The 57,671-nt window shown below is 48.3% G+C and carries 56 protein-coding genes, 1 pseudogene, 1 riboswitch and 1 other annotated feature (2 of these 59 only partly in view); of the genes and pseudogenes, 52 read left to right on the forward strand and 5 right to left on the reverse strand.

What is annotated here, in order from left to right:
* The 30 genes from rsmH to Q9R23_RS03140 all read left to right on the forward strand — a co-directional run.
* Positions 1–197, forward strand: partial view of a 16S rRNA (cytosine(1402)-N(4))-methyltransferase RsmH gene (rsmH, locus tag Q9R23_RS02995; RefSeq protein ID WP_056062348.1) — the end only. Its footprint begins 742 nt before the window's first position; the window shows 197 of its 939 coding nt (coding positions 743–939); its start codon lies beyond the left edge, outside the window; it ends in the stop codon at positions 195–197.
* A gap of 13 nt (positions 198–210) precedes the next feature.
* Positions 211–597, forward strand: a complete 387-nt coding sequence (gene ftsL / locus Q9R23_RS03000) for a cell division protein FtsL (protein ID WP_023468808.1) — start codon at positions 211–213, stop codon at positions 595–597.
* A 122-nt stretch (positions 598–719) separates the two neighbouring features.
* Positions 720–2,732, forward strand: a complete 2,013-nt coding sequence (locus tag Q9R23_RS03005) for a penicillin-binding protein (protein WP_231496838.1) — start codon at positions 720–722, stop codon at positions 2,730–2,732.
* A 108-nt stretch (positions 2,733–2,840) separates the two neighbouring features.
* On the forward strand, positions 2,841–4,160 hold the full coding sequence (locus Q9R23_RS03010) for a UDP-N-acetylmuramoyl-tripeptide--D-alanyl-D-alanine ligase (protein WP_251137862.1): 1,320 nt from the start codon (positions 2,841–2,843) through the stop codon (positions 4,158–4,160).
* A gap of 22 nt (positions 4,161–4,182) precedes the next feature.
* Entirely contained in the window at positions 4,183–5,145 is a 963-nt protein-coding gene (gene mraY, locus Q9R23_RS03015) for a phospho-N-acetylmuramoyl-pentapeptide-transferase (RefSeq protein ID WP_311246385.1), read from the forward strand.
* 33 nt (positions 5,146–5,178) lie between these two features.
* Positions 5,179–6,525, forward strand: a complete 1,347-nt coding sequence (murD, locus tag Q9R23_RS03020; RefSeq protein WP_290751545.1) for a UDP-N-acetylmuramoyl-L-alanine--D-glutamate ligase — start codon at positions 5,179–5,181, stop codon at positions 6,523–6,525.
* Positions 6,522–7,616: an undecaprenyldiphospho-muramoylpentapeptide beta-N-acetylglucosaminyltransferase gene (murG, locus tag Q9R23_RS03025; protein WP_035406803.1), complete on the forward strand. Its 1,095-nt coding sequence runs from the start codon at positions 6,522–6,524 to the stop codon at positions 7,614–7,616. Before murD ends, murG begins: the two co-directional genes overlap by 4 nt.
* Positions 7,617–7,676: 60 nt before the next feature.
* Positions 7,677–8,456 (forward strand): cell division protein FtsQ/DivIB, encoded by a 780-nt coding sequence (locus Q9R23_RS03030; RefSeq protein WP_290751541.1) that lies wholly within the window; start codon positions 7,677–7,679, stop codon positions 8,454–8,456.
* 228 nt (positions 8,457–8,684) lie between these two features.
* On the forward strand, positions 8,685–9,989 hold the full coding sequence (ftsA, locus tag Q9R23_RS03035; protein WP_035406809.1) for a cell division protein FtsA: 1,305 nt from the start codon (positions 8,685–8,687) through the stop codon (positions 9,987–9,989).
* A 47-nt stretch (positions 9,990–10,036) separates the two neighbouring features.
* On the forward strand, positions 10,037–11,191 hold the full coding sequence (gene ftsZ, locus Q9R23_RS03040; protein ID WP_311246386.1) for a cell division protein FtsZ: 1,155 nt from the start codon (positions 10,037–10,039) through the stop codon (positions 11,189–11,191).
* Positions 11,192–11,275: 84 nt separating this feature from the next.
* The gene (gene pgeF, locus Q9R23_RS03045; protein ID WP_311246387.1) at positions 11,276–12,052 is read left to right on the forward strand and encodes a peptidoglycan editing factor PgeF; all 777 of its coding nucleotides are present in this window, start codon (positions 11,276–11,278) and stop codon (positions 12,050–12,052) included.
* Positions 12,039–12,710 (forward strand): YggS family pyridoxal phosphate-dependent enzyme, encoded by a 672-nt coding sequence (locus Q9R23_RS03050; RefSeq protein ID WP_311246388.1) that lies wholly within the window; start codon positions 12,039–12,041, stop codon positions 12,708–12,710. The genes pgeF and Q9R23_RS03050 overlap by 14 nt, the downstream gene beginning before the upstream one ends.
* Positions 12,711–12,903: 193 nt before the next feature.
* A complete protein-coding gene (locus tag Q9R23_RS03055) occupies positions 12,904–13,230 on the forward strand; it encodes a cell division protein SepF (RefSeq protein WP_231496839.1) in 327 nt (108 codons plus the stop codon).
* A 2-nt stretch (positions 13,231–13,232) separates the two neighbouring features.
* Positions 13,233–13,508 (forward strand): YggT family protein, encoded by a 276-nt coding sequence (locus Q9R23_RS03060; RefSeq protein WP_035406819.1) that lies wholly within the window; start codon positions 13,233–13,235, stop codon positions 13,506–13,508.
* Positions 13,505–14,275 carry a YlmH family RNA-binding protein gene (locus tag Q9R23_RS03065; RefSeq protein ID WP_035406822.1) on the forward strand — a complete coding sequence of 257 codons (771 nt, stop codon included), beginning with the start codon at positions 13,505–13,507 and terminating at the stop codon, positions 14,273–14,275. The genes Q9R23_RS03060 and Q9R23_RS03065 overlap by 4 nt, the downstream gene beginning before the upstream one ends.
* A gap of 23 nt (positions 14,276–14,298) precedes the next feature.
* A complete protein-coding gene (locus Q9R23_RS03070; RefSeq protein ID WP_023468794.1) occupies positions 14,299–14,820 on the forward strand; it encodes a DivIVA domain-containing protein in 522 nt (173 codons plus the stop codon).
* Positions 14,821–15,064: a binding site (T-box leader), on the forward strand.
* A gap of 56 nt (positions 15,065–15,120) precedes the next feature.
* On the forward strand, positions 15,121–17,856 hold the full coding sequence (gene ileS, locus Q9R23_RS03075; protein ID WP_311246389.1) for an isoleucine--tRNA ligase: 2,736 nt from the start codon (positions 15,121–15,123) through the stop codon (positions 17,854–17,856).
* Positions 17,857–17,928: 72 nt separating this feature from the next.
* Positions 17,929–18,405, forward strand: a complete 477-nt coding sequence (lspA, locus tag Q9R23_RS03080) for a signal peptidase II (protein WP_056062334.1) — start codon at positions 17,929–17,931, stop codon at positions 18,403–18,405.
* On the forward strand, positions 18,402–19,325 hold the full coding sequence (locus tag Q9R23_RS03085; RefSeq protein WP_214854600.1) for an RluA family pseudouridine synthase: 924 nt from the start codon (positions 18,402–18,404) through the stop codon (positions 19,323–19,325). The genes lspA and Q9R23_RS03085 overlap by 4 nt, the downstream gene beginning before the upstream one ends.
* A 247-nt stretch (positions 19,326–19,572) precedes the next feature.
* Complete coding sequence (pyrR, locus tag Q9R23_RS03090) at positions 19,573–20,103, forward strand: bifunctional pyr operon transcriptional regulator/uracil phosphoribosyltransferase PyrR (RefSeq protein ID WP_238240103.1); 531 nt, start codon at positions 19,573–19,575, stop codon at positions 20,101–20,103.
* 51 nt (positions 20,104–20,154) lie between these two features.
* Positions 20,155–21,477 carry a uracil-xanthine permease family protein gene (locus tag Q9R23_RS03095; RefSeq protein ID WP_311246390.1) on the forward strand — a complete coding sequence of 441 codons (1,323 nt, stop codon included), beginning with the start codon at positions 20,155–20,157 and terminating at the stop codon, positions 21,475–21,477.
* 120 nt (positions 21,478–21,597) lie between these two features.
* On the forward strand, positions 21,598–22,533 hold the full coding sequence (locus tag Q9R23_RS03100; protein WP_311246391.1) for an aspartate carbamoyltransferase catalytic subunit: 936 nt from the start codon (positions 21,598–21,600) through the stop codon (positions 22,531–22,533).
* The gene (locus Q9R23_RS03105) at positions 22,517–23,788 is read left to right on the forward strand and encodes a dihydroorotase (protein WP_056062328.1); all 1,272 of its coding nucleotides are present in this window, start codon (positions 22,517–22,519) and stop codon (positions 23,786–23,788) included. The genes Q9R23_RS03100 and Q9R23_RS03105 overlap by 17 nt, the downstream gene beginning before the upstream one ends.
* Positions 23,781–24,869: a carbamoyl phosphate synthase small subunit gene (locus Q9R23_RS03110; RefSeq protein ID WP_056062324.1), complete on the forward strand. Its 1,089-nt coding sequence runs from the start codon at positions 23,781–23,783 to the stop codon at positions 24,867–24,869. Before Q9R23_RS03105 ends, Q9R23_RS03110 begins: the two co-directional genes overlap by 8 nt.
* Positions 24,862–28,071 carry a carbamoyl-phosphate synthase large subunit gene (gene carB / locus Q9R23_RS03115; RefSeq protein ID WP_035406847.1) on the forward strand — a complete coding sequence of 1,070 codons (3,210 nt, stop codon included), beginning with the start codon at positions 24,862–24,864 and terminating at the stop codon, positions 28,069–28,071. The genes Q9R23_RS03110 and carB overlap by 8 nt, the downstream gene beginning before the upstream one ends.
* Positions 28,068–28,799, forward strand: a complete 732-nt coding sequence (locus Q9R23_RS03120) for an iron-sulfur cluster-binding protein (RefSeq protein ID WP_290759332.1) — start codon at positions 28,068–28,070, stop codon at positions 28,797–28,799. Before carB ends, Q9R23_RS03120 begins: the two co-directional genes overlap by 4 nt.
* Positions 28,799–29,728: a dihydroorotate dehydrogenase gene (locus Q9R23_RS03125; protein ID WP_290759506.1), complete on the forward strand. Its 930-nt coding sequence runs from the start codon at positions 28,799–28,801 to the stop codon at positions 29,726–29,728. Before Q9R23_RS03120 ends, Q9R23_RS03125 begins: the two co-directional genes overlap by 1 nt.
* On the forward strand, positions 29,703–30,404 hold the full coding sequence (gene pyrF / locus Q9R23_RS03130; RefSeq protein WP_214854596.1) for an orotidine-5'-phosphate decarboxylase: 702 nt from the start codon (positions 29,703–29,705) through the stop codon (positions 30,402–30,404). The genes Q9R23_RS03125 and pyrF overlap by 26 nt, the downstream gene beginning before the upstream one ends.
* Positions 30,392–31,033, forward strand: a complete 642-nt coding sequence (pyrE, locus tag Q9R23_RS03135; RefSeq protein ID WP_396136354.1) for an orotate phosphoribosyltransferase — start codon at positions 30,392–30,394, stop codon at positions 31,031–31,033. The genes pyrF and pyrE overlap by 13 nt, the downstream gene beginning before the upstream one ends.
* 81 nt (positions 31,034–31,114) lie before the next feature.
* Complete coding sequence (locus tag Q9R23_RS03140) at positions 31,115–31,924, forward strand: GNAT family N-acetyltransferase (protein WP_214854591.1); 810 nt, start codon at positions 31,115–31,117, stop codon at positions 31,922–31,924.
* Positions 31,925–32,035: 111 nt separating this feature from the next.
* Here the strand turns inward: Q9R23_RS03140 and Q9R23_RS03145 are convergent, their stop codons facing one another.
* Positions 32,036–33,007: a zinc-binding dehydrogenase gene (locus Q9R23_RS03145; RefSeq protein WP_311246392.1), complete on the reverse strand. Its 972-nt coding sequence runs from the start codon at positions 33,005–33,007 to the stop codon at positions 32,036–32,038.
* Between the two features lie 2 nt (positions 33,008–33,009).
* On the reverse strand, positions 33,010–33,501 hold the full coding sequence (locus Q9R23_RS03150; protein WP_311246393.1) for a lactoylglutathione lyase family protein: 492 nt from the start codon (positions 33,499–33,501) through the stop codon (positions 33,010–33,012).
* Positions 33,502–33,747: 246 nt separating this feature from the next.
* Between Q9R23_RS03150 and Q9R23_RS03155 the strand changes: the two genes are divergently transcribed.
* From Q9R23_RS03155 to Q9R23_RS03170, 4 genes are all read left to right on the forward strand, one after another.
* Positions 33,748–33,918, forward strand: a complete 171-nt coding sequence (locus tag Q9R23_RS03155; RefSeq protein WP_251139641.1) for a winged helix-turn-helix transcriptional regulator — start codon at positions 33,748–33,750, stop codon at positions 33,916–33,918.
* Between the two features lie 19 nt (positions 33,919–33,937).
* Positions 33,938–34,627, forward strand: a complete 690-nt coding sequence (locus tag Q9R23_RS03160; RefSeq protein WP_311246394.1) for a metal-dependent hydrolase — start codon at positions 33,938–33,940, stop codon at positions 34,625–34,627.
* Between the two features lie 204 nt (positions 34,628–34,831).
* On the forward strand, positions 34,832–35,734 hold the full coding sequence (locus Q9R23_RS03165; protein WP_311246395.1) for a DUF4097 family beta strand repeat-containing protein: 903 nt from the start codon (positions 34,832–34,834) through the stop codon (positions 35,732–35,734).
* Positions 35,731–36,642, forward strand: coding sequence for an FUSC family protein (locus Q9R23_RS03170; protein ID WP_035406871.1), 912 nt, complete (start codon positions 35,731–35,733; stop codon positions 36,640–36,642). Before Q9R23_RS03165 ends, Q9R23_RS03170 begins: the two co-directional genes overlap by 4 nt.
* A 63-nt stretch (positions 36,643–36,705) precedes the next feature.
* Here Q9R23_RS03170 and Q9R23_RS03175 read toward each other — a convergent pair whose 3' ends face one another.
* On the reverse strand, positions 36,706–38,397 hold the full coding sequence (locus tag Q9R23_RS03175; RefSeq protein ID WP_214854581.1) for an Rqc2 family fibronectin-binding protein: 1,692 nt from the start codon (positions 38,395–38,397) through the stop codon (positions 36,706–36,708).
* Positions 38,398–38,565: 168 nt separating this feature from the next.
* Between Q9R23_RS03175 and gmk the strand changes: the two genes are divergently transcribed.
* The 13 genes and pseudogenes from gmk to Q9R23_RS03240 all read left to right on the forward strand — a co-directional run bounded on the left by gmk (position 38,566) and on the right by Q9R23_RS03240 (position 51,312).
* Complete coding sequence (gene gmk, locus Q9R23_RS03180; RefSeq protein WP_174316772.1) at positions 38,566–39,183, forward strand: guanylate kinase; 618 nt, start codon at positions 38,566–38,568, stop codon at positions 39,181–39,183.
* Position 39,184: 1 nt separating this feature from the next.
* Positions 39,185–39,388: a DNA-directed RNA polymerase subunit omega gene (gene rpoZ, locus Q9R23_RS03185; RefSeq protein WP_029342114.1), complete on the forward strand. Its 204-nt coding sequence runs from the start codon at positions 39,185–39,187 to the stop codon at positions 39,386–39,388.
* Between the two features lie 56 nt (positions 39,389–39,444).
* Positions 39,445–40,635 carry a bifunctional phosphopantothenoylcysteine decarboxylase/phosphopantothenate--cysteine ligase CoaBC gene (coaBC, locus tag Q9R23_RS03190; protein WP_214854579.1) on the forward strand — a complete coding sequence of 397 codons (1,191 nt, stop codon included), beginning with the start codon at positions 39,445–39,447 and terminating at the stop codon, positions 40,633–40,635.
* The gene (gene priA / locus Q9R23_RS03195) at positions 40,632–42,956 is read left to right on the forward strand and encodes a primosomal protein N' (protein WP_035406880.1); all 2,325 of its coding nucleotides are present in this window, start codon (positions 40,632–40,634) and stop codon (positions 42,954–42,956) included. Before coaBC ends, priA begins: the two co-directional genes overlap by 4 nt.
* A gap of 9 nt (positions 42,957–42,965) precedes the next feature.
* Positions 42,966–43,403, forward strand: a pseudogene (gene def / locus Q9R23_RS03200) (peptide deformylase); the annotation flags it as partial.
* Positions 43,404–43,427: 24 nt separating this feature from the next.
* Positions 43,428–44,348, forward strand: a complete 921-nt coding sequence (gene fmt, locus Q9R23_RS03205; protein ID WP_311246550.1) for a methionyl-tRNA formyltransferase — start codon at positions 43,428–43,430, stop codon at positions 44,346–44,348.
* A complete protein-coding gene (gene rsmB / locus Q9R23_RS03210; protein ID WP_290759313.1) occupies positions 44,345–45,676 on the forward strand; it encodes a 16S rRNA (cytosine(967)-C(5))-methyltransferase RsmB in 1,332 nt (443 codons plus the stop codon). The genes fmt and rsmB overlap by 4 nt, the downstream gene beginning before the upstream one ends.
* An 18-nt stretch (positions 45,677–45,694) precedes the next feature.
* Positions 45,695–46,429 carry a Stp1/IreP family PP2C-type Ser/Thr phosphatase gene (locus Q9R23_RS03215; RefSeq protein ID WP_290759310.1) on the forward strand — a complete coding sequence of 245 codons (735 nt, stop codon included), beginning with the start codon at positions 45,695–45,697 and terminating at the stop codon, positions 46,427–46,429.
* Positions 46,430–46,431: 2 nt separating this feature from the next.
* The gene (gene pknB / locus Q9R23_RS03220) at positions 46,432–48,366 is read left to right on the forward strand and encodes a Stk1 family PASTA domain-containing Ser/Thr kinase (protein WP_214854573.1); all 1,935 of its coding nucleotides are present in this window, start codon (positions 46,432–46,434) and stop codon (positions 48,364–48,366) included.
* Positions 48,367–48,391: 25 nt separating this feature from the next.
* Positions 48,392–49,297, forward strand: coding sequence for a ribosome small subunit-dependent GTPase A (gene rsgA / locus Q9R23_RS03225; RefSeq protein WP_214854570.1), 906 nt, complete (start codon positions 48,392–48,394; stop codon positions 49,295–49,297).
* Positions 49,298–49,299: 2 nt separating this feature from the next.
* On the forward strand, positions 49,300–49,956 hold the full coding sequence (rpe, locus tag Q9R23_RS03230) for a ribulose-phosphate 3-epimerase (protein WP_214854567.1): 657 nt from the start codon (positions 49,300–49,302) through the stop codon (positions 49,954–49,956).
* Between the two features lie 22 nt (positions 49,957–49,978).
* Positions 49,979–50,088: riboswitch (TPP riboswitch) on the forward strand.
* A 59-nt stretch (positions 50,089–50,147) separates the two neighbouring features.
* Positions 50,148–50,708 (forward strand): energy-coupled thiamine transporter ThiT, encoded by a 561-nt coding sequence (gene thiT / locus Q9R23_RS03235; RefSeq protein WP_214854564.1) that lies wholly within the window; start codon positions 50,148–50,150, stop codon positions 50,706–50,708.
* Position 50,709: 1 nt separating this feature from the next.
* Positions 50,710–51,312 carry a thiamine diphosphokinase gene (locus Q9R23_RS03240; protein ID WP_290782818.1) on the forward strand — a complete coding sequence of 201 codons (603 nt, stop codon included), beginning with the start codon at positions 50,710–50,712 and terminating at the stop codon, positions 51,310–51,312.
* 55 nt (positions 51,313–51,367) lie between these two features.
* Here the strand turns inward: Q9R23_RS03240 and Q9R23_RS03245 are convergent, their stop codons facing one another.
* A complete protein-coding gene (locus tag Q9R23_RS03245; RefSeq protein ID WP_311246396.1) occupies positions 51,368–52,771 on the reverse strand; it encodes an amino acid permease in 1,404 nt (467 codons plus the stop codon).
* 140 nt (positions 52,772–52,911) lie between these two features.
* On the reverse strand, positions 52,912–53,100 hold the full coding sequence (gene rpmB, locus Q9R23_RS03250; RefSeq protein WP_023468758.1) for a 50S ribosomal protein L28: 189 nt from the start codon (positions 53,098–53,100) through the stop codon (positions 52,912–52,914).
* Positions 53,101–53,383: 283 nt separating this feature from the next.
* Between rpmB and Q9R23_RS03255 the strand changes: the two genes are divergently transcribed.
* The 5 genes from Q9R23_RS03255 to recG all read left to right on the forward strand — a co-directional run.
* The gene (locus Q9R23_RS03255; RefSeq protein ID WP_311246397.1) at positions 53,384–53,746 is read left to right on the forward strand and encodes an Asp23/Gls24 family envelope stress response protein; all 363 of its coding nucleotides are present in this window, start codon (positions 53,384–53,386) and stop codon (positions 53,744–53,746) included.
* A 25-nt stretch (positions 53,747–53,771) separates the two neighbouring features.
* Complete coding sequence (locus Q9R23_RS03260; RefSeq protein WP_396136349.1) at positions 53,772–55,445, forward strand: DAK2 domain-containing protein; 1,674 nt, start codon at positions 53,772–53,774, stop codon at positions 55,443–55,445.
* A 100-nt stretch (positions 55,446–55,545) separates the two neighbouring features.
* Positions 55,546–56,208, forward strand: coding sequence for an L-serine ammonia-lyase, iron-sulfur-dependent subunit beta (sdaAB, locus tag Q9R23_RS03265; RefSeq protein ID WP_023468755.1), 663 nt, complete (start codon positions 55,546–55,548; stop codon positions 56,206–56,208).
* Between the two features lie 4 nt (positions 56,209–56,212).
* Positions 56,213–57,109, forward strand: a complete 897-nt coding sequence (gene sdaAA, locus Q9R23_RS03270; protein ID WP_023468754.1) for an L-serine ammonia-lyase, iron-sulfur-dependent, subunit alpha — start codon at positions 56,213–56,215, stop codon at positions 57,107–57,109.
* Positions 57,093–57,671, forward strand: the beginning of a protein-coding gene (gene recG / locus Q9R23_RS03275; RefSeq protein WP_214854556.1) for an ATP-dependent DNA helicase RecG. The gene runs 1,452 nt beyond the window's last position; 579 of the gene's 2,031 nt are visible here — the first part of the coding sequence; it begins with the start codon at positions 57,093–57,095; the stop codon falls past the right edge of the window. The genes sdaAA and recG overlap by 17 nt, the downstream gene beginning before the upstream one ends.

Consider the following 57,671-nt stretch of genomic DNA (forward strand, 5'->3'; position numbering starts at 1 on the left):
TGTGTAAACAGGCGATCAAAGAAAAATCATCACTACCGGAGCTTCCACCGGGATTGCCGATGATACCGGTCGAGATGGAACCCGAACTCCGACTCGTCACACGCAAGCCGATTACAGCTGGTGTCGAAGAGCTGGATGATAATCGTCGCGCTCGATCGGCAAAATTACGAATCGCTGAAAAAATGAAAGAATCTTGAGAGGAGCATTCCAATGGCAGAACCACTTCGTAAATCGGTCCAAACGGTTCAACCCGTTCGTCAACAACCTGTTCAGGAACCACGGAAGACGGAAGATATCGCACGTCGCGTCGCCGTCCGTCCGAAGTATCGCTTGTATCCCTTTGAAAAATTCTTATACAGTGCGATGATTGGTGGTCTTGTGTTATTTGGGAGTTTGACGATCAGTACGCACAACGAGGCGTACAATGTCAGTCGTGACTTAGCGAAAGAAAACCAAGTCACACAGTCACTCAAAAAAGAAAATGAACGTTTACAACTAGAGGTCACGAACTTAAGCTCTCCGGAACGGATTTATAAGATTGCAAAAGAACAGGGTCTTGATATGCGTAAAGGGAACATCAAGGTGATTCCTAAATGAATCCACTGAAAAAATCCCGTTGGAGAGTAGCCTTTATCATGGTGATATTTGCTACTCTCTTTTTTGTGTTTATTGGCAGATTTTTATACTTAGCGACAACCAAACAATTCCATGGGGAAGATATGATTGCCTATGCTGAGAAAAAGCGATGGGAGTCCCAGGAGACGCTTGGGGCAGAACGCGGTGAAATTTTTGACCGTCTCGGTTCTCCAATCGCCATTAATGTTCCGTCGTATCACCTGATTGGTATTTACCGACTAGGTGGCGTCAAGGATCCGGATGAGACGATCGTCGACTTCAAAAAGACGGCTGAAGGTCTTGCGCCGATACTTGGAATGACGACGAAGGAACTGGAAACCTATTTGATTGAGAACAAAGAACGTTCGCAAATCGAATTCGGGAAAAAGGGAAATGACTTAACACTCGATCAAAAAGAGAAGATCGACAAGTTAAAACTCCCTGGAATTCGGATGATCGAAGAGCCAAAACGATACTATCCGAACGGTATCTTCTTGTCCGATACACTCGGATTCGTCCAAAAGATCACCGAGGAGAATGGTCGTGTCGCGTTACAGGGACAAATGGGGATCGAAAAACAGTATGATAATGCCTTGAGTGAGTCTTACGGTGCACGCGTCTTTGAGAAAGACCGGAGTGGTAATCCGTTGATCCAAGGTTCTTCACGTGTCTCGAATGAACCGAAGGACGGATCAAATCTGTACTTGACAATCGATCATCGCATTCAACAGTCGCTTGAGAAACAGATGCAAAAAATGTACAACACGTATAAGCCGAAAAACGCAACGGGTATCGTCATGGATGCGAAGACTGGTGAAATCCTTGCCATGGCGGATCGACCATCGTTCAACCCGAATTTACGTGATATGAAAGATTTTACGAACTTCGCCGTATCCTCACGATTCGAACCGGGTTCAACGATGAAGATTTTTACGCTTGCAGCAGCGATTGATGCTGGAGTCTTCCGTCCGAACGAGAAGTATAAATCGGGTAGCTATAATTACAAAGGAACGGTCATCAAGGATTACAATGATGTTGGTTGGGGCACAATTCCGATGATCGAGGGCGTCTATCACTCCTCGAACGTCATGTTCTCGAAGTTGACAGCAGAAAAACTTGGGATCGAACGGTATAAAGAATACTTTAAGAAGTTTCATTTTGACCAACGAACGGGTATAGACATCTCGGGAGAAGTAAACAGTCAGTCTGATTTGTCAAAACCGCTGAATGCGCTCATCACTTCATGGGGACAATCAACTGCAGTCACACCAATGCAATTACTCCAAGGGGCAACAGCAATTGCCGGTGACGGTGAAATGGTCAAACCGCATATCATCCAAAAAGCCGATCATACGGATAAAGCACCGTACCGAGCGAAAACAGAAGTCGTCGGTAAGCCAATTTCGGCAGAAGCGGCCAAAGCGACGCGGGATGCACTGGACGGTGTCGTCAACAGTAAAATCGGAACGGGTCAAATGTACAAGTTGAAAGACTACCGTGTCATCGGTAAGACCGGTACAGCTCAAATTTCTGAGAACGGAAAATACATTCAAGGAAAATTCATTCACTCGTTCATCGGCATGGCACCAAAAGATGATCCGGAATTGATCATGTACATCGCGGTCGATCGTCCGTCAAAAAATGAATCATCGGTTTCAGGACCACTCATCATGAGTCCGGTGTTCAAAAGTGTCATGAATACAGCATTACAGTACCGGAGCATTCAACCGGAAACGCAAAAAGATTCGGTGGATGTCAAAGCGAAGATTACGCCGAGCTATATCAAGAAGAGCGCTCGACAAGCAACGGATTTGGCGAAAGAACAAGAAGCTGTTCCAATCATCCTTGGGGATGGAGCGGAGGTCGTTTCGCAGATTCCGTCTCGTGGTCAAGAATTCGTCAGTGGAGAACGTGTCTTGCTGAAGACAGCGAACACATTTAAGATGCCGAATCTGACGGGGTGGTCGCAGCGAGACGTCAAAAAGCTCGTCAGCTTATATGACTTGAAGCTCGATGTCATCGGTAAAGGTTTTGTAACCAAACAATCAGCTCGAACTGGTACACTAGTGAAGGAAAATGGAAAGTTGACGGTCGAACTAGCTGAACCTAAAGAATAACGGTGGGGCAAGTTTCCTGATTTCTACAGGAAGACGAGGACGAACAGGAGTCATTCGTTGACTTTTGCATTCGTCCTCTTTTGTTGTCATCGAATGGAGGTATATATCATGTTAACAATTACGCAAATTGCTGAGTGGCTGCATCTTGATGTCAGAGACGATCGGGTCGTCCGCCACTTCGCAACGGATTCACGCGCACATCTTGAAGATGGTCTCTATGTTCCGATTCAAGGAGCACGCGTCGATGGTCATCGCTTCCTGGAAGGCGCAAAAAATCAAGGAGCGATCGTCACCTTATGGAAGAAAGGGATTGATCGACCGGACATCGATGTCGTTTTCTTAGAAGTCGATGAACCACTGGTTGCCTTGCAAGAGATCGCTAAACAATACTTAATGCGGATTGCGCCAAAAATCGTTGCCATCACTGGATCGAATGGCAAGACATCGACGAAAGACATGGTCGAAAGTGTACTCAAGACAACGTTCAAGACACATAAGACACAAGGGAACTTCAATTCGGATATCGGGATGCCGTTAACGATTCTCATGATGCCGGCTGACACGGAAGTCGCCGTACTGGAAATGGGAATGAACGGTTTTGGCGATATCGAATTCTTATCGAATCTTGCTGAACCAGATATTGCGCTCGTCACGAACATCGGTGAATCCCATGCGGAGCAAGTCGGTGGACGTAGTGGAATCGCCAAAGCAAAGCTTGAGATTCGGTCTGGTCTTAAACCAGGAGGTCATCTGTTCGTTGATGGGGATGAACCACTTCTAGCAGAAGTCGAAGCGGAGAAAATCGGTTATCAGATTGGGAATACGTACCGGATCGAGACGACAGAAGCAACATTTCTCGGAACAGCCTTTGCTTACGATGGTACTGCCTTTCATCTCCCTGTGTTAGGAAAACACCAAGTCCGAAATGCAGCGTACGCGATTGCGACAGCGCGCGCGCTTGGCGTGACGGATGCCCGGATCCAAGAAGGATTCGACGCGGTTGAACTGACACCAATGCGGATGGAACGACTGCTCTTTGAGGAGACAGCGGTCATCAACGATGCGTATAACGCAAGTCCGACATCGATGAATGCAGCGATTGAGACAATCACTGCATTAGAAGGGTATACGACGCGCGTTCTCGTGCTCGGCGATATGTATGAACTAGGAGACCAGGAACGCTTGTTACATGCCTCGGTCGGAAAGCGGATTACGTTACCGGTCTCGCATGCTATTCTAGTAGGGGAGAAAGGCGCGTGGATTGCTGAAGGAATCAGCGACCCATCCGTCCAAATCCAATTTGCGGCAACTGTTGAAGATGCTGCTGAACAATTGCGTCCGCTGCTTGGAGAACGAACAATCGTTTTATTGAAAGCGTCACGTGGGATGGCGCTCGAACGGATATTGACCTATCTGAACGAAAACTAATTTTTGAAAAAGGGTGTCTGCTATGATCACATTATTCATCAGTCTTATTCTTGCATTTCTTGTTGTACTACTTGTTATGCCAAAGGCAATTCCGTTTCTACACCGATTGAAGTTCGGTCAGGAAATTCGGGAAGAAGGACCTCAATGGCATCAAGTCAAATCGGGAACGCCAACGATGGGCGGGATCGTCATTCTCGTCGCGATGATCGTCAGTGTTCTTGGTTCGATCGTCATGGGTGATTTATCAACGACACAGTTATCGTTACTCTTTTTAACACTTGCATATGGTGCGATTGGTTTCATCGATGACTACATCAAAGTCGTCAAGAAGCGTAATCTCGGTTTGAATTCGAAGCAAAAACTGATTGGGCAAATCGTCGTCGGATTGTTATTCGTTTGGTTGAGTGGTGGATTTACGAGTGACGCGACGTATCTGTCGATTCCATTCACAGACTTCAAACTTGATTTTGGTATCATCTATCCGTTCGTTGCTCTGTTCTGGTTAGTCGGATTCTCGAATGCTGTCAACTTGACAGACGGATTAGACGGTCTCGTATCATTTACGGCGATTCCGACATTCCTCTTCTTCGGTTTGTACAGTTGGTTCATCGCGGATGAAGTGGGTGCTGCTTGTTTTGCCTTCTCAGCAGTTGGTGCCCTAATTGGATTCCTCTTATTCAATGCTCATCCAGCAAAAATCTTCATGGGTGATACAGGGTCCCTTGCACTCGGTGCCGCACTAGCAGGTCTATCGATTGTCCTAAAACTAGAACTTCTCCTTGTCTTGATCGGCATTGTCTTCGTTGTAGAGACACTATCTGTCATTCTACAAGTCATCTCATTTAAGACGACAGGGAAACGTATCTTTAAAATGAGTCCGATTCATCACCATTTTGAAATGGTTGGTTGGAGCGAATGGCGGATTGTCGGTACATTCGCAGGAATCAGCTGTTTGATGGCATTCATCGCCTACGTATTTATGTGATAAAAACGAAGAGAGAAAGTGAGCGATTCAACAATGGAACAACGACAATGGAATGATCAAAAGGTGCTCGTTCTCGGAACGGCGAAAAGTGGAATCGCAGCCGCTCGTTATTTAGCGAGCGTAGGTGCAGAAGTGACAGTGAATGACGGGAAAACACCGTCCGAGAGTGATCAAGCAGTGCTTGCATCACTCGATGTCCAAACGGTTTATGGTGGGCATCCGCTTACACTACTCGATGACATCGATTTGATCGTCAAGAATCCAGGGATTCCGTATCAGATCGAATTGTTACAAGAAGCATTACGACGCAACATTCCCGTTTGGACAGAGGTGGAACTGGCGTATCACGCAACAGATGCGACGTGGATTGCTATCACAGGATCAAACGGGAAAACGACGACGACGACACTCGTTCATGAATTGTTGAAAACAGGGTCTCGACGTGTGCATTTGGCAGGAAACATTGGATTCCCGGCAATTGAAATCGCACGTCAGGCGAAACGAGATGACATCATCGTCATTGAATTATCGAGTTTTCAATTGATGGGGATCGATCAGTTCCGACCTTACACAGCAGCCTTTTTAAATCTATCACCGGCACATCTCGATTATCATGGTGATTTTGAATCATACGGAGAAGCAAAAGCTCGGATTTTCAAAAACATGACATCTTCGGATCGGCTTATCTTGAACGCTGATGATGCATCGGTCAACGAGCTCGGTAAGACAGCAAATGTGACGCCGCTCCTATTCTCACGTCGTCAATCTGCTTATGCAGAAATAGTGAATGATGTGTTGACGATCAATGGATCGAGTATTCTACCCGTCAAAGAACTTGCTCTCGGTGGTGGTCACAATGTTGAGAACGTCCTCGCGGCCTTAGCGCTCGTCGAACCATTCGACTTACCATTAGCGAATGTCCAGCATGTGCTACGGACATTCGGAGGAGTAGAGCACCGGACACAGTTCGTCGGTGAAATTGCTGGTCGAAAAGTTTATAACGATTCGAAAGCGACGAATAACGTCGCGACGGAAGCAGCCCTATCTGGATTCACGACAAACATCATCTGGTTATGTGGTGGGCTCGAGCGTGGAGCGGATTTGACACCGCTACTCGATGCGATGAAGCACGTCAAACATGTCATCGGACTGGGAGAAACCGGACATCGCTTCGGAACGCTTGCATCTGAAAACGGCTATTCATCAACGGTCGTCAAGACGATGGATGAAGCCGTGAAAGTAGCGTTTGAAGTATCACAACCTGGAGACATCATTCTTTTATCACCAGCATCCGCAAGTTGGGATCAGTATAAGACATATGAAGAGCGCGGCGATCATTTCGTTCGTGCCGTACATGAAGTAGGGGGAACAACAGTATGAAAATCGTCGTCTCTGGTGGCGGTACAGGTGGTCACATCTATCCGGCACTTGCCATGATCCGAGAGCTCGAAGAACGCATGCCGTGTGAGGTCCTCTATATCGGAACAGAAAACGGTCTCGAAGCGGATATCGTCCGTCGGGCAGGAATTCCATTTGAATCGATTGAGATCTCTGGCATCCGTCGTTCGCTGTCGTTCGAGAACGTCAAGACGGGTATCCGGTTCGTCAAGAGTGTCCGACGGGTTCGCCGACTACTGCGCCAGTTCCAACCGGATATTGTCGTCGGTACAGGTGGGTTCGTCTGTGGACCTGTTCTGTACACGGCAGCAAAAATGGGTTTTAAGACACTCGTTCATGAACAAAACAGTCTTCCCGGTATCACCAATAAATTTTTAGCGCGTTATGTGGACCGTGTCGCATTATCCTTCAAAGGATCCGGTCATCACTTCGGTAAAAACGAAACAAAGACGGTTCTGATCGGAAACCCACGCGCTTCTGAAGTAGCGGAGTTACAAATCAACCCAACGGAAGAGCGTCAACGTTTCGGTTTCGAGGAAGGGCGTCCACTCGTCGTCATCTATGGTGGTAGTCGTGGTGCGCCTGCCATCAATGAAGCAGTCGTCGACATGATGCCGAAAGTTGAACAAGCCGGATGGTCGCTCCTCTTCGTTACGGGTCAGATTCATTACGATACGATTGTTTCACGCGTTGGCTCAGTACCTGAACGCATTCAACTGCGTCCATTCGTATATGATTTACCGAACATCCTAAAAGCAAGTCAACTTGTCATTTCGCGTTCGGGAGCAAGTACATTAGCAGAACTGACGACGCTTGGGTTACCGAGTGTCCTCATTCCAAGTCCTTACGTGACAGAAAACCATCAAGAAGTCAATGCATCATCGCTCGTCGAGACAGGTGCGAGTCTATTGATTCGTGAACAAGAACTGACAGGTGAACGGTTATTTGATGCATGTGAAAAAGCATTGGCGCAACAACAAAAAATGTCTGAAGCAGCACTTGCGCTCGGTATGCCGAATGCATCACGAGACTTAGTTGATGAATTGTTACGACTAACAGGACAAAAAAACTAAACTATTGCAGGAAAAGACCGATAGGGAAATGAACTGTTACGTATAGAGGAGGAATGAGACGTGAGGGAACGGAGAGCGGTCGGACGACCGCAAGAGGACAAGAACGTCCGCAGTCTCGAGGATAAGATACCTTATATCCGTGAACAACGTCGCAAAAAAGCTAACCGAAGACTCATTTATGTCCTGATTTTGATTGGTCTATTGGTCGGTGTCGTCTTTTATCTGCAGTCAAGCTATTCCCGGGTCGCTCGATTTGATGTTGATGGTAACGTCAATGTGAAATCAGAGGATATTTTGCAAGCATCCGGGATCAAGGTGAAAGAGACACATGCCTTTAATGTGTCAGAGGAAGACGTTCTTGAACGGATTGAGAAGGTCCCAGGTATTCAAGAAGCAACGATGCAAAAGCAATTTTTGCACCAATATCGCGTGACGGTGACGGAAGAGAAAGAGATTGCCTATGCGAAAGATAAACCGGGAGACCGGATCGTCCTTGCGGATGGAACGATCATTCCCGGTAAGTCGAAGGAAGAATTGTTTGACGCTCCGATCCTGACTGGCTTCACCGATCAATCTCTAAATCGATTGACGAAGGAGCTTGTTAAAATCGAGCCGAAAGTACGAAGCCGGATATCCGAGATCGTCGCTAATGATAAGACTGACAAAGGTGGTCTGAAATTATTCATGACGGATGGGAATACGGTTTTGCTCAGTACTTCTGCCTTTTCCAATTCATTGAATGAATATGTAAAGGTCATTTCTGCCTTACCAAAAGGAAAGACAGGAACAATTACAATTGATGGTGGTATCTATTTCAAACCATATAAAGGGAAAAAATAGAAGATTCGTAAAGAGCTGACGAACAAAAAACAAACATGTGTTTTCATTCGTCGACCTTTGTTTGAATCGTCATCAAATCGTAATCTATTAGGACGCTAAGACGGGCAATAACTTCTTTTCGTAAGTATTTATATAGTGTAGACTTAAACGAGAAGAAGCCTGATCTATTCCTAGAATATAATTAGGAATAAAAGGGATTAGTATTATGAAAGTGGAGGTGTCACTCCCATGGAAACGAAAGGTACGATTGCCGCACTCGACATTGGGACATCGGAGGTGAAGCTCATCGTCGGTGAACTACTTGGTGGAACGCTGAACGTTCTTGCTGAAGGTTCTGCACCATCCGCGGGTGTTAAACGAGGTGTCATCGTTGACATCGATCAAACGGTACATGCCATTAAACAAGCGGTCACAGAAGTGGAACGTACACTTGGTGAACCAATTGGTGAAGTATATGTCGCTATTTCGGGCGAGCACATTCAAGTCAAGGATTGCCAGGGGATGACGTCAATCAAAGGTGAGGACAATGAAATCACGGATGATGATGTGAAAGATGTCTTGCATTCTGCGATGGTCATGCGAATTCCAAATGAACTCAGTGTAGTTGATGTCTTGCCGAAGACGTTTACGGTTGATCAGCAAACAGAAATCACTGATCCAAGAGGAATGATTGGTTATCGTCTCGAAGTAACAGGGAAGCTCATCATCGGAGCGAAGACGATCCTACATAGCATTAAACGTTCCATTGAACGGGCTGGTTTAGAGCTTGCTGGATATGTGCTGGAGAGTTTAGCGGTATCTAGAATCGCAGCATCGATTGATGAACTAGAACTCGGTGTTGGGATCATCGATATCGGACATGAGACGACGACGCTTTCCATCTATGAAAAGAACGATCTCGTCTACTCGACGACGTTGCCTTACGGTGGAGATCATCTGACACGTGATTTGACGTACAAGATGAACTGCAAATACCAAGATGCGAAACTCGCTAAAGAAGAATACGGCGTTGCACTCGAAGCACTCGGTGATCCGGAGGAGAAAGTCTCATACGTCACGATCAACGGGGAACATCGTTTCGAACCACAATCAGAGATCGGATTCGTTTTAGAAGCGCGACTTGAGGAAATCTTCGAGATGATTCAAAAACGAATGACGCAAGCGGGATACGCTCACATGAATAGCGGCTTGATCTTATGTGGTGGAAGTTCTTCACTACCTGGCATCGATCAGCTCGGAAAACGGATTTTCAAGCAGAGCGTCAATGTCTATCAGCCTGCTAGTCTTGGTATTCGTCATCCGAAGTATGCCGTTGCAGCTGGTATGTTACGTTATGTACTCTCAAGAAGCGCCGTATCGAAATCAGGTTTCGACCGGGCAGAAGAGAAAGAAGTCGTAGCATCCGGACGTGAGCAGGATGCACTGCTCATGAACGAACAGGCATCACCTGCTCGTGAAGAACGACCAACGCGTGAACAGCCTCCAAAAGAGAAAAAGTCATTCAGTAGTTTCTTTGAGAAATTCTTTGGTTAATGCCTACAAAAAATCCAATGAGTAAAAAATATTAGGGGGCCCTTTTTATGTTGCATTTTGATGAAATGATGGACCAAGTAGCAAAAATCAAGGTCATCGGTGTAGGCGGTGGCGGTTCGAACGCCGTCAACCGAATGATTGAACACGGTGTCCAAGGCGTAGAGTTCATCGCTGTAAACACAGACGCTCAGGCATTGAACATGTCACAAGCTGAAGTGAAATTACAACTCGGCGCAAAATTGACACGTGGTCTCGGTGCGGGTGCAAATCCGGAAATCGGTAAAAAAGCGGCTGAAGAGAGCCGTGAACAATTAACAGAAATCCTTTCAGGAGCTGACATGGTCTTCGTCACAGCCGGTATGGGTGGCGGAACTGGAACAGGAGCTGCTCCAGTCATCGCTGAGATTTCAAAAGAAATCGGCGCATTGACAGTCGGTGTCGTGACAAAGCCATTCATGTTCGAAGGACGTAAACGGATGCAACATGCTGTTTCTGGTGTCCAGAACTTCAAAGAAAAAGTCGATACGTTGATTGTCATCCCGAATGATAAGTTGCTTGAAATCGTCGATCGGAACACACCGATGCTTGAAGCGTTCAAAGAAGCGGATAACGTCTTACGTCAAGGTGTACAGGGTATCACGGACTTGATTGCCGTTCCTGGTCTAATCAACCTCGACTTCGCCGATGTGAAGACGATCATGACTGAAAAAGGTTCTGCTTTGATGGGTGTAGGTGTCGCAACAGGTGAACATCGCGCGACGGAAGCCGCTAAAAAAGCGATTTCAAGTCCATTGCTTGAAACATCAATCGAAGGCGCGAAAGGTGTTCTAATGAACATCACGGGTAGTGCGAACCTCAGCTTGTATGAAGTAACGGAAGCCGCACAGATCGTTCAAAGTGCAGCAGATGAGGAAGTTAACTTGATCTTCGGTTCGGTCATCAATGATAACCTAGAAGATGAAATCATCGTTACAGTCATCGCGACGGAATTCGAAAACGAACCACTCGACTTCGAAATTCCATCCGCACAAGAGATGATGAAAAACCTATTGAAGAAAAAACAAGCGACTCCACCACCAACAGAGGAGTCTAAACCACAAGTCGAAGAGACGCCTGTCAGCTCAAATCCTGAACCAGCTAAAGCGCCAGATGTCGAAGAAACGATGGACATCCCATCTTTCCTTCGCCGGAATAATCGTTGAACGATGTTCCAGTGACACGACTGCTAAACCAAGAGGTGTCGCGAAAGCGGCGCCTCTTTTTTTAAAATTGAAGGAGGCATCAACATGTTTGGACAATGGATCAAATGGGATACACCAACAGGTACCGTACGTGCCGCCTTTACGACGAAGTTTGCAGCACCACATGGAAACGGTAACTTAGGATTACATGTCAACGATGATCGTGACGGCGTCATTCAGAACCGACAAGTCATTGCTCGACAGCTTGATCTATCTCTTGAGAACTCAATTTGGGCGCAGCAAATCCATGGGAATCACGTTGAACAGGTGACGACACTTGACTCCGGACGCGGCTCTCTGGATTACGAAACAGCGATTCCGGGTACAGATGGATTGGTGACGACTGATTCGAATGTCTTATTGATGATGCTCTTCGCTGATTGTGTTCCGCTTGTCTTCTGTGATCCGACGACAGGAATCATCGCGAATACGCACGCTGGATGGCGGGGGACTGTTGGCAATATCGTTGAAGAGACAGTCAAACAAATGGAGCGTGCAGGTGCGAGTCGCTCATCGATTCAGATGGTCATTGGTCCATCGATTCGTGATTGTTGTTACGAAGTCGATCAACCCGTCATCGATGCGATCGACGCACTTGAACTCGATGAGTCTCCTTACATACGCAAGGAAGATGGAAAAGCGATGTTATCGCTACAAAAAACGAACGCTGCGCTTGCTGAGCGTTGTGGAGTGGGTGATGTCCTTGACTCAGGTCTATGTACACATTGTCAGGCGGAAGATTACTTCTCTTATCGCCACAGCGACCACGGCGGTCGGTTCGCGAGTTTGATCGTAAAGGAGTCATTGGATGTCAATTCTTGAAAATGTACAAGAGGTTACAAAACGAATGGAACAAGCAAGTGAAAAGAGTTCATCCAAAAAGCAGGTACAGTTGATTGGCGTGACGAAATCAGTCTCAAGTCAAGTTGCTTCTGAATTATTAGCAGCAGGTGTGACCCATCTCGGTGAAAATCGCCCGGACGGATTGCTCGAAAAACAGGCAGAGCTCGGACGAACCGCCTGTACATGGCACTTCATCGGTACGCTACAAACGCGTAAAGTTCGCCAAATCATCGATTCCATTGATGTACTGCATTCGCTCGATCGTCTTCATTTGGCAGAAGAGATCAATAAACGAACGGACCGAATCATTGATTGTTTCATTCAAGTCAATATCTCGGGAGAAGAATCGAAGCAAGGTATTGCACCGGAGGATGTACCGTCGTTCTTACACGAAATCGGTCAGTATCCCGCGATTCGTGTCATCGGACTGATGACGATGGCACCGTTGACGGAAGACACGACGCGTGTACGTGAGGTATTCCGGTCATTAAAAACATTGCAAGAAGAGGTCAAGGCAAAAAAATTGTCGTATGCTCCATGTACAGAGTTATCCATGGGGATGTCATCGGATTTTGAGATTGCCATCGAAGAAGGGGCGACGTTCGTCCGAGTCGGGACGACGCTCGTTCACACCTAAACGAGAAGAAGGGAGAATGGATATGGGTTTCAAATCAAAAATGCAAAATCTATTTCTCGGCAACAGCGATGATTTAGATGAACTCGAATATGAAAATGATGCTACAATAAATAAAGGTAGAGGTGCTTCACAACAAGAGTACGAAGAGTATTACGAGGAATCTACCCCAAGTGTTACTCAAAAGGAGGACAGCGTGAGACAATCGAATATCGTGCCGCTACATGCGACGAAAAAAACGAAATCGCAGGTCATCTTGAGTGAACCACGTGTCTTTAACGAAGCCCAAGAGATTGGGGAACATCTTCGTCAGAACCGTGCTGTCATCGTCAATATGCAACGTATGTCAAAAGATCAATCACGACAGATGATCAACTTCTTATCTGGTGTCGTTTTCGCTCTCGATGGAACGATCACGACGATCAGTCAGAATACCCTCCTCTGTGTTCCAAACAATGTCGAGTTGGCTGGTAGCATCTCGAATCTTCTAGGAGAAGATGATATTAATCATAAGGGGTGGTAAGTATGGATTCACAAGTGATGTACGCGATTGGTCGTACATTAAGTACGTTATTACAATATTATAGTTATGTCATGATTGTGTACATTCTGCTATCTTGGTTCCCGAATGCCCGTGATTCGAAATTCGGACAAGTGCTCGCGATGTTGGTCGAGCCATTCCTAGCACCCTTCCGTCGTATTATCCCGCCTATCGGAGGCATGCTAGATATCTCGCCGATTGTTGCCTTTCTCGTCTTGAACTTGGCACAATCCGGTATCCGAGCTATCTTCTTCGTATGAGTGTATATGATCATTATCGTGGAAGCGAGCGGGAATTCGTCGATTCGGTCTTGAACTGGATTGATCACGTGGAAGCGACGTATACGTTTAAATTAACGGATTTTCTAGACCCTCGTGAACAGCAAATCACACAAGAACTCGTCGGTTCGAAATGCGCCCTCTTTTTTGAGGGCGGTTTCGAAGGCGCCGAACGTAAACGAGCAATCCTCGCACCAGACTATTATGAATACAACGCGGATGACTTTGACATTTCCATTTATCGCATTCATTATCCTACTAAATTCGTTGAACTATCTCATCGTCAAGTCACCGGTACATTATTGAACGTCGGATTGAAACGTGCCAAGTTCGGCGACGTCATCATCCAGGATCAAGTGCAATTTGCTGTCGCGGACGAAGTTGCGACATATATCGAAGCAAACGTCGAACGCGCAGGTAAGACGAAGATTCGTCTTTCGCGCGTAGACGCAGAAGATCGCTTGAAAGTGAAGGAACAAGAGTGGGAAGAGACGCTCGGGTTCGTCAGCTCACTTCGGTTCGATACTGTCGTCAGTGAAATTCTCGGCTTCTCCCGTCAAAAGGCACAGACGCTCATTAAACAGGGTGAAAGTAAAGTGAATTATAAGGTAGTCGATGACGTGAGTTTCATGCTTGAAGAAGGGGATCTGCTTTCCTTACGTGGAACGGGACGCGTCAAACTGATTGCGATTCTCGGATCAACGAAACGGGATCGAATCAAACTACAATACGGTATTTTAAAAGGATAAAAAATGCGGAGGAGGAATTCATCATGCCATTAACGCCACTCGATATTCATAATAAGGAGTTCACACGAAAGTTTCGCGGCTACGACGAGGATGAAGTGAACGAATTCCTAGATCAGGTCATCAAGGATTTTGAGTTGTTGTTACGTGAGAACCGTCAACAACAGGAAGTCATCCAAAACATGCAAGCGCGTGTCGATTACTTTAGTTCGATGGAAGAAACATTGAATAAATCGATTATTGTCGCACAGGAAGCGGCAGAAGAAGTGAAAGCGAATGCTTCAAAAGAAGCAAGCTTGATCTTGAAACAGGCAGAACGCGAAGCAGAGCAATTGCAAGATGCGGCACAACGCCGGGCACAACGGACGGACTTCGAAGTGGAACAGATGCGTAAGAAAATCGAACTCTATCGCAATCGCTTCAAAGTGTTGATCGATGCTCAAATGGAATTATTGACGAGCCACGACTGGGATGCATTTGATTTCTCTTCACGTGGAGCGCTTGACGATGTTCCAGCAGTTGCGTATAATGACGACGATGTCGTATAAATCAAATCAATGATAAGGACACGTCGCATCTTGGACAGTTGACAGCGAATCGGGAAATGGTGGAAGCCCGAGCAACGAAAGAGATGGGATATCCCCTTAGAGTGTATGACTGAACGTTCGCCGAACAGTAAGTCATGCCGGTTCACTCCCGTTAACGAGTTCTTAAGCGGTCCTGCGTCGTCGAACATACGAGCAGCAGGATTAGTAGGGTGGTACCGCGAGTTCAGCCAAGCTCGTCCCTATCTCAGGGATGAGCTTGGTTTTTTTGTACTTTTAAAGCGAAAGGTGAGAGATGGTCAGATGGATTACAAAGAAACCTTATTGATGATGAAAACGGAGTTTTTAATGCGAGGCAACTTGCCAAAACGTGAGCCGGATATGCAAGCACGATGGGAAGAGATGAATCTCTATGCTGCGGTCCAAGAAAAGAATGCTGGAAAGCCGACGTTCATCCTTCACGATGGTCCTCCTTATGCGAACGGTGACATCCACATGGGGCACGGATTAAACAAAGTTTTAAAAGACATCATCGTCCGTTACAAATCGATGAATGGCTTCCAGTCCCCTTACGTACCAGGTTGGGACACACATGGCTTGCCTATCGAGACAGCACTTCAAAAAGCAGGTGTTGACCGCAAATCGATGACGGTTGCGGAATTCCGTGAGTTATGTGCGAAATATGCGCTCGAACAAGTCGATCACCAACGTGATCAATTCAAACGTCTCGGTGTTCTCGGTGACTATGACAATCCATATATCACGCTTCAACCAGAATTTGAAGCAGCTCAAATTCGTTTGTTCGGGGACATGGCGAACAAAGGCTATATCTATAAAGGGAAAAAGCCGGTCTATTGGTCACCGTCTTCTGAATCAGCACTAGCTGAAGCAGAAATCGAATATCAAGACAAACGGTCAGCTGCGATCTATGTCGCATTCCAAGTCATGGATGGAAAAAACATCCTTGAGCCGACGGATCATTTCGTCATCTGGACGACCACTCCATGGACGATACCAGCGAACCTTGGAATCTCTGTCAGTGCAGAATTGACGTATGCGCGGATCGAGTATCAAGGAAAAGGATATATCGTAGCGGAAACACTTGTTCCAGAAGTCATCGAAGCGCTCGGATGGGAAGGCGCGACAATTGGACGTGTCTTCAACGGTGCGGACTTCGAGTACGTGAAAGCGAAACATCCGCTTTATGACCGTGAATCACTCGTCATGCTTGGCGACCACGTTACAGCTGAAGCGACGGGTGTCGTTCATACAGCTCCAGGACACGGGGAAGATGACTTCCGTATTGGTCAAGCATACGGGCTTGACGTTCTCTGCCCAGTTGACGATAAAGGTGTCATGACGGCAGAAGCTCCTGGATTCGAAGGCATGTTCTATGAAGATGCGAACAAAGAAATCGGTCTCGCACTCGAAGAAGCAGGCGCTCTCTTAAAACTGTCATTCATCAAACACTCGTATCCACACGACTGGCGGACAAAAAAACCGGTCATCTTCCGGGCAACGCCACAGTGGTTCGCTTCAATCAAAGACTTCCGTGCAGAAATCCTTGATGAGATCAAAGGCGTCCAGTGGGTACCAGAGTGGGGTGAAACACGTCTCCACAACATGTTCAAAGACCGCGGCGACTGGGTCATCTCCCGTCAACGTGCTTGGGGCGTTCCACTTCCAATCTTCTACGCTGAAGATGGAACGGAAATCGTCACGCCAGAAACGATTGATCATATCGCGAATCTATTTGCAACTCACGGATCAAATGTCTGGTATGAGCGCGAAGCAGTCGACTTGCTTCCTGAAGGATTCACACATCCAGCAAGTCCGAACGGTATCTTCAAAAAAGAAACGGACATCATGGATGTCTGGTTCGATTCTGGTTCATCACATGCCGGTGTCCTTGCGACACGTCCTGAATTGACACGTCCAGCGGATCTCTATCTTGAAGGTTCTGACCAATACCGCGGTTGGTTTAACTCGTCGCTATCGACAGCCGTCGCAACGACTGGGAAAGCACCATACAAAGCGGTCGTCAGTCACGGATTCGTTCTGGATGGTCAAGGTCGCAAGATGTCGAAATCGATTGGGAACACGATTGCACCAATCCAAGTCATGCAACAATTCGGAGCAGAGATTCTTCGTTTGTGGGTGGCATCTGTCGATTATCAAGCTGATGTTCGGGCATCGATGGATAACTTCAAACAAGTCTCAGAATCATATCGTAAAATCCGGAACACGGTTCGTTTCCTTCTCGGAAACTTGGATCAATTCGATCCTGCGACGCACCGAGTCGCATTTGAAGACTTACCAGAGTCAGACCGTTTCATGCGTACGAAACTGGACCAACTTGTTGGAAAAGTAAAAGCGGCTTATGATGCGTACGACTTCATGTCGGTCTATCAATTGCTCCACAACTTCTGTGTCCTTGATTTGTCGTCGTTCTACCTCGATTACACGAAAGATATCCTGTATATCGAAAAAGCAGACGCGACATCGCGTCGTGCGGTTCAGACGGTCATGTATGATACAGTCGTCGCCTTGTTGCAATTGATGGCACCTGTTTTGCCACACACGGCAGACGAAGCATGGGAATTCGTACCAGCTGTTGAGACGAAGAGCATCTTCTTGACGGACCTTCCAGAAACGGTCGAAGTCTCAGAAGAAGGACTTGCTCTCATCGAGAAATGGAACGCGTTCCTGACGTTCCGTGATGATGTCTTAAAAGCACTCGAGGAAGCACGCGTCGAGAAACTCGTCGGTAAGACACTCGAAGCAAAACTCTTGCTTGCACCGAAGGAAGAAACGAAAGCATTGCTTAAAACGATTGATCATCTTGAGCAGTTGCTCCAAGTCTCACAACTCGAATTCGTGGATACAACGGATAAGATGTATGAGACGACCGGTATTACAGTTCAAAAAGCTGACGGTGAAAAATGTGAACGTTGTTGGACATATTCGACAGAACTCGGACAAGATCCGGCTCATCCGACGCTTTGCCCACGTTGTACTGAAGTCGCCAATTCTTTATAATGATACAAAGGGAGGGGCGACTGCGACTTCGCAGGACGTCCCTCATTATTTTTGGATGCGGAGGACAATAGGATGTGGCTTTACTTAGGGATTGCTGCTTTACTCGTTGGAATCGACCAGTTGACGAAATGGATCGTCGTTCAAAATATGACGATCGGTCAAGCGATCACAGTCATTCCGGATTTCTTTTATCTCAACTCGTATCGGAACCGTGGCGCCGCATGGGGAATGCTCGAAGGTAAATTCGGTTTCTTCTTCTTCGTCACGATTATCGTCGTCATTGGATTGATTTACTTCCTCTACAAGGAAGGCACGAAAAATAAGGTGTTTGCTTGGAGTATCTCGCTACTACTTAGTGGTGCGATCGGAAATTTCATTGATCGAATGGTTCGAGGAGAAGTCGTTGATTTCTTCCACTTCTTCCCGTTCGGCTATAATTTCCCGATCTTTAATGTCGCAGACGTCTGTTTGACGTTTGGTGTCATCACGATGCTGATTAGCGTCATGTTCGAAGAACGGTTGACTAAGAAAGGAACGATGGATAAATGAATGAAGTAGAAACATGGTCCGTACAAGCGGATGGAGCGACAGGGCGCATTGATAAGTGGCTCGCAGAACAAAATGAATGGTCGCGTTCGCAAGTACAGGAATGGTTAAAAGCGGGACGCGTCGAAGTCGATGGTCGTGTCGTTAAACCAAACTATAAATTATCGGGAACAGAATCGATTACCGTTCATATCCCGGAAACGGTAGAACTCGAGATTTTACCAGAAGATATCCCGCTTGAGGTCGTCTACGAGGACTCAGATGTCATTGTCGTCAACAAACCAAAAGGTATGGTCGTCCACCCAGCGGCAGGTCATGTCTCAGGGACCCTCGTCAATGCCTTATTACATCATTGTCAAGATCTCTCGGGCATTAATGGTGTCAAACGTCCAGGAATCGTTCACCGAATCGATAAGGACACGTCTGGTCTGTTGATGGTTGCTAAGAACGACTTAGCGCATGAATCACTCGCGCATCAGTTGAAAGAGAAAACGACGGAACGTCTCTACATTGCGCTCGTACACGGTGAGATTCCGCACGAGCTCGGAACGATTGAAGCACCGATCGGACGCGATAAGAACGATCGTCAACGGATGACGGTAACGGATAAGAATTCAAAATCTGCCGTAACCCATTTCCGTGTTCTCGATCGGTACGAAGGTTTTACAGTCGTTGAATGTAAACTCGAAACAGGGCGGACACACCAAATCCGTGTCCACATGCGTTATATCGGTTTTCCGCTTGCCGGTGACCCGAAATATGGTCCACGTAAGACGATGAAAATGAATGGTCAAGCCTTGCATGCTGCGGTTCTCGGCTTCGAACATCCACGGACAGGCGAATGGATGCGTTTTGAAGCACCACTCCCAGAAGAGATGACATTTGAAATCGGTCAGCTGAAAAAACTTGAATTAGAGTCTTGACGTTTTTCTAATAAAACGGTAGAGTATCACCTAGAGAGCGATGCGAGACATCCTCTACTGACACTTCGGTCGTCCGAGCGACGATCCTACCAAACTAGTATCACCTTTAATCGAGTCCGGAGAGGCTGCGAAAGGGAGAACCTACCACAACGTGCGTAGGCATGCATACAAGACGTATGCCATGATTCTGTCTTCGATGACCTTCTGCGGATTTCCGCAGAAGGTCTTTTGTATGAAAGGAGAAACCATGAAACCAGCCGTCATCTTAGATGAAGCCGCGATTGGACGCGCACTGACACGGATCGCCCATGAAATCATCGAACGTAACAAAGGTATTGCTGATTTAATGATCGTCGGAATCAAGACGCGTGGTGAGACACTCGCGCGCCGCCTTGCGAAGCGGATCGAACAGATTGAAGGAAAGTCGGTCTTACTCGGTGTCGTCGACATCTCAATGTACCGAGATGACTTGTCAAAGCGAAGTTTAGAGCCAGAAATAAAAGGATCTGATCTACCGGAAGACATCACCGGAAAAATCGTCGTCCTCGTTGACGATGTCCTCTACACAGGACGCACCGTCCGTGCCGCGATGGACGCACTCGTCGACCACGGAAGACCGAGTATGATTCAACTCGCTGTCCTCGTCGATCGTGGGCATCGAGAGTTACCGATCCGTCCAGATTTCATTGGCAAGAACGTTCCGACGTCACGTGACGAGCAAGTCGTCGTCGCGCTCGCTGAAGTCGACGAAGCCGATCAAGTATTCATTAAACGCTAAAAATCAAAACCTTTAAGGTGGTCCAGAGAGACCAGAAAGGGAGTCATCCATATGGCAAAACATGCCGCAGTACTTGATGTACAAGAAGTACCTACTCACCCTCTAAATTGGCTGATGCTCAGCCTACAACACGTCTTCGCGATGTTTGGTGCGACCGTGCTCGTCCCGCTCTTAACGGGACTCAACACATCGGTCGCGCTCGTCGCAAGCGGAGTCGGCACACTGATTTTCCTCGCCGTCACTCGCTTCAAAGTACCCACATATCTTGGTTCTAGTTTTGCCTACATCGCCCCGATCATCGCCGTCAGTGAACGGTGGGGTGTCGAGGACGCCTTAATCGGCGGAATGGTCGCTGGACTCGTCTACGGACTTGTCTCACTTCTCATCCGTTACACGGGGGCTGCTTGGTTGCTTCGCTTACTCCCGCCTGTTGTCATCGGTCCGGTCATCATGGTTATCGGGTTATCGCTTGCCCCGACCGCTGTCAACATGGCGATGAACGGAGCGGACGGTAAGTACAACGGACTTTACTTCCTCGTCGCGATGGTCACGCTCGGTGTCACACTTCTCGCAATGACGTATTTAAAAGGAATGTGGAGCACGATTCCGATCCTGTTCGGAATCACGGTCGGTTATCTCGTTGCGGCATCGGTCGGAATCATTGACTTCAAACCACTTCAACAGGCAACGTTCTTCCACGTGCCGGACTTCACGATTCCGTTCTTGAATTACACACCATCATGGAATACAGCTGCCTTGCTTCTGATCGTTCCCGTGACGCTCGTCACACTGACGGAGCACATCGGCGAACAAAAAGTGACATCACGGATCATCGGGCGCGAGACGCTCCTTGATCCAGGGATGCACCGGACAGTACTTGGCGACGGAATCGCGAAGACAGTCGCTTCGATGCTTGGTGGACCACCGGTTACGACGTACGGTGAGAACAACGGCGTCATGTCGATCACACGGGTCTACAGTGTCTTCGTTCTAGGTGGGGCAGCGGTTCTTGCGATCAGCTTCGGATTCCTCGGATACGTCGAAGGATTCATCAAGACGATTCCGACACCAGTGATGGGTGGCATCAGTATTCTCTTATTCGGAGTCATCGCGTCAAACGGTCTCCGGACACTGACGGAAAGTAAGATCGACCTTGCTGATAAACGGAACTTGACGATCACAGCCGTCATTCTTGTCACGGGAATCGGAGGGGCCGCCTTGAAAATCGGGAACTTCTCCCTCGAAGGTATGGCACTAGCGACGATTCTTGGGATCATCCTGAATCTGATCCTTCCGAAAACGACGGAACAGGTCGAAGAAACAATTGAAACAACGGAAAACTCTACAACTCAATCTGTAGCGAACAACTTTTAAGACGTTCCGAGAGAACGATAAAGTGAAGGCCATGAAAAGATGCAGGGACTCCTCTGTCTTCTTTCGGCGCACCTTCACTTAGAAGGTGCGCCTTTTTCATGACCTGAAGGAGTGAAATACATGAAAACGATCTTGCAAACCCGACATTTCGTCAATTTAGAAAGCTTATCCATAACGGAGATCAATTCGTTGATTGAACGTAGTCTCGCTTTTAAACAAGGCGAACCGGCACCAGACTTTTCCGACAAGACACTCGTCAATCTGTTTTTTGAAAACTCGACGCGGACACGCTCTTCCTTTGAAATGGCAGAGCATCGCTTGAACATGCATCTACTGCCGTTTGAAACAGCGACGTCATCCGTGCAAAAAGGTGAGACGTTACACGATACGTGCAAAACACTCGAAGCGATTGGCGCCGATGGATTGGTCATTCGTCACGGTGACACCGGTTATTATGAAGAATTGATGCAGACACTCGATATTCCGATCATCAATGCAGGAGACGGGAGCGGACAGCATCCATCGCAGTCCTTGCTTGATTTGATGACGATGGTCGAGACGTTTGGAACGATTGTAGGAAAAGTAGTCGTCATCTGTGGGGATTTACAACATAGTCGTGTCGCTCGGTCGAATGCCGATATCTTAAAACGATTTGGCGCCATCGTCTATGGATCAGGACCACGCGAATGGTATGACGAAGCGATGGGAATACCATATCTTTCAATGGACGAAGCAGTTGAACAGTGTGACATCTTGATGTTGCTTCGAGTCCAGCACGAACGGCATGACGGAACGACACGGTTTGATCCAGATGTCTATCACGTCACACATGGATTGACGCATGAGCGGATGAATCGACTGAAACCTTCAGCGATCGTCCTACATCCGGCACCGGTCAATCGCGGAGTCGAGATTGCCGACGAACTCGTCGAACACCCGCAATCGCGGATTTTTGAACAGATGAAAAATGGTGTCTTTGCGCGAATGGCGATTCTGGAATGGTGCTTTTCGATGAAAACAATCAAAGGAGACGATGCAGATGACAACACGAATTGAAAATGCGAGATGGTACGAGGCTGGACAAGTTCGAACAGGGGATATTCGAATCGAAGCTGGAAAAATCACGGACTTAGCAGCAATACCGCAAGTTGGGGAAACGGTCATTGATGCTTCCGGATTATTCGTTGCACCAGGATTCGTCGACATCCATGTCCACCTGCGGGAACCGGGCGGCGAACATAAGGAGACAATTGCGACAGGTACGGCAGCTGCGGCAGCTGGTGGATTTACGACGATTTGTCCGATGCCGAATACGCGTCCCGTACCGGACGATCGTCAAACACTTGATGCATTGTTCCAAAAGATTGAAGAGACGGCATCTGTCCGGGTTTTGCCTTACGCGGCGATTTCAAAAAATCAACTCGGACAAGAACTCGTCGCGTTCGATCAATTAACGGATGCCGTGGCATTCACGGATGATGGTGTCGGGGTCCAGACGGCAGCTGTCATGCGAACGGCAATGCAACAAGCAGCACGGCTCGGGAAGACGATTGTTGCCCACTGCGAAGATGATTCGTTAAAAGCAGGATGTGTGCACGAAGGAAACTACAGTCGACGGGAAGGTTTGCAAGGTATTCCATCGCTTGCTGAGAGTATCCACATCGCACGTGATGTCCTGATTGCAGAAGAAACCGGCTGTCATTATCACGTCTGTCATGTCTCGACGAAAGAATCCGTTCGCGTCATTCGTGACGCCAAACGAGCAGGGATCCGAGTGACAGCAGAAGTCACACCGCACCATCTTGTATTGATCGATGAAGACATATCGAATCAGGATCCGAACTTTAAAATGAATCCACCACTGCGGAGTGAGGCAGATCGCCAAGCATTGCTCGAAGGATTAGCAGACGGAACGATTGATTGCATCGCAACGGATCACGCTCCTCATGCAGCAGAAGAGAAGGCACTCGGTATCGAACGCGCCCCGTTTGGCATCACAGGATTCGAGACAGCATTCCCGCTCCTCTATACGAAGCTTGTCGCTGAAGGCAAGATGACACTTGAGACACTGATTCGGAATTTGACGGACAAGGCAGCAGCGATTTTTGAACTACCTTACGGCAAACTCGAAGTGGGGGCGGAAGCAGACTTAGTCCTGCTTGATCTAGAGACGGAGCGGACGGTTTCACCGGAACGGTTCCGTTCAAAAGGTAAGAACACACCGTTCGCAGGAGAACGGTTAAAAGGATTCCCGGTCATGACGCTCGTCAAGGGAGAAATCGTATTCAAGGAGGACATAGCACATGCGTAAACGGACACTGGTGTTAGAGGATGGTATGACGTTTGAAGGAACGGCGTTTGGATCGGACACGACAACAACAGGAGAGGTCGTCTTCCAAACCGGAATGACTGGTTATCAAGAGATGCTATCGGATCCATCTTACTGTGATCAGATGATCGTGCTGACGAATCCGTTGATCGGCAATTACGGAGTCAATCGAGAAGACTATGAAACGACGCGTCCACTCGCTAAAGCATTGATTGTCCGCGAACATTGCCAAACACCGTCGAACTTCCGCAGTGAGATGTCGCTCGATGCAGCTCTTCGAGATCTTGATATTCCAGGATTAAGTGGAATCGATACGCGACAGTTAACACGACATATCCGCTCGAAAGGCGTCATGCGCGGCCGACTCGTTGATGGAGAGTTCGACCTAGAAGAGGAATTAAGCCACCTGCAAGATGCACCAATCGAGACGGATCAAGTCAAACGTGCTTCAACGGAACGGGCGTATATCATCCCAGGAGCTGGACCACGAATCGTTCTCGTCGACTTCGGAGCGAAGCTCGGAATCGTCCGCGAACTTGTCAAACGCGGCTGTGAAGTTGTCGTCGTACCATACGACGTGAGCGCAACGGAAGTCTTACGCTATCGTCCAGACGGTGTAATGCTGTCGAACGGACCAGGGAACCCAAAGGATGTCCCGACAGCGATTCCGCTGATTCAAGAATTGACAGGGAAAGTCGTCATCTTCGGAATTTGTCTTGGGCACCAGTTGATTGCACTAGCACATGGCGCGGATACGTTCAAACTGCCATTCGGTCACCGGGGGGCGAATCATCCCGTCCAAGATATCCGGACAGGTCGCGTCGACATCACGTCGCAAAACCATGGATATGCCGTCGATGAACAATCATTGCAACATACAGTGCTTGAAGTAACGCATCTCGCAATCAACGATGGAACGGTCGAAGGCATCCGTCATACGTCAGCATCTGTCTTCTCCGTCCAGTATCATCCGGAAGCATCACCCGGTCCAATGGATGCGAACGGTCTATTCCAACAGTTTTTAGAAGAAATCACGAAACAACAGGAGGTCTCTCATGCCTAAACGTCAAGATATCCAGAAGATTCTCGTTATCGGGTCCGGTCCAATCGTAATCGGACAAGCCGCTGAATTCGACTACGCAGGAACACAAGCGTGTCAAGCCTTAAAGGAAGAAGGATATGAAGTCATCCTCGTCAACTCGAATCCAGCGACAATCATGACAGATCCAACAGTTGCTGATCGCGTCTACATCGAGCCTCTTCAAGCAGAGTTCGTTTCGCGGATCATTCGGAAGGAACGACCAGACGCCTTACTTGCGACACTTGGCGGTCAGACGGGTCTGAACTTGGCTGTTGAACTAGATCGTCTTGGTGTCCTAGCTGAATACAATGTCGAGTTGCTCGGAACGAAATTATCAGCAATCGAAGAGGCAGAAGATCGTGATTTGTTCCGTCAACTGATGTTTAGACGCGGACATGGCGTACCGGATAGTGAAATCGTGCATTCGCTCGAAGAAGCACAACAATTCCGACAACAGATTGGTCTACCAATCATCATCCGTCCAGCATATACACTCGGAGGAACGGGTGGTGGAATCGCCCATACACCGGAAGAGTTCACGCGAATCGTCGAAGGGGGACTCAAGGCAAGTCCGGCAACACAAGTACTCCTTGAAAAATCAATTGCTGGGATGAAAGAGGTCGAATTTGAAGTCATGCGTGATGCAACGAACCAAGCCATCATCGTCTGTGCGATGGAAAACTTCGACCCGGTTGGTGTTCATACCGGAGACTCGATCGTCTTTGCTCCGACGCAAACGTTATCGGATCGCGATTATCAACTGCTACGTAACGTCTCACTCGATATCATTCGCGCACTCGGTATCGAAGGTGGATGTAACATCCAGTTCGCGCTGGATCCGACGAGCTTTGACTACTATGTCATCGAAGTCAATCCACGTGTTTCCCGCTCGTCCGCACTTGCTTCAAAAGCGACCGGTTATCCGATCGCAAAACTTGCTGCAAAGATTGCCGTCGGGTATGCCTTATCTGAATTAAAGAACCCGATCACCGAGACGAGCTTTGCTTCGTTCGAACCGGCACTCGATTATGTTGTCGCCAAAATTCCGCGCTGGCCGTTCGATAAATTCGAAACGGCAGATCGGACGCTCGGGACACAGATGAAGGCGACCGGTGAGGTTATGGCAATGGGGCGGACGATGGAAGAGGCATTACTGAAAGCCGTTCGTTCGCTTGAAATCGGTACAGCGGATTTGTACATGCCACGCTTCATCGAAATGGCAGATGATGCTTTGCAACAAGCGATTCGCCAGGCGACAGATGATCGACTTTTCGCCTTATACGCTGGTTTTGTCCGCGGCTATAGCGTCGAACAGATTCATGCTTGGACGGCAATTGATCGCTTATTCCTCGAAAAGCTACAGCACATTTGGCAACTTGAGCAATCGGTCGCTACCGGTTTGACACCTGAACTGCTACTTCATGTGAAGCGGTATGGATTCAGTGACCCAATGCTCGCCCGGATCACAGGACAAACGGAAACAGAGATTCGCCGGATGCGTGAAGCGCAAGCGATTCATCCAGTGTATAAAATGGTCGATACGTGTGCGGCAGAGTTCGCTTCTGATACACCGTACTACTATGGAACATACGAACGCGAAAATGAGGCAATCGCGACGAATCGTTCTTCGATCCTCGTCTTAGGATCGGGTCCGATCCGGATTGGTCAAGGAGTCGAGTTCGACTATGCGACAGTCCATTCGATTCAAGCGATTCGTCAAGCTGGCTATGAAGCAATTATCGTCAACAACAATCCGGAAACCGTGTCGACCGACTTCTCGATTTCCGATCGACTCTACTTTGAACCATTAACGACGGAGGATGTCCTCGAAGTCATCCGAAATGAACGTCCGCTCGGTGTCATCGTCCAGTTCGGTGGACAGACAGCAATCAACTTAGCTGAGTCATTAGCAGCAGAAGGTGTAAAAATCCTCGGGACATCGCTTGAGGATTTAGACCGGGCAGAGGACCGAAAACAGTTCGAAGCAGCGTTGACGGCGCTCGACATTCCACAGCCACCAGGTAAAACGGCCGTCACGGTCGAAGAAGCGGTCACGGCAGCAGCGTCACTCGGTTACCCGGTCCTCGTTCGTCCATCGTATGTTCTCGGCGGTCGGGCAATGGAAATCGTCTATGCACAAGAAGAACTGGAACATTACATGAAACACGCGGTCATCGCCTCACCGGAACGACCGGTCCTCGTCGACCGTTACCTGACAGGAATCGAACTCGAAGTCGACGCGATCTGTGATGGAACAGATGTCGTCATTCCAGGCATCATGGAGCATATCGAACGTGCCGGTGTTCACTCAGGTGACTCGATTGGAGTTTATCCGCCACAACGTGTCTCCCAAGACATCAAGGACCGGATCGTCGACTACACGACACGAATCGCCAAAGCATTCGGCATCAAAGGATTGCTCAACATCCAGTTTGTCTATGCGGACGGCGCACTCTATGTTCTTGAAGTCAATCCGCGTGCCAGCCGGACGGTGCCATTCATCTCGAAAGTGACGGGACTTCCGGTCGCGCGGCTCGCGACGGACATCATTCTCGGTGAAACGCTCGCTTCTTACGGGTTAACAAGTGGTGTCCTACCGGAAGAATCGCTCGTCTCGGTCAAAGTACCGGTCTTCTCGTTTGCGAAGCTTAAAGAAGTCGACCCGACGCTCGGACCGGAAATGAAATCGACCGGAGAAGTCATCGGAACAGACCGAACACTTGAAAAAGCACTCTACAAAGGATTGCTTGCTTCTGGGATGGCGATTCCAGAACACGGTCGTGTTCTCTTGACAGTCGCAGACCCGGACAAAGCAGAAATGACAGATCTCGCACGACGCTTTGCCTCACTTGGATTCACGTTGCTTGCGACGGAAGGAACGGCAGCGTACTTGACGGAGCAAGGGTTACCGGTTCAGACGGTCGGTAAAATCGACTCGTCTTCCGAATCGATGCTCGACGTGATTGAAAAAGGGGAGATCGAGTATGTCATCAATACGATGAGTCGCGACTCACAAGTCACGAAAGACGGCTTCATCATTCGCCGGGCAGCAGCGGAGAATCAAGTCGTTTGTCTAACATCACTCGATACGGCGGAAGCGATTCTACGCGTCATCGAGAGTCGCTCGTTCGAAGCGAGTGCGATTCAAGCCTTCACACACGAAAAGAAAGTGGTGATCCAATGAAGCAACTCTTGACGGTCGTCTCTCGACGAACGGTAGCTCAAGGCGCGACAGAACTCGTCTGTCGCCTCGAGCAACCGCAGGACATTGCGCCGGGGCGATTCATGCATCTACGCGTCGGTCCACTCTTACGCCGACCGATCTCGATTGCTCGGGTCGATCGTGATCTGATTACGTTTCTCTTTAAAGAAATCGGACAAGGGACAGCAGAACTAGCTTCCTTGCGTCCCGACGACAAAATCGATGCCCTCGGACCACTCGGAAACGGTTTTCCGATCGACGCCATCAACCGAGATCAACGGGTCGTTCTCGTTGGTGGAGGGATTGGGGTACCGCCGCTGTATGAGACGATGCGCCAACTTGTCGCGCGTGGTGTGACGTGTGAAGCGATTCTAGGATTTGATACGGCAACGAGTGTCTTTTACGAAGCGGAATTCCAAGCACTTGGTAAGACGACGGTCTCGACGGTTGATGGAACGCATGGAATGAAAGGGTTCGTTACGGTTGCCTTACATCCGGAAAACTATGATGTGTTACTCGCTTGCGGACCAGAGCCGATGTTGCGGTCACTCCAGCAACAACCGATTGAGCATAAGTATCTCTCCATCGAAAATCGAATGGGGTGCGGCATCGGTGCTTGTTTTGCCTGTGTCTGTAAAACACCAACAGGCGGGTACGTCAAGACTTGTTCCGATGGTCCAGTCTTTCGGGCAGAGGAGGTCGTATTATGATAGAACGATTACGTGTCGAGTTGCCGGGACTTTCCTTGAAAAACCCGATCATGCCGGCATCTGGATGTTTTGGATTCGGTGAGGAATACGCAAAGTTATATGATTTATCAGAGCTTGGGGCAATCATGATCAAAGCAGCGACGGGCGAAGAACGTTACGGAAATCCGACGCCGCGTGTCGCGGAGAGTGGAATGGGGATGTTGAATGCAATCGGTCTCCAAAATCCGGGTGTCGATGGTATCTTAATGAAAAAACTACCGTTCCTTGAGACGTTTGATACAGCAATCATTGCGAATGTCGCCGGATCGACACCAGAAGAGTATGAGCTTGTCGCAGAAAAAATGAGCCGTCACCCTGGCATTCATGCATTGGAATTAAATATCTCCTGTCCGAACGTCAAATCAGGTGGAATCCAGTTCGGAACGGATCCGTTGCTTGCCGCTGAATTAACGCGTCGAGTCAAACAGGTCTCGACCAAACCGGTTTACGTTAAGCTTTCACCGAATGTCACTTCAATCGTCGAGATGGCACGTGCCGTCGAAGCAGCAGGTGCAGACGGGCTGACGATGATCAACACACTCGTTGGGATGCGAATCGATGTCCGAACGGGACAGCCAATCCTTGCCAACCGGATTGGTGGATTATCCGGTCCATCCATCAAGCCAGTCGCGATTCGGATGATTCATGATGTCGCACAAGCAGTCTCGATTCCTATTATCGGGATGGGTGGCGTGATGGAAGTCGATGACGTCTTAGAAATGATATACGCTGGGGCTTCCGCTGTTGCCGTCGGTACCGCAAACTTCGTCAATCCATACATCTGTCAAGAATTAATCCAGCAGTTACCGGGTCGCATGGATGAACTCGGCATCGACCATATCTTAGACATCAGGGGGAAAGCATATGAATCAACTTTACATCGCGCTTGATTTTCCGACCGAAACAGAAGTGTTTTCGTTCCTCGAACAGTTCAAAGAGACACGACCAGCCGTAAAAGTTGGGATGGAATTATTTTATGCTGCAGGTGGACCGTTCGTCCAAAAACTCGTCGAGCGTGGGCACGCTGTATTCCTCGATGTCAAAGTCCATGACATTCCAGAAACGGCGCGCCGGACGATGCGCATCATCGGGCAATTAGGTGTTGAATTGACGAACGTCCATGTTGCCGGTGGGAAAGAGATGATGATCGCGGCGCGAGAAGGACTTCGTGAAACGAATGCCGAGACACAACTAATCGGCGTGACGCAGTTGACATCGACGGATGAAGCGATGTTACGCGACTTAAAGATTGAAGGAGCGATGCCGGCAGTCGTTCGTGAGTATGCGCAACTGGCAGAAGCAGCCGGACTAGATGGTATCGTCTGTTCGGCGCTCGATCTTCCTGAACTAATCGAAGTTTGCCGAACGGACTTCCGTTTTGTCACACCAGGCATTCGTCCTTCTAGCAGTGAAGCAGATGATCAAAAGCGAGTCGCGACCGTTCTTGATGCGCGTCGAAATGGAGCGACGGATTTAGTAATTGGTCGCCCGATTACACGTGCCAAACATCCAGAACAGGTCTATCAGGCGTTACTCGAAGAATGGAAGGGGCAATTATCATGGTAAATCCAATTGCAAATGCATTACTCCGTATCAAAGCCGTCACGTTATCTCCAAACGATCCGTATACGTGGGCGAGTGGGCTCCGTTCTCCGATCTATTGCGATAATCGGTTGACACTTTCGTACCCAGAAGTCCGCTCCTTGATTGCCGATGCCCTTGCTGAGAAAGTGAAGGATTTAGGAATCGAAGTCGTTGCCGGAACAGCGACAGCAGGTATTCCTCACGCGGCATTCGTCGCGGAACGATTAGGGTTACCGATGGTCTACGTGCGTAGTGGCAGTAAGAAACATGGGAAAGGTAATCAAATCGAAGGTGTTATTCAACCAGGCCAACGCGTCGTCGTCATCGAAGACTTATTGTCAACGGGGATGTCTGCGATCGAGGCAGCGGAAGCACTCCAAGCAAAGGGAGCGAACGTCATTCGGATTCAAGCGATTTTCTCTTACGGGATGGAACGCTTGAAGAACAATCTCCGAGACGCGAAGATTGACGCGGATGCATTACTGACGTTCGAAGCGTTACTTGAAACGGCACAACAACAAGGGGATATCACGGTAGAAGAACAGGAACAATTGGCAGATTGGTCGAAGGACCCAGTTGCTTGGAGCGAACGTTTTACCGCAAACGTGTAAAAACAGATAGATTCCGTCGGACGACCTACGATTTCTAGTGCATGATTTGGTACACTATAGAAATAAAGGAGGTCGTCGACTATGGTGACGCATTATCGTGATTATGAACAATTCAAAATGGTCGTCCTCCCGTTTCTGCTTGAACGTCCAGATACGCATCAGTTGATTCTAGGTATATTAGAACGTGGGGATGAACCGCTCTTGATGGCAACGGCACAAGAAGGCGATCATCGTCTCGTCATATTGCAAACGATACCGGAGCAAGTCATCGTCGCAGGGGATATGTTCTCGCAAGAAGGGATTCGAAAGCTTGCGCGAATTCTGGATAGTCCAGGATTCGTCGGAGAACAGGTCATCTTAGCGCCGCTTTTACTCCCACATTCCATGTATGAGGTACATATGGAACAAGGGATGTATGCATTGACGAAGGTCGAGATGCCACATGTTCAGGAGAACGTCGTCTTCCGACCGGTTTTGAACGATGAAGGACAACAAGCCTTAGAATTTGCGTCCGGATTTTTATATGAGGTCGAAACGCGTCCATCTGATCGACAGCTTACGCAACTCCATCAGTCAATGACGCGACACATTCAGCAAGGAAGCTTGTTCGGATTGTTTAGTGGAAATACGCTCGTCGCGATGGCGGCAGCGACACGTCCCACGCAAACTGGGATTACGATTTCTTACGTCTATACGCCGAAAAAACTACGTGGGAATGGATATGCTTCTTATCTTGTCGCAAAACTATCTGAACACCTCCTACAGTCTTATCCGGTCGTGACGCTCTATACCGATTGGTCGAACCAGACAGCGAATAAAATCTATCAGCATGTCGGTTTCGAGTTAGTCGGACGATCCTTACATATCAAAAAACAAGAACGCTACCGGTGAACATGGCTGATGCTTTTTCAGTCAACGTTAAGAATTTAAAAAATAGAGTACGACAGCAGCCGACCGTCCTATTATCTAAGGACAGTCGGCTGTTTTGTGCCACGGCAAGTATTAGTTAAATTTAGCGATGATTTTACCACGGACGTGACGTTCAGATAGACGTTGTAATCCTTTGACGATGTCAGTTGCTGGAATCTCCTCTGTGACGAGTGGATCGAGTTCTTTCGCTGCGACGAGTTTTAATAATTCACTTGCCATATGACCGAGGTTTCGGATCGCACGGTCATCTTCGCTGGCATAAGCAGCCGCGAGTGCCACTTCATGGATCGAAGGGGAGAGCGTGAACGGCTTGACGACCGACTGATCGGGACCACCGGCGATGAAGGCGAGTTGCCCCGAGAAGGCAAGACGTCCGAGATCCGCTGTTGCTTCATCTCGACCGACCGTATTGAAAATCAAGTCAGCACCGCGATCGTTCGTCCAATCGCGAATGACATCCGTGACATTTTCTTTTTTGTAGTCGATGGCAAGATCGGCACCGAGTCGCTTGACCCACTCATGGTTTTCTGTCGAAGCAGTCGTCGCGACCTTAAGACCAAGGCGTTTCGCGAGTTGAATGCCGATGCCACCGACACCACCTGCACCAGCATGAATGAGGATCGTTTCTTTCCCTGTCGTGTTCATCTTCTGAACGATCGCTTCATAGGCAGTCATGCCTGCGCAAAGAATCGCAGCGGCTTCAGTGAATGAGATGTCTTCCGGAATCAGGGCGAGGGCACGCGTATCGACGAGTGCATATTCAGCAAAAGCACCATCGCGTTGCAGGTTCGTATGAATCGCTACACGATCACCGATTTTCACTTCTGCGCCTGGGCCGATTTGTTCGACGACACCCGCTAGATCGACGCCTGGAATATGCGGGAACGTCCAAGCTGGATTGTTGGTCGCCTTATAGTCGACGGGATTCAGTGCGACCGTCTTGACGCGAATCAAGGCTTGTCCTTCTCCTGGCGTCGGCGTCTTGACCTCTTCGAATGTCCATTGATCAATCGCTGTACCTGAGTGATTTAACCATGCTTTCATGTTTAATAAGCTCCTTCCGAATAGGTAAGTTCATACGAGTGAGAGTAGATTTCAACGAGGTTACCGAATGGATCCTCACAGTAGACCATTCGATACGGCTTGTCTCCCGGATAGTATTCGCGGATTGGCATCCGTTGTTTGCCGCCGTGGGCGACGATTTTTTCGACGAGTCCTTCGACGTCTGGATCTTGGATCGCATAATGGAAGATGCCTGTTTTCCAGAATTCGAAGTTATTTTCGGGTTGTTCATTGTTCGGGAATTCAAACAACTCGATGTCGATGCGGTCACCTGTCGCCATGTGAGCGATCCGGAACTTGTCCCATCCTGTACCAAAGACGTCTGTGTACATGACACCGATGGTAGAATCATCTTCGTGGACATCAAATGGTTCCATGATAATATACCAGTCCTTCATCTCTTGATAAAAACGAACAGCTTCGTCGAGATTCGGCACGGAAAGACCGATGTGCGAAAAATTATATGGATACGTCATGCTTAACACTCCTTTTGCAAAATGATTTACGCATACTTTAACCTGCGCTACACTCGATTGCATAGTACGCACTTTGAAGTAACGACTTTGGGGGAGAGAACAACATGTCGACTGAACAATTTCCGGTCAATCGGGAGCTCGCCATCATCGGCGGAAAATGGCGTTCACAATTATATTGCACGTTAGAGAAAGATACGAAATATTTTTAAGTTACAACGTGCCATTCCCGGGATTTCTCGGAAAGTCTTGACGGATCAATTAAAAGAACTCGAACGTCTCGGAATGATTGAACGGATTGAGTATGATGAAGCCGTCTTACATGTCGAATACAAATTGACAGAAGCGGCATTTACACTGCAACCAGCCATGAAAGGTTTATGCGCATGGGGGGAAGGGAATCAATTATCCGAATCCTAATCGAGAGGCAGTGAATTAGATGAAGCTAACTTATCATGGACAGTCAACAGTAACGATTGAAACGAATGGTCACCATCTCGTCATCGATCCCTTCTTTAGCGGTAATGAAAAAGCGACGACGAATCCAAATGACGTCAAGGCAGATTTTATTTTGTTAACCCATGCCCATGCCGATCATATGCTTGATGCAGAGCGGATCGCGAAAGCAACGGGGGCGACGATCATCGCTACGCATGAGTTGGCAACGTATTTAAGCTTCAAAGGATTGAATGTCCACCCGATGAACCTTGGCGGACAGTTTGAATTCTCGTTTGGTAAAGTAAAGATGACACAGGCATTCCATTCATCAAGCATCATCGATGAAGAGAAACAAACCATTACGTATATGGGGATGCCGGCTGGATTCTTACTGACGATCGAAGGCAAAGAAATCTATCACGCAGGCGATACGGCACTGTTCGGGGATTTAGCCCTTTATGGCGCCCATCATGAAATCGATTTAGCCTTCTTACCGATCGGTGATAACTTCACGATGGGTCCGGATGATGCGTTGATCGCTGCAGATATGTTGCAAGCGAAAGCAGTCGTACCGATCCACTACGATACATTTGATTTAATCAAACAAGATGCGAACGCATTCTGTGAACAAATTGAAGCGCAAGGTCAAACTGGTCATTTACTCGCGATCGGCGAGTCACTCGAATTATAATCCGTTCTTAAGCAAAGGAGAGGAAACGTCAAGGTTCCTCTCCTTTTTGTCGATTATTCTTCTGGAATATCTGTAGTTCATCCGATGACGCTTCCTTCTTCCGCCCGATGGCGAAACAGTGAACTTCTTCTATGATAAGTAGGGGCTGTTGACAGCCGATTCAGATATTCGGAATAATGGTAGACATGAGATGGAGGGACTGACATGGAAGAGCATAACAGTAGGAGTGTGCGGAAACGAAAACAATCGTCGTTCACACGCTTAAAAAATAAACAAAAACAAAAGATGGATGCACGGTTGAATCGCATTGGAGAAAAAGGACCAGTGAAGCGACCGCTTTATTTGTACGGTGGTGTCGTTCTCGGACTTGTCGTCATCTATTCGATTACATTGCTCGTCTCAACGGAATTGTTATCGCGCGGCGAAACATTCAAGACGACGAATCGCTATAAGTCTCTCGCCATCGAGGCGCCGCACGCAACGGTACAATTCGTTCGAAGCACAGACGGAAACGTCCAAATCAAACTCGTCGATAGTGCATCGAGTGGAAAACGACTGAAAATCAGTACATCGACGAATACGGTAACGGTGACAGGACGAGATGGTTGGCTCTCTCGACTCGGCAATCGTCCGAGCGAAAAAACAGCAGACTATACGATTCAAGTGGGACTACCGAGTTATATGAACCGTGTCGATGTCGATGCTGGAACACTTAAAGGAATGGGCATCTACGCAAAAACAATCGAGATGAACGGAGAAGCGATGAGTCTCGATAAAGTAAAAGGTGATGAAATTACACTGAATGCATCACGTGCGATTTCCATCAAAGAGATGGATGCCGTCCATGCGCAAGTGACAGGTGAAAGTGTTTCTCTTGCGGAATATGTGGCGAAGTTGAGTCTCGACGTCACAACGATTGACGGCGCGACGAAGCTAAAACCAAATAAATCAGCCGGTACGATTACGATTGACACAGGAGGCGATATTAAAGCCTCTGACCGATATACGAAACAAAAGAATAAGGATGAGACAATTTATGAACTGTCGAAACAAGAAAAACCGGAAGTGACAGTCAATAGTGAAGTCGGGCAGGTGATGCTCGAGTGAAATTAAAGTTTCGGATTGGACTACGAACGGTCAAGACCGGTATCGCGGTAGCTCTTGCGCTTAGTATCTCCTGGTATGTGTTCGATATTTATTCGGGAATGGGGGCTGTCGCAGCAATTGTTGCGATGCAACCGACGATTCATCGGTCGTTTAAAATCGTCTTCAACCGGATTTTCGGAACAGTACTTGGATTAATGTGTGGTCTTGCGATTGTTGCGACACTTGGGGCGAATCCGCTGACGATTGGACTCGCCGTAATTGTCTCGCTCGTCCTTAATTCGATGATTGGAAGAACGGATATGTCGACGTTCGCGGCTTTTGCCATCGTGTTGATGTTCGAGAGTCCGACCGCCGACTACGTCCACTATGCCTTATCACGGTCGTTGCTGACTGTCGTCGGTGTATTATCTGCTGTCCTCATCAATTACATCGTCTTCCCGCCACATTATGAGGATCGTTTACTCTTGCTTGTCAAAAAAACGACGCAACAGTTGATGGAAGATTGGCGGAGCCTTGTGCAAGATGATACGAGGTTGCTTGCCGTTCGGAAACAAATTCTCAAACATGAAGAAATGATGTTGATGCTTCAAGAAGATCAAAAATATCCATTGATGGCAAGCGGTCAAAGTGAAGCGTTCATCCGACTGAAGGAGCTTGTCGATCTTGAAGACAAGTTGCTCGTCTTGCTTGAAAGCATTGCCAGTCATCGGGATATCCCGATGACAGAAGAACAGGAAAAGACGCTCGGCCAGGAAATTGATTTCTTACTCAGCCATCATTACGATGTCATCTTCTCCCACGAACGAAAACAAGCGATGTTCTCATTCGATCAAGAATTAAGCGAGGCGAAGGATATCATCCATGGGCATTTGCTCGATTACCGGGAACAGTTAGAAAAAATGAAGTGAAGATGAAAAAGCGCTGTTTCTCCTAAGTGATATTTAGGAAAAACAGCGCTTTTTTGTGTAGCGTCATTGACGTAAGGATTGGACGACATCTGGATCAGGTGTGACGTAAAGTGTCGTTTGATCCGTATAGATGACGAAGCCGGGTTTTGCACCACTCGGTTTCTTGACATATCGTAACTCCGTAAAATCGACCGGGACTTGGCTCGATTCACGTGCTTTCGAGTAGTAGGCGGCAACAATCGCTGCTTCTTTTAACGTTGTCTCATCTGGTGCATCACTTTGAATGATGACGTGCGATCCTGGGATATCCTTCGTGTGTAACCACGTATCGGACCGACGTCCAAACTTGAACGTCGCGTAATCATTTTGTTTATTGTTCTTTCCGACGAAGAATGGAAGGCCGGTCGAAGAACGGTATGCTTCGAGTTGTGGGAGTTGCGGTTTCTTTTTCTTCTTTTGTCGTTCGCGCAGATAACCTTCTTCGACGAGTTCCTCGCGCATTTCCCGGATATCTTCCGGGGATGCGACGTCGAGTTGCGCAAGCAAACCTTCGAAGTACGCAATCTCGGCTTGGTTCTTCTCAAGCTGGCGCGCGACTTCGACTTTGGCGGTCTTTAATTTGTTATACCGTTTGTAATAACGCTGTGCGTTCTCGTTTGGCGAGAAGCGGGGATCAAGCGTGATCGTGATTTCAGCACCGTCTGGATCATAGTAATCGACGACGGTTGCTTCCTTCATCCCGCGTTCGAGCTGATAGAGATAAGTCGTCAGCAGTTCTCCTTTATGCTTCCATTCATCCATTCGTAACGTCGCTTCTAAATCTTTTTCGAGTTTTGAGCGCTTTAAGATATTCTTATCGTACTCACTCTTGATGAACCGTTCGAGATCGGCCGCTTGTTGTTTGACACGATCGCGGTTTGCTTTTTGATGGAAGAATGCGTCGAGGACTTGACCACTCGTCGCGAACGTCTTTTCGTCAATGATTGAACCTTCCGTTAAGCGGACCGGTGCAAAGCGTTCTTTGCCGCCTTCCATCCGTTGCAATACATAAGGACCGTTTAGTTCTTTTAAGACGTCCTGGAAAGCGGTAGCAAGATTCGTCCGGTTCGCAAGACCTGCCCGCGTGACGACTTCCTTAGCGATTTGTGGAGACAAACCGCTGAACAGACCAAGTAACTGGCGATCCAGTTTCCCAGCGTTCCAGTCGATTCGGTGGAGTGCCTTTTCGATATCTCCTGTGAGTGGATCCACTTTATCCTGTGCTGGTGGAAGTTGATAGGTCATCCCTGGCATGATCGTCCGGAATGTATTTTGACTGAGTGGTAAGTGTTTGATCGCATCGAGGATCTTATCTTGTCCATCGGTCAAAATGATGTTCGAGTGTCGTCCCATCAACTCGACATAGATTTTTTTCGCTTCCTCATCGCCAAGTTCGTTCCGGGAACGGACACGTAAGACAATGATTCGGTCGCGTTCGAGTTGTTCAATCGATTCGATGAATCCGCCTTCGACATGCTTGCGAAGCATCATACAGAAGAGTGGGGGTTCACTCGGGTTGCTGACCGCTTCCGACGTAATGTGCATCCGTGCATACATGGCATTCGCAGAGGCGAGCAACAATACGTTTTTTCGCTCGGCGCGGACCTGGAATACTAAATCCAATGTATATGGTTGGTATACCTTATTGATCCGTCCTCCAACGAGCGGTTGGAGTTCTTTGACGACGCGTGTCGTCATCAATCCGTCAAAAGCCATACGATTACCTTCTTTCTTGATTTCGTTCTCACTTTCTAAAGGTAACAGAAATGGCATCGTTATGGTATGATAAAGCAGTCGAGCTAAAAAAGATGACTTGCGAACTTCCCGTCTCTACTGCTAATATGAAACAATGTGAAGTTTGTGAGATGGAGGGGTTTTGAAGTGATTTTCAAAGAGCGTGGCTTATTACTCGTATTATCTGGTCCAAGTGGTGTCGGAAAGGGAACGGTCTGTCGTGCCTTGCGCGAAGATCAGGATAACGATCTGCATTACTCGGTATCCTGTACGACGCGCCAACCGCGTGAAGGAGAAGTAGATGGTGTCCACTATTTCTTTAAATCGCGTGAAGAATTCGAAGAGATGATTGCGAACAATCAACTCTTGGAATATGCTGAATTCGTAGGGAACTACTATGGAACACCTGTCGAATGGGTGAACCAGATCCTAGATGAAGGAAAAGACGTCATTCTCGAAATCGAAGTTCAAGGGGCCATGCAGGTCAAAGAACATTTTCCGGAAGCTGTCTTCTTATTCCTTGCACCTCCAAGCCTCCAAGAATTACGGAACCGCCTCGTAGGGCGTGGAACGGAATCGGAGGAAGTCATTAAGCAACGTCTTCTCGTCGCTAAGGAAGAGATCGAGATGATGGATGCCTATGACTATGTCGTGACGAACGACGAAATTCATAAAGCCTGTGACCGGATCCAAGCGATCGTCACAGCGGAACATTGCAGTCGGGAACGTGTCGCGTCCCTATATAAAAAAGCCATGGAGGTTAAGTGATATGTTATATCCATCAGTTGATAAGCTTCAAAAGAAAGTACCGTCGAAATATACAATCGTTACAGTTGCCGCTAAGCGTGCGCGTCAAATCCAAGACGGGAAACGCGTGAAAGTCACGAACCCAAAATCGCATAAACCGGTCGGGAAAGCTTTAGAAGAGCTTTATTTCGAAGAAGTATCCGTCACGAACCAACCGCAAGACTAATTTTGAAGCAGCCACTTGTCATCGTGGCTGTTTTTTTCAATAAGGAGGACACCTACATGTTAACCAACCGAAACATTCTACTGTGTGTCGGCGGTGGAATCGCTTCCTACAAATCAGCAGCACTCGCTTCAAAGCTTGTTCAAGCAGGCGCACACGTTCAAGTCGCGATGACGCGTAATGCGCAACAATTCGTCGGTAAGACGACGTTTGAAGCGCTGACGCGAAAAGCGGTCTATGATGACGTCTTCATCGAGCATGATCCGTCAAAGATCGCCCATATCGATTTAGCGGACGAAGCGGACCTGATCGTCGTCGCACCAGCGACCGCGAATTTGATTGCAAAACTCGCGCACGGGATCGCGGATGATTTCATCACGACGACGATCCTTGCAGCGACATGTCCCGTCATCGTCGCTCCAGCGATGAATGTCAACATGCTCGAACATCCGGCGACAGTCCGCAACATCGAACAACTGAAGCAGGACGGTGTCCAGGTGATTGCACCGGGAGTCGGAAATCTCGCATGTGGTTGGGTCGGGAAAGGTCGTTTACCTGAACCGGAAGATTTAGTCGCAACACTCTCAACGTTCTTTGAAGAGAAGTATCTAGCCGGACGAAAAGTCTTGATCAGTGCGGGACCGACCGTGGAACGGATTGATCCGGTTCGTTACTTGACGAATGATTCTTCAGGAAAGACAGGAATTGCGCTAGCAGAAGCGGCAAGAGACGCAGGTGCCGATGTCACGCTCGTCCATGGACCACTTCGGATCGGATTACCGACCGGGATAACGACGATTGCTGTTGAATCGGGAGAAGAGATGCTCGAGGCTATGTTACGTGATTATGAGACGCAAGACATCGTCATCATGTCTGCTGCCGTAGCTGACTATCGACCGTCTATCCAATACGATCAGAAGCAAAAGAAAATCCACGGACCACTTCGAATTGAACTCGAAGAGACGACCGATATTCTGAAGACGCTTGGTGAGCAGAAACAACATCAGTTATTAGTCGGATTTGCGGCTGAGACGACGGACGTCGAGACGTTCGCGAAACAAAAGCTCGTCCGAAAGAAAGCCGATTTCATTGTCGCGAATGATGTGTCACGATCTGATATCGGATTCGTCAGTGATGAAAATGAGGTCGTCGTTTTTGGGGAGAATGATTCCGTCACGCGATACGATCAACAATTGAAATCGACGCTCGCCAAATCGCTCATGCGCCAATTCGCGGAGGCATTGGCATGATAGCCGAAGTCATCGTTGACGTCGCAGCAGCAACGGTCGATCGTCCGTTCGATTATGCCGTGCCAGAACTTTGGCAAGAGCTGATCGTTCCCGGTATGCGCGTCGAAGTACCATTTGGTCCACGGGCGTTGCTTGGAATCGTCGTCGGAACGAAAGCTACCTCTGATCTGACGAACGTCAAATCGATCGTGCGTGTCTTAGATGAGACCCCGACCTATACACAGGAATTACTCGAGTTATCAGCGTATCTATCGGAAACGACTTTGTGTTTTCAGGCGACGGCATTGCTTGCGATGCTGCCGGCTGCCTTAAAGGTGAGTTATGATAAACTGGTCATAGTCGAGTCGGGCCCACTTCGGGCATATCATGGTAAGAAAATGAGTCAATTACCAACGGAAGTGCAGCAAATCGTCTTAACAGCGGCGAAACAAGCTGACGTGACGCTTCAACCAGTCATTCGCGAGAAGAAGACGTCTAAGATCGATAAACGGATTCGTCTTCTAGAGGAGCAAGCAACTTTTACGAAACAAGCGAGCCAACAAGCGGCACTTTACTCGTATATTCAAGAATTTCCGGATGCGCTTTGGAGTGAAGTCAAGCAGGCAACGGGCGCAACGAGCGCGACGTTGAACGCTCTCGAGAAAAAGAGCATCATTCAAGTCGAGACGATCGATGTTCGGCGAAATCCTTATGAACATCTCGTCCAAGACATCTTTGTGCCGTCCTCTTTGACGGAAAAGCAACAGGAAGCTGTCTCGGCGATTACGGCTGAAGCTGAGACCGGAACATTTTTGTTACATGGCGTAACAGGAAGCGGTAAGACGGAAGTGTACCTTGAATCGATTCATGCACAACTCGAACGCGGTAGACAAGCGATCTTGCTCGTCCCAGAGATCAGTCTGACGCCGATGATGGTCAAACGGTTTAAACGCCGTTTCGGAGAACGGGTCGCTGTCTTGCATAGCGGTCTATCGCTCGGAGAAAAGTATGATGAGTGGCGCAAAATCGCCCAAGGCGAGGTCGATGTCGTCGTCGGTGCACGGTCTGCTGTGTTTGCGCCGCTGACGAACATCGGAATCATCATTCTCGATGAAGAACATGAAACAACTTATAAGCAGGAAGAGAATCCGCGCTATCATACGCGCGATGTCGCGAAGTGGCGGGCGGCCTATCATCGCTGTCCGGTTGTGCTCGGAAGTGCAACACCGTTACTCGAGACGTATGCACGGGCACAAAAAGGGGTTTATCGTTACTTACCGCTTCGTGAACGATTTGGTGGGGAACTGCCTCCAGTTGACATCGTTGATATGCGTAAGGAACTCGAACGGGGCAATCGTACGCCGTTCAGCCTCGCGCTAGTCGAAGGCATCAAAGAACGCATCGAACGTGGGGAACAGACCGTCTTACTCCTGAACCGTCGCGGATATACGACCTTCGTCTTATGTCGGGATTGCGGGGAGACGCTACAATGTCCGCATTGTGCCGTCAATTTAACCTATCACCAACATGAAGATCGCTTGAAATGCCACTACTGTGGGTTTGAAGCCGCAATGCCGAAAACTTGTCCGTCCTGTGAATCGACGAAAATTCGTCAGTTCGGAACGGGTACGCAAAAGATTGAGGAAGAATTGGCACACTTGATTCCGGAGGCGCGAATCATCCGGATGGATCAGGATACGACGTCGCGTAAAGGTGCGCATGAGAAATTACTCGATGCCTTTGAACGCAAGGAAGGAAACATTCTGCTCGGAACACAGATGATCGCAAAAGGTCTCGACTTTCCGAACGTTACACTCGTCGGAGTGATTGCTGCCGATGCGACGCTTGGTATTCCGGATTTTCGAGCAAGTGAGCGCACGTTTCAGTTGATCACCCAAGTGTCCGGTCGTGCCGGACGGGGTCAACTCGCTGGTCAGTCAATTATCCAGACCTACAACCCGGAGCATTACGTCATTCAAACTGCCAAACAGCATGATTTCGAAACGTTTTATAAGCGAGAGATGCAATTGCGAAAGCTCGGTGGGCATCCACCATTTTGGTTCCTTGGTCTGATTACAGTTTCAGCAGCGCATCCGCTCGAAGCACAAGCAGAAGCGCAGCAAATCGCTTCCGAGCTTCGTGCCTTTGAATCTGAGGATTTAGTCGTCAATGGACCGTTTGATGCACCACTCGCTCGACTCAAAAATATGTACCGGCAACAGGTCTTAATTAAACATAAAGGACAGGAGGATGTCCGGACACATCTCCGTGATATCTTATCCCGTCGTCAAAAATCAAAAACACAAGTCGCGATTGACTTGAATCCATTTGTATTCATGTGAGGTGTCTGTATGTATAAAGTAGTAGAAGTACCAAATGATGTATTACGACAGGTGTGTGAACCTGTCACGAAGTTTGATAAAAAACTCGGTAAAATGATCGACCGGATGTTCGATACGATGTACGAATATGACGGGGTTGGTTTAGCCGCACCGCAAATCAACCAGCCGATTCGTGTAGCCGTCGTTCATACCGATGATGAGACGGGACCAATCGAGCTGATCAATCCGGAAATCATCGAAGCGGATGGTTCGCAAATCGATGATGAAGGCTGCCTTAGCATGCCAGGCATCTTCGGACCGGTTGAACGGTTCGACCGAATCGTCGTCAAGTCTCAAGATCGTCTCGGGCGGACGGTTAAAATCAAAGCAAACGGCTTTTTTGCACGTGCCATCCAGCACGAGATGGATCATTTAGACGGTGTCCTGTTCACGGATAAACTCGTCCAGAAAGAAAAACCGCGCGTCGTCTTCATGGGGACACCTGAGTTTGCGGCAGGGACACTGCGTGAAGTGATCGATGCTGGGTATGACGTCGTCGGTGTCGTCTCACAACCAGATAAACCAGTCGGAAGAAAACGGGAAGTCAAACCGACGCCTGTAAAACTCGTCGCGATGGAACAAGATATTCCTGTGTTGCAACCGAAACGAATTCGAGAGGATTATCAAGATGTTCTCGATTTAAAACCTGATCTCATCATCACCGCAGCTTACGGTCAGATCGTCCCGACCGCTATTCTCGAAGCACCACGTTTTGGGGCGATTAATGTCCACGCGTCACTCTTACCTAAATATCGTGGCGGTGCACCGATTCATCAAGCGATCATCGATGGAGAAAAAGAGACAGGTGTGACGATCATGTATATGGTCGATCGGCTAGACGCAGGTGATATGTTGTCAAAAATCATCGTTCCAATCGAAGAGAACGATACAGCCGGTTCGATGTTCGAGAAGTTAGCGGACGCAGGAGCGCGCCTGTTACTTGAAACGTTACCACGTCTGTTCGCAGGTGAATTGACACCGGAAGCACAAGTCGAGGAAGAAGCGACATTTGCGCCGAACATTTCACGTGAGCGGGAACGACTTGATTTTACGCTACCGGGTGAGACACTCTATGATCAAATTCGTGGGATGAATCCATTCCCGAGTACGTATACGATGCTTGGGAACGATCGATTAAAAGTCTTTTTCGCAACGAAAGTCTCAGGAACGGGACGACCGGGTGAAATCATCGCATTAGAAGCGGATGGTCCCGTCATCGCGACAGGTTCCGAAACAGCGTTGAAGCTGATCGACTTACAGCCGTCCGGCAAAAAACGGATGGACGGTGCTACGTTCATGCGTGGGATCGGTCAATCGCTTGAACTCGGACAACAAGTAGGTGAGAACGCATGAATGTACGTGACGCAGCAGTAACGACACTGATGAAAATTGGTCAAGGTGGTGCCTTCTCGACAATCACCGTCCACCAGATGCTTGAAAAGCGTGCTATCTCAGCAACAGATGTCGGCTTGTTCACGGAACTCGTTTACGGGACGCTCAGTCGTGAATTGACGCTTGATTATATTTTAGAACCATATTTAGCGAAACAGAAAAAACTTGATCCATTCATGCGCCCATTGTTACGAATGAGTGTCTATCAGTTGTTTTATCTCGATCGTGTACCGGATCATGCGGTCATTCATGAAGCCGTTGAAATTGCTAAAAAACGTGGGAAAGTCCATGTCTCGAAAGTCGTCAACGGAGTGCTACGGAATGTATTACGGGCGGGAATGCCTCATTTCGCTGAGATTGAGCCTGCTGCAAAACGAATCAGCATTGAAACGAGTCACCCGCAGTGGCTCGTCGAACGTTGGATCGAACTGTTTGGTTCGGAAGAAACGCTTCAGATCTGTCAATTGAATAACACACCGGCACCCGTCACGGTCCGCATCAATCGCACGAAAACGACGCGGGAGGAAGCAATCGAGCTTCTACTCGATCAAGGTGTGACGGCAAAACCATCTACGGTCGCGCCGGACGGTCTCGAAATCGAACGAGGAAGCGTCCAAAAAACGGATCTGATTGACCGTGGGTATCTTTCTCTTCAGGATGAGAGCTCAATGCTCGTCGCCCGTGCGCTTGGTGCAGAAGCATCCGATCATGTACTCGACAGCTGTGCCGCACCTGGTGGGAAAGCGATGCATATTGCTGAAGGTTTGACGACGGGTACACTACAGGCACTTGATCTTCATCCACATAAGATTAAATTGATTGAACAGCAGGCGACACGATTAGGTCTTACGACTGTTCAAGCAGAAGCGTTAGATGCCCGTAAAGCAGGGGAACGCTTCGAAAGCGAATCCTTTGACCGGATTCTTGTCGATGCACCTTGTTCAGGACTTGGTGTCATTCGGAGAAAACCGGATATCAAATGGACGAAACGCCCAGAACAACTCGAGCAACTCCCGAAAATTCAACGAGACATCTTGACATCTGTCTTACCACTCGTTAAAAAAGGTGGAATCTTCGTCTATTCGACTTGTACGATTGATCCGACCGAAAACGAGGAGCAGACAGCGTTCATTCTCGATCAGGGTTTTGACTTTGATGCATCTTTCGCGGAACGCATGCCAGAATCCGTGCGGCATCTAATCGGAGATCGAGCAGAACTCAAGTTGTTACCGACGACAGTCGGAACGGATGGCTTCTACATTGCCGCGTTTAAGAGACGAGAAGATTGATACGAACGGAGGACTGTCATGGAGTTAGCTCACCTTTCGACCACTGGGAAAGTCAGGACTAAAAATGAGGATACGGTATTACTCACCGGGAACGCTGAACGTGGTCTTGCCGTCGTTGCGGATGGTATGGGAGGTCACGCTGCTGGCGATATCGCAAGTGCGATCGTTCGCGAGGTATTTGAAGCATCCTTTTCACTCATGCCAAATCGTCCGATGGAATTGTCCGAATGGATAGAACAACGCGTAGCCGAAGCGAATGCCCGGATTCTTCAGTTTTCAAAAGAAGAACAACTTGCGATCGTCGGAACGACCATTGCCTGTGTGTGCTGGGTCGAGGATTTGCTCGTCATCGGTCATGTTGGAGACAGTAGGGTCTATGCCCTTGAGGGTACGGCGTTAAAACAATTGACGGATGATCATTCTTACGTCAACATGTTACGACAAATGGGAGAGCTTTCGGACGAGGAAGTCGAAAATCATCCACGTAAAAATGTCATCACACGATCGGTCGGCTCGAACGAAACGGTCGAAGTCGACATTCAAGTAAGAGATGCTCCAGACTATGACCTCGTCCTTGTGTGTAGCGACGGGTTGACCGATGAAGTGCCAGATGATGTCATCGAACAGATCATCTTACGGGATGATCCGCTTGATGAGATCGTCGGACGATTGGTGAAAGAAGCGAATGCTCGAGGAGGCGCGGATAATATTACGATTGCCGCCATCCGGTTCAAAGAAAGAAAGAGGGTCTGAATATGCGATACGGAGATCGATTAAATGACCGCTACCGCATAGAACGGCTAGTTGGAAGTGGCGGGATGGCGAATGTCTATCAAGCCTATGATGAGATTTTAAAGCGTCATGTTGCCATTAAGATTTTACGGACTGAATTTTCGCATGACGAACAGTTCATTCGTCGATTCGAACGTGAAGCGCATGCTGCTACCAGCTTGAATCATCCAAACATCGTTGCCGTCTATGATGTAGGCGAAGAAGATGCCATCTATTACATCGTCATGGAGTATATCGATGGTATGACATTAAAGACATTTTGTGAAAATCAAGCATTACCTGTGCCGCAGGCCGTCGATATCATTGCTCAAATTTGTGATGCGATCGATCATGCCCATGCACACCGAATCATCCATCGCGATATCAAACCGCAAAACATGTTGATTCGAGAGGATGGTACCGTCAAAGTAACGGATTTCGGAATCGCTGTGGCGATGTCGAATGCGACGCTGACGCATACTATGTCCGTCCTTGGGTCTGTCCATTACTTCTCGCCAGAACAAGCAAAAGGTAAATTTGCCGATGAGAAGTCGGATATCTATTCGCTTGGTGCTGTCTTATACGAACTTGTGACAGGACAAGTCCCGTTCGAGGGTGATTCACCGGTTGCAATCGCTTTGAAGCATCTGCAAGATACACCGCGTCGTCCATCCGTCTTGAATCCGAAAGTGCCACAAGCGCTTGAGAACTGTATCATGCAGGCGCTCGCAAAAGCACCACATGACCGCCAACAGTCCGTCGCAGCCTTTAAGGCAGATATGGTGACGGCGTTGTCTGACGAACGAGCAAGTGAAGGCATCCGAGGTGCAGAAGAGGATGAGATGGAAAAGACGATGGTCTTATCACCTGTACAAGTGCCAGAAGAATCAAAAGCGGAACCGGACACACCTGTCGTCACGACCGTTCAACCGAAACCGTCAGAAAAGAAAAAGAAAAAACGCTGGTGGGTCATCCTATTATTACTGGTATTACTCGGTGGAGCGGCTACGACGTTTGCGATGTGGCCGGATCCTACCGTTACGGTACCGTCCGTCGTCAAAACGGATGGAGATGAAGCGGAAACGAAGCTTGAGAAACTTGGATTTGTTGTCGAGACGACAGAACGAAACAGTGATACGGTCGATGAGGGAGACGTCATCAGTCAGACACCGCGTGAAAACGCACAGGTCAAGAAGGGCTCGACAGTCAACTTGGTCGTCTCTACCGGAAGTGCTCCGGTCGAAGTACCGGATGTGACAGATGACGCTGAAAAAGAGGCGATTGAGACGTTAAAAGAGGCTGGATTCGCTAAAGTCGAGGTCGAACGTGAAAAGTCGGATGAAATCGAGCGAGGTAATGTGATCCGGCAATCGATCTCGGCTGGTACGGAGGTCATCGCGAAAGAACAAACGATTACGATCACCGTCTCGGAAGGAACATCTTCCTTCGAGTTGAAGGATTTGACGAACTTATCGAGTGACGAAGCAAAAGCCTACCTGGACGAAAAAGGGCTCGATGGAACGTTCGAGCAAGAATTTTCTAGCGACGTGAAACTCGATCAAGTTATCCGTCAATTCCCACAAGCAGGGACTCAAGTCGAACCGAACGACTCCGTGACGGTCTTCATCTCAAAAGGTGAGGAAGAAAAAACGTTGACAGCGACGTTCCCTGAAAAGGTCGTCTATGACGCGGTCAGCGAGAACGAGGACGAGGAACCACCGAAACAAGTCATCCGGATTGAGACGGAAGATGCGAAAGGGAAGCGGACCGTCATCGAGGAATCAATTGACCAAGATGAGACATTCGACGTGCCGGTGACGATTGATCCGGGAGAAGAAGGCAAGATTACGATTTATAAAGACGATACGGTGTATCGTTCAAAAACCATCACGTACAATCAAGCAAAAGACGCACAGTAAATGTGATGAAAAAGGAGTGCATAGGATGACGGAACAACGCATCGAAGAGAATCGAGAAGGAACGATCATACGCCTGCAGGGTGGCTTTTATGATGTCATGACACCAGAAGGAGAGGTCCGTTCACGGGCAAGAGGGAATTTCCGAAAACGCGGCATCAGTCCAGTCGTTGGAGACGAAGTCGTTCTTCATATCGAAAGTGAGACCGGGTATATTCTCGAAGTGAAGGAGCGGGACAACTTTTTAGTACGCCCGCCTGTCGCGAATATCGATCAAGCGTTGCTTGTCGTCTCGGCTGCAGAACCTGATTTTTCAGCGCACTTGCTCGATCGTTTCCTCGTCTTGATCGAAGCGAAGGAAATCCAACCCGTCATCCTGTTAACGAAGATGGACTTGCTTGATGATGTCAAAGGTCCTGCAGTTAGAGAGGCAATTGCCGCTTACCGGAAGATTGGATATACGGTCATCGAGACATCCAGTGAGACGTTGTCGGGTGTTGAGCAAGTCCGTCCGTTACTGGCCGGGAAAACGAGTGTTCTTGCCGGACAATCCGGTGTTGGGAAAAGTTCGCTCTTGAACGCACTTGAACCAACACTCGACTTAGAGACGAGTGCGATTTCGAAATCACTCGGACGTGGGCGGCATACGACACGACACGTCACGTTGATGCCACTTGCCGAAGGCTTGATTGCTGATACACCAGGTTTCTCGAACCTTGATTTTCCGTATGATATGGAAATCGAGGATGTACGGTGGAGTTTTCCTGAATTCGTGGCTGTACAGGACGAATGTAAGTATCGAGGATGTTTGCACTTGAATGAACCCGGATGTGCTGTCAAGGAAGCCGTCGAAGCACAAGAAATCATGTCCTCTCGTTATGAGAACTATGGTATGTTTATAGACGAAATCAAGAATCGAGCCCGGAGGTATTGAAGATGATTAAAATTGCACCATCTATCTTATCAGCAGATTTTGCGAATCTTGAGCGTGATGTCAAAGCAGTCGAGGCAGCAGGCGCGGACTATATCCATTTCGATGTCATGGATGGTCAGTTCGTACCGAATATCTCGTTTGGACTGCCTGTGCTCAGCAGTTTACGTCAAAAGACGGATATGGTCCTTGATGTCCATTTAATGATTGACCAGCCAGAACGTTTCGTTGAAGATTTCGTTAAGGCAGGGGCAGATATCGTGACGTTCCACGTCGAAGCGACGAACCACGTCCACCGTGTTTTACAACAAATCAAGCTATCCGGTGCAAAAGCAGGGGTCGTCTTGAATCCTCACACGCCATTATCGACGATTGAACACGTCCTTGAGGATGTCGATATGGTCTTATTGATGACGGTCAATCCGGGCTTTGGTGGACAAGCCTTCATCGAGAATGTCATGCCAAAACTCGCATCACTTGCACAAATGAAAGCAGATCGTGATCTGACATTTGAAATCGAGATTGATGGTGGCGTCAACCCGGAAACAGCAAAACTTTGCATCGAAAACGGCGCGAACGTTCTTGTCGCGGGATCAGCAATCTACAATGCACCAGATTATGCGGAAGCGATCACTAGCATTCGTCAAGGGGCTGCCGTATAATAAGAACGAGAAAACGAAATATGATGACCGCAAGGGGTGTCGCTTGAAAAGCGGCTGAGAGGAGTCTTTTAGACTTTAACCCTTCGAACCTGTTCCGTTCAAACGGACGTAGGGATGTGGCGCACGCAGGCAGTACGGCGTTCGTCGTATTGCCTTTTTGCGTCCTCTCGTACAATGAAGGAGGAAATAGCATGAAACGGTTACAAATGATGATGGAAATTGCCATCTTCGCAAGTCTCGGGGTCGTCTTTGATTTACTGATTCCATTTAAAATGCCACAAGGCGGTTCAATCAGCTTAGCGATGTTACCGATCTTTGTCATGGCATTTCGCCACGGTGTCATCGGAGGTGTCGTCACAGGAGCGCTTGTTGGTACGATCCAACTGATGTTCGCCCCACAAGTCTTGACGATCGTCCAACCATTACTCGATTACACGATTGCATACGGTGTCGTCGGACTGAGCGGTCTGTTCGCCCGTCAGGTTAGACAAACTGCACGTAACGGACAAAAGAAACGTTTGATGGCGTTCGTTCTCCTTGCAACACTATTAGGCGCAGGACTCCGTTATATCTGTCATGTCATCAGCGGAATCGTGTTCTTCGCGAAATATGCAGAAGGTCCAGTCGTGCCATATTCATTAGTTTATAACGCGACATACATGGTACCATCTTATGTTTTATGCGGTGTCGTCGCGGGTCTCCTCTTTACAACTGCGCCACGTTTACTACGTTATTCAGCACGAGGCGTCTGAGATGCGGGCGATTCTCGTGTGCGCCGGTCCTCAAGAAGAAGTGCCTGATTTGCGGATGCTTTGTCAGTCTAGTGATTTCATCATTGGTGTCGATGGTGGTGTTCAGACTATTGAATTGTTTGGGCTGACATGCGACATGACGATCGGTGATTTTGATTCGCTTGGTTACGTACCTGAAGGAGCAATCGTTCATCCGGCTGAGAAAGATGAGACGGATCTCGAACTCGCCCTTCGTACAGTATCAGAGATGAAACGGTTTGATGATACTATCATCGTCGGAGCAACAGGTGGACGACTCGACATGACCGTTCAAAATGTGTATTTATTGAAGCAATACCCTGAAGCGCGACTCGTCACGAAACGGGAAGAGGTGCGATATTTGGCAGTAGGATCGTATGCAGTCGAAGCCGAAATCTATCATTATCTTTCTTTCATTCCACTTGTGCCGTCAATCTTGAGTTTAGCTGGAGTCAAATATCCACTTGATATGCATCCTGTTCCGGTCGGAGGTTCCTTGACCGTCAGTAATGAATGGAGTACGTCAGAAGCGACAGTAGAGCTCCATCAAGGAGAACTATTGATGATGCGAACACTTAAGGAATAGAACAAGCATATGAAAAAAGGCCGTGGATGATACCGCGGCCTCTTTTCATATGGCATTATTCTTCGAGTTGGGAAGGGGCGACTCGAATGTCACTTTGAGCCGATAGGTGTTTTCCTTTAATGAACAGATGATAGCTTCCCCACATGACGAGGAAAAATGGAACACCGATGTATAAAGCAATTCGTTGATCCGCTTGAAACGCAAGACTGAAAAGGACAACGACATTAAGTGTCAACGATATCAACGGTAATGCTGGATAGAATGGCGTCTTGAACTTTAGTTCGGATAGATCATGTCCGTTTCGGATGAACTGACGGCGGAACGCAAGTTGCGAAGCGGAAATTGAAATCCAACCGACTTGAGCACCGAGTCCAGCTAAAGACAAGAGCCAGATAAAGACGGTATCCTCTGCGAAAAAAGCTGTCAGAAGAGATAACATCGCAAACATCATCGTAAAGAGTAAAGCGCGCATCGGCACACCACGGGCATTAACATAAGATAATTTCTTTGAAATCATCCCTTCTTGTGCCATTGCCCATAACATTCGGGTCGCGGCATACAATCCCGAGTTCCCGACGGATAATAGTGCTGTCAAGACGACGATGTTCATCAAGTCAGCGGCATACGGGATGCCGATCGCATCAAAGACCATGATGAATGGACTACTGACTCCGCCAGCCGTCTCATACGGAATCAATGCACCGACGATCGTGATCGATAAGACAAAGAAAATGAACGTGCGCCAAACTGTATTCCGGATAGCTTTTGGAATCGATTTTTCAGGCGTATCGGACTCCCCAGCCGCGACACCGATCAATTCGGTCCCCTGAAAAGCAAAGTTGACAGCAATCATCGTCGTCAAGACACCGAGAATTCCGTTCGGAAACCAACCGCTTGCCGTGAAGTTTGCAAACAATGAGGATGGACGATCTGCTTCCATCGGTAACCAGCCAAACCAAGCTGCGCCACCAAGAATGATGAAGAAAAGAATGGCGAGTACCTTTAAACTTGAGAACCAGAATTCCGCTTCCCCGAACGCTTTGGCGGAGACGGCGTTTAAACCGAATAACAAGACCGTAAAGACGGTACACCAGACAACGACCGGCACATTCGGAAACCAACGGTCCATCAAACTACCGGCAGCTGTGATTTCAAGCGCGACCGTCACAGCCCAGCCGAGCCAGTAAATCCAACCGACGGCAAAGCCGACCCCTGGTCCGATAAAGCGGGTCGTATAGGTCTGAAATGACCCCGAGACCGGCAGATAGACCGCTAATTCTCCAAGACATAACATCGTCAGATACATGATGGTCCCACCCACGATGTAACTGAGGACCGCCCCGAGAGGTCCTGCTTGTGAAATCGTTAATCCTGACCCTAAAAATAAGCCTGTTCCGATAATTCCACCGAGTGAAATCATGAACAGGTGTCGACTCGTCATCTCTCGTTTGAGTTGCATGATGACTTCCCCCAATTCTGACAAAATAAAGTACGTTCCTATTGTAAGCGTTTTCAATAAAAGCGACAATTAGTTTATGAGAAAAATAAATGAGGGCATAAAAAAACCGGAAGGGAAGATTCCCATCCGGTGGTTGCGCCTTATACGCGTTCGACTTTACCTGATTTAAGAGCTCGAGCTGAAACCCAAACCTTTTTTGGCTTACCGTCGACGAGGATACGTACTTTTTGTACGTTGACTCCCCAAGTACGTTTTGTTTTGTTCAATGCGTGTGAACGGTTGTTACCCGACTTTGGCGATTTCCCAGTAACGTAGCATTTACGTGCCATGCGTTCCGCCTCCTTTTATGTTGTTTTGCGTTCGTCCTAATAGACACTTTGCTATCTTAGCATGGTGTCAAGGCGGTTGCAACATAAAAAAAGTAGCTGACAAGAAAAAAACTTGACAGACAACCTCGAAATTTAAAATAATGGATGAGGATGATGGTAAAAGTTCATTTGACCGCTACTATTTTTCACTTATTCATTGTATAGTCAGTACGGCGACTTTTCAATAGTAGGTCCTTATAGTAGAATTATGAGAAGAATACAATATTCAAAGGGGGCTACTCAGGTGGCGATCGAGATGAAAACGACCTATGGAAAGATTGATGTAGATAATGATGTCGTCGCGCAACTTGCGGGCGGCGCAGCAATGGAATGTTTTGGTGTCGTTGGTATGGCATCTCAGTCTCAAATCAAGGATGGTCTTGCTGAACTCTTAAAACGTGAGAACTTTGCACGCGGTGTCATCGTTCGACAGTCTTCAGAGCAAGTTCATATCGATATGCATATTATCGTAAGTTATGGGACGAAAATCTCAGAGGTGGCGAACAACGTACAGAGTCGCGTGAAATACACGCTCAGTCAGGCACTAGGTCTTGACGTGACATCTGTGAACATCTTTGTCCAAGGAGTCCGCTTGACGAATGTCTAAGGCGGAAATAGAGGAGGAAACTTTAGTGAGTGTAGATCGTTTAACAGGAGCGCAGTTAGTCAAGATGATTCAAAATGGCGCGGCGAATCTTTATCAAAACGCAGATTTCGTCGATTCATTGAACGTCTTCCCTGTGCCAGATGGTGATACGGGAACGAACATGAATTTGACGATGACTTCAGGAGCAAAAGAAGCAGGTAAATCCACTTCGGATTCTGTATCGGAAGTCGCGAACGTCTTCGCACGTGGATTATTAATGGGGGCGCGCGGAAACTCTGGCGTCATCTTAAGTCAATTGTTCCGTGGATTCTCGAAATCAATCGAAGGCAAAACAACGATTGATACGAAGGAATTCGCAGATGCATTACAAAAAGGTGTTGATACAGCATACAAAGCAGTCATGAAACCGGTCGAAGGGACAATCTTGACAGTTGCCCGTGAAACAGCTGTCGCTGCTATCGCACAATCTGAGACGACGACGGATTTCTTAGAGTTGATGCGTCAACTCGTCGAAGCTTCGAAAGTATCGCTCGACGGTACACCAGAACTTCTTCCTGTATTAAAAGAAGTCGGCGTCGTTGACTCTGGTGGTCAAGGTCTCGTCTGTATCTATGAAGGATTCCTCGCGACACTCGAAGGAAAAGAACTTGATAAGCCACATGCGCCAGTCATGGAAACACTCGTCGAAGCAGAGCATCATAAATCGGCTCAAAGCTTCATGTCGACAGAAGAGATCCATTACGGTTACTGTACGGAAATCATGGTTCGCTTCCAAGATGACAAGTTAGCAAATGCACCGTTCAGTGAAGAAGCATTCCGGAACGAATTATCGGAATTCGGTGATTCGTTGCTCGTCGTCGCGGACGAAGAGCTCCTTAAAGTTCACGTCCACGTTGAAACGCCAGGAGAAGTCATCACAAAAGGACAACGTTTCGGTGAGCTCGTTGCTGTTAAGATTGAAAATATGCGTCAACAACACTCGACGATCCTCGAAGAAGAGGGCGCGAACCAAGTCACTCCAGTCGTTGCACCGAAGGCAAAAGCAAAAGCGGCCCTTGTCACAGTCGCAATGGGTGAAGGAATCAGCGAACTCTTTAAATCACTCGGTGTCAGTGTCGTCATCGAAGGCGGACAAACGATGAACCCGTCAACGGAAGACATCGTCAAGGCGATCGAGGATGCACACGCTGAACACGTTTATGTCTATCCGAACAACTCGAACATCATCATGGCCGCTGAACAAGCAGCATCTGTTGCGAATTGTGGCGTAACCGTCGTGAAATCAAAGACAGTTCCACAAGGTTTGGCGGCGACGATCGTCTATAATCCGGAAGCGACTGTCGAAGAGAACGAAGCGCACATGGCAGATGCGATTGCAGCCGTTAAGTCGGGACAAGTCACATATGCCGTACGTGATACGAACATCGATGGTGTAGAAATCAAGAAGGACGACCATATGGCGATTGCTGAAAAACAAATCGTCGCTACGGACGCTTCAAGTCTTGGTGCAGTCAAGAAACTCGTCGATACACTCGTCACGGAGGACGACGAAATCATCACGGTTCTTTACGGTGAAGGCGTGGCTTCGGAAGAGGTTGACGCACTCGTCGCGTACATCGAATCGGTCAATCCGGATGCTGAAGTGGAAGTCCACGACGGCAAACAACCACTCTATTCGTACATTTTAAGCGTCGAATAAAACCATCATACTGAAAAAGGGCGACTAGCCTTTTCACGAATCCCACCATCTGCGATAATAGAGGTGGGATTTCGTTTGTTTCATAGAAAGGGGAAAAGAAATGAAATATCGTAGCGTCTTTGACATCATCGGACCAGTCATGGTTGGTCCATCGAGCTCGCATACAGCAGGGGCTGCACGGATTGGATTGATGGCGGGTAAATTATTCGGGGAAACGCCTACTGTCATCCACATCACGTTTTACGGTTCATTCGCGGATACGTATCGTGGACATGGAACGGATGTCGCCATCATCGGCGGTGTTCTCGGATACGATACGTTTGACGACCGGATTCCACAATCGATCGATATCGCGAAGTCGAAAGGGATTGAGATTCATTTCGAGACGAGTGAAGCGTTGACGGATCATCCGAATACGGCTCGTGTCCATTTGACGAATGGAGTAGAAGAGTTTGAATTGGTTGGTATTTCAATTGGTGGGGGAACGATTGAAATCACAGAATTAAATGGTGTACCGCTTCGTTTGTCCGGTGGGGGACCGGCACTCGTCGTCTTGCACCATGACCGCTTTGGTGCGATTGCAGCCGTGACGAGCATTTTGGCTGATTACGAAATCAATATCGGGCATATGGAAGTGTCACGGCATGAAAAAGGAAAACAAGCACTTATGGCAATTGAGATTGATGACCGGATTACGGCAGAAGTGTTGGAAGAAATCGATCGGTTACCTCAAGTCGAGCGTGCCGTCATGATGGGAGAGTGAAGACATGTTTAAATCCGTGAAAGAACTCGTCGCCATCGCGACGGAACGCAATATTCCGATTTCGGAAGTCATGATCGAACAAGAGATGACGGTTCGTCATTTGGAGCGAGATGAAGTCTATGCGATGATGGAACGAAACCTACAAGTGATGGAAGAGGCGGTCGCTCGTTCACTTGATGGTGATGGTGTCCAATCGGTGACAGGACTGACCGGTGGGGATGCTGTCTTGCTTCAACGGTACCGTGCTTCGGGTAAAGGATTATCCGGTGATTTATTACTGGACGCCGTTAGTAAGGCAATCGGAACGAATGAAGTCAATGCTGCGATGGGAAAAATTTGTGCGACACCAACGGCTGGGAGTGCGGGTGTCGTGCCTGGTACACTATTTGCGGTCAAAGATCGATTAAACCCGACGCGTGAGCAGATGTTACGCTTCTTGTTCACATCTGGTGCATTCGGCTTTGTCGTCGCGAACAATGCGTCGATTTCCGGAGCGGCAGGTGGATGTCAAGCAGAAGTCGGTTCAGCGACAGCGATGGCAGCTGCTGCCATCGTTGAGATGGCAGGTGGGACACCGGATCAGTCAGCGCATGCTTTTGCGATCGCGCTGAAGAACATGCTTGGACTCGTCTGTGATCCTGTTGCAGGACTCGTCGAAGTGCCATGCGTGAAACGCAATGCGATGGGCGGGGCGAATGCTGTTGTCGCTGCCGACATGGCACTCGCTGGAATCACGTCACGGATTCCGTGTGATGAAGTCATCTCAGCCATGCATGAGATTGGTCAGATGATGCCGTCTGCGCTTCGCGAGACAGCAAAAGGTGGACTCGCGAATACACCGACAGGACGCTGGCTCGAAGCAAAAATCTTCGGAGAGTTATCGAATGAATCCATCACGTGACGTCAAGACATTAAAAGGTGTCGGACGGGATTTAGCGAAAAAACTAGAAGAGATGAATATTCTCACCGTTGCGGACGTGCTCGAGCACGTCCCGTTTCGTTATGACGACTTCGTGACGGGAAGTCTAACGGAAGCAATCCATGAGGATAAAGTCAAGTTCACGGGTCAAGTCCAGTCTGAACCACTTGTGCGCTATTACGGCAAAGGAAAGAATCGTTTGACGTTCCGTCTGCTCGTTGAAGAACGGTATAGTGTGACCGTAACGATGTTCAACCGGGCATTCTACAAAGACCAATTGCAACTCGGGGCAGAAGTGACGGTCAGTGGCAAGTGGGATTTACACCGGATGACGATCTCTGCGACGGAATTGCAATTCGGGGCAATCGAAGGCGAATTGACACCCGTTTACTCGCTCCGAGGTGACATGCGGATGAAGACGTTTCGACGCGTCGTCGACTTGGCGTTCAAGGAGACTGAGACATTAGCTGAACGAATCCCGGATAGCATCCGGAAGACGTATCGGTTGCAAGACCGGATGACGATGTTGAAGTCGCTTCATTTC

Source organism: Exiguobacterium sp. BRG2 (assembly GCF_031844245.1).
Taxonomy (GTDB): Bacteria; Bacillota; Bacilli; order Exiguobacteriales; family Exiguobacteriaceae; genus Exiguobacterium_A.

Bases quoted from the DNA above. Each gene is read 5' to 3' on its own strand.
- ftsL (WP_023468808.1), top strand. From the start codon at position 211: ATGGCAGAACCACTTCGTAAATCGGTCCAAACGGTTCAACCCGTTCGT.
- Q9R23_RS03005 (WP_231496838.1), top strand. From the start codon at position 720: ATGATTGCCTATGCTGAGAAAAAGCGATGGGAGTCCCAGGAGACGCTT.
- Q9R23_RS03010 (WP_251137862.1), top strand. From the start codon at position 2,841: ATGTTAACAATTACGCAAATTGCTGAGTGGCTGCATCTTGATGTCAGA.
- mraY (WP_311246385.1), top strand. From the start codon at position 4,183: ATGATCACATTATTCATCAGTCTTATTCTTGCATTTCTTGTTGTACTA.
- murD (WP_290751545.1), top strand. From the start codon at position 5,179: ATGGAACAACGACAATGGAATGATCAAAAGGTGCTCGTTCTCGGAACG.
- murG (WP_035406803.1), top strand. From the start codon at position 6,522: ATGAAAATCGTCGTCTCTGGTGGCGGTACAGGTGGTCACATCTATCCG.
- ftsA (WP_035406809.1), top strand. From the start codon at position 8,685: ATGGAAACGAAAGGTACGATTGCCGCACTCGACATTGGGACATCGGAG.
- ftsZ (WP_311246386.1), top strand. From the start codon at position 10,037: ATGTTGCATTTTGATGAAATGATGGACCAAGTAGCAAAAATCAAGGTC.
- pgeF (WP_311246387.1), top strand. From the start codon at position 11,276: ATGTTTGGACAATGGATCAAATGGGATACACCAACAGGTACCGTACGT.
- Q9R23_RS03050 (WP_311246388.1), top strand. From the start codon at position 12,039: ATGTCAATTCTTGAAAATGTACAAGAGGTTACAAAACGAATGGAACAA.
- Q9R23_RS03060 (WP_035406819.1), top strand. From the start codon at position 13,233: ATGGATTCACAAGTGATGTACGCGATTGGTCGTACATTAAGTACGTTA.
- Q9R23_RS03065 (WP_035406822.1), top strand. From the start codon at position 13,505: ATGAGTGTATATGATCATTATCGTGGAAGCGAGCGGGAATTCGTCGAT.
- Q9R23_RS03070 (WP_023468794.1), top strand. From the start codon at position 14,299: ATGCCATTAACGCCACTCGATATTCATAATAAGGAGTTCACACGAAAG.
- ileS (WP_311246389.1), top strand. From the start codon at position 15,121: ATGGATTACAAAGAAACCTTATTGATGATGAAAACGGAGTTTTTAATG.
- lspA (WP_056062334.1), top strand. From the start codon at position 17,929: ATGTGGCTTTACTTAGGGATTGCTGCTTTACTCGTTGGAATCGACCAG.
- Q9R23_RS03085 (WP_214854600.1), top strand. From the start codon at position 18,402: ATGAATGAAGTAGAAACATGGTCCGTACAAGCGGATGGAGCGACAGGG.
- pyrR (WP_238240103.1), top strand. From the start codon at position 19,573: ATGAAACCAGCCGTCATCTTAGATGAAGCCGCGATTGGACGCGCACTG.
- Q9R23_RS03095 (WP_311246390.1), top strand. From the start codon at position 20,155: ATGGCAAAACATGCCGCAGTACTTGATGTACAAGAAGTACCTACTCAC.
- Q9R23_RS03100 (WP_311246391.1), top strand. From the start codon at position 21,598: ATGAAAACGATCTTGCAAACCCGACATTTCGTCAATTTAGAAAGCTTA.
- Q9R23_RS03105 (WP_056062328.1), top strand. From the start codon at position 22,517: ATGACAACACGAATTGAAAATGCGAGATGGTACGAGGCTGGACAAGTT.
- Q9R23_RS03110 (WP_056062324.1), top strand. From the start codon at position 23,781: ATGCGTAAACGGACACTGGTGTTAGAGGATGGTATGACGTTTGAAGGA.
- carB (WP_035406847.1), top strand. From the start codon at position 24,862: ATGCCTAAACGTCAAGATATCCAGAAGATTCTCGTTATCGGGTCCGGT.
- Q9R23_RS03120 (WP_290759332.1), top strand. From the start codon at position 28,068: ATGAAGCAACTCTTGACGGTCGTCTCTCGACGAACGGTAGCTCAAGGC.
- pyrF (WP_214854596.1), top strand. From the start codon at position 29,703: ATGAATCAACTTTACATCGCGCTTGATTTTCCGACCGAAACAGAAGTG.
- Q9R23_RS03140 (WP_214854591.1), top strand. From the start codon at position 31,115: ATGGTGACGCATTATCGTGATTATGAACAATTCAAAATGGTCGTCCTC.
- Q9R23_RS03145 (WP_311246392.1), bottom strand. From the start codon at position 33,007: ATGAAAGCATGGTTAAATCACTCAGGTACAGCGATTGATCAATGGACA.
- Q9R23_RS03150 (WP_311246393.1), bottom strand. From the start codon at position 33,501: ATGACGTATCCATATAATTTTTCGCACATCGGTCTTTCCGTGCCGAAT.
- Q9R23_RS03160 (WP_311246394.1), top strand. From the start codon at position 33,938: ATGAAGCTAACTTATCATGGACAGTCAACAGTAACGATTGAAACGAAT.
- Q9R23_RS03165 (WP_311246395.1), top strand. From the start codon at position 34,832: ATGGAAGAGCATAACAGTAGGAGTGTGCGGAAACGAAAACAATCGTCG.
- Q9R23_RS03175 (WP_214854581.1), bottom strand. From the start codon at position 38,397: ATGGCTTTTGACGGATTGATGACGACACGCGTCGTCAAAGAACTCCAA.
- rpoZ (WP_029342114.1), top strand. From the start codon at position 39,185: ATGTTATATCCATCAGTTGATAAGCTTCAAAAGAAAGTACCGTCGAAA.
- coaBC (WP_214854579.1), top strand. From the start codon at position 39,445: ATGTTAACCAACCGAAACATTCTACTGTGTGTCGGCGGTGGAATCGCT.
- priA (WP_035406880.1), top strand. From the start codon at position 40,632: ATGATAGCCGAAGTCATCGTTGACGTCGCAGCAGCAACGGTCGATCGT.
- fmt (WP_311246550.1), top strand. From the start codon at position 43,428: ATGGGGACACCTGAGTTTGCGGCAGGGACACTGCGTGAAGTGATCGAT.
- rsmB (WP_290759313.1), top strand. From the start codon at position 44,345: ATGAATGTACGTGACGCAGCAGTAACGACACTGATGAAAATTGGTCAA.
- Q9R23_RS03215 (WP_290759310.1), top strand. From the start codon at position 45,695: ATGGAGTTAGCTCACCTTTCGACCACTGGGAAAGTCAGGACTAAAAAT.
- pknB (WP_214854573.1), top strand. From the start codon at position 46,432: ATGCGATACGGAGATCGATTAAATGACCGCTACCGCATAGAACGGCTA.
- rsgA (WP_214854570.1), top strand. From the start codon at position 48,392: ATGACGGAACAACGCATCGAAGAGAATCGAGAAGGAACGATCATACGC.
- rpe (WP_214854567.1), top strand. From the start codon at position 49,300: ATGATTAAAATTGCACCATCTATCTTATCAGCAGATTTTGCGAATCTT.
- thiT (WP_214854564.1), top strand. From the start codon at position 50,148: ATGAAACGGTTACAAATGATGATGGAAATTGCCATCTTCGCAAGTCTC.
- Q9R23_RS03240 (WP_290782818.1), top strand. From the start codon at position 50,710: ATGCGGGCGATTCTCGTGTGCGCCGGTCCTCAAGAAGAAGTGCCTGAT.
- Q9R23_RS03245 (WP_311246396.1), bottom strand. From the start codon at position 52,771: ATGCAACTCAAACGAGAGATGACGAGTCGACACCTGTTCATGATTTCA.
- rpmB (WP_023468758.1), bottom strand. From the start codon at position 53,100: ATGGCACGTAAATGCTACGTTACTGGGAAATCGCCAAAGTCGGGTAAC.
- sdaAB (WP_023468755.1), top strand. From the start codon at position 55,546: ATGAAATATCGTAGCGTCTTTGACATCATCGGACCAGTCATGGTTGGT.
- sdaAA (WP_023468754.1), top strand. From the start codon at position 56,213: ATGTTTAAATCCGTGAAAGAACTCGTCGCCATCGCGACGGAACGCAAT.